General features: G+C 61.4%; 41 protein-coding genes (2 of these 41 cut by a window edge). 11 read left to right on the top strand and 30 right to left on the bottom strand.

The features are described 5' to 3' along the window. The 3 genes in view from K6118_RS16515 to K6118_RS16505 are tightly spaced (at most 60 nt apart) and all read left to right on the top strand, a layout consistent with a single transcriptional unit that may run on beyond the window. Positions 1-136: the 3' portion of a GNAT family N-acetyltransferase gene (locus K6118_RS16515; protein ID WP_247121594.1), read on the top strand. It extends 374 nt beyond the left edge of the window; 136 of the gene's 510 nt are visible here — the last part of the coding sequence; the start codon falls outside the window, past its left edge; the stop codon is at positions 134-136. A gap of 60 nt (positions 137-196) precedes the next feature. Further along, positions 197-967 carry an SDR family NAD(P)-dependent oxidoreductase gene (locus K6118_RS16510; protein WP_247121593.1) on the top strand — a complete coding sequence of 257 codons (771 nt, stop codon included), beginning with the start codon at positions 197-199 and terminating at the stop codon, positions 965-967. Between the two features lie 31 nt (positions 968-998). Then, entirely contained in the window at positions 999-2,129 is a 1,131-nt protein-coding gene (locus K6118_RS16505; RefSeq protein ID WP_247121592.1) for a CaiB/BaiF CoA transferase family protein, read from the top strand. A 92-nt stretch (positions 2,130-2,221) separates the two neighbouring features. On the opposite strand, the gene K6118_RS16500 is transcribed toward K6118_RS16505, so the two are convergent. The 11 genes from K6118_RS16500 to K6118_RS16450 all read right to left on the bottom strand — a co-directional run bounded on the left by K6118_RS16500 (position 2,222) and on the right by K6118_RS16450 (position 19,690). Further along, positions 2,222-3,694 (bottom strand): cryptochrome/photolyase family protein, encoded by a 1,473-nt coding sequence (locus tag K6118_RS16500; RefSeq protein WP_247121591.1) that lies wholly within the window; start codon positions 3,692-3,694, stop codon positions 2,222-2,224. Positions 3,695-3,813: 119 nt separating this feature from the next. Next, positions 3,814-4,449 carry a bifunctional 4-hydroxy-2-oxoglutarate aldolase/2-dehydro-3-deoxy-phosphogluconate aldolase gene (locus K6118_RS16495; RefSeq protein WP_247121590.1) on the bottom strand — a complete coding sequence of 212 codons (636 nt, stop codon included), beginning with the start codon at positions 4,447-4,449 and terminating at the stop codon, positions 3,814-3,816. A 147-nt stretch (positions 4,450-4,596) separates the two neighbouring features. After that, positions 4,597-6,396: a phosphogluconate dehydratase gene (edd, locus tag K6118_RS16490; protein ID WP_247121589.1), complete on the bottom strand. Its 1,800-nt coding sequence runs from the start codon at positions 6,394-6,396 to the stop codon at positions 4,597-4,599. A gap of 27 nt (positions 6,397-6,423) precedes the next feature. After that, on the bottom strand, positions 6,424-7,125 hold the full coding sequence (gene pgl / locus K6118_RS16485; protein WP_247121588.1) for a 6-phosphogluconolactonase: 702 nt from the start codon (positions 7,123-7,125) through the stop codon (positions 6,424-6,426). Then, a complete protein-coding gene (zwf, locus tag K6118_RS16480) occupies positions 7,122-8,612 on the bottom strand; it encodes a glucose-6-phosphate dehydrogenase (protein ID WP_247121587.1) in 1,491 nt (496 codons plus the stop codon). The genes pgl and zwf overlap by 4 nt, the downstream gene beginning before the upstream one ends. Positions 8,613-8,764: 152 nt before the next feature. After that, entirely contained in the window at positions 8,765-11,581 is a 2,817-nt protein-coding gene (locus K6118_RS16475; RefSeq protein ID WP_247121586.1) for a phosphoenolpyruvate carboxylase, read from the bottom strand. 167 nt (positions 11,582-11,748) lie between these two features. Then, positions 11,749-14,808 carry an efflux RND transporter permease subunit gene (locus K6118_RS16470; RefSeq protein ID WP_247121585.1) on the bottom strand — a complete coding sequence of 1,020 codons (3,060 nt, stop codon included), beginning with the start codon at positions 14,806-14,808 and terminating at the stop codon, positions 11,749-11,751. 13 nt (positions 14,809-14,821) lie between these two features. Further along, complete coding sequence (locus tag K6118_RS16465) at positions 14,822-15,949, bottom strand: efflux RND transporter periplasmic adaptor subunit (RefSeq protein ID WP_247121584.1); 1,128 nt, start codon at positions 15,947-15,949, stop codon at positions 14,822-14,824. 177 nt (positions 15,950-16,126) lie between these two features. Continuing rightward, positions 16,127-17,149 (bottom strand): LacI family DNA-binding transcriptional regulator, encoded by a 1,023-nt coding sequence (locus tag K6118_RS16460; RefSeq protein ID WP_247121583.1) that lies wholly within the window; start codon positions 17,147-17,149, stop codon positions 16,127-16,129. Between the two features lie 75 nt (positions 17,150-17,224). After that, the gene (locus K6118_RS16455; RefSeq protein WP_247121582.1) at positions 17,225-18,784 is read right to left on the bottom strand and encodes a sodium/sugar symporter; all 1,560 of its coding nucleotides are present in this window, start codon (positions 18,782-18,784) and stop codon (positions 17,225-17,227) included. A gap of 276 nt (positions 18,785-19,060) precedes the next feature. Then, positions 19,061-19,690 carry a pentapeptide repeat-containing protein gene (locus tag K6118_RS16450; RefSeq protein WP_247121581.1) on the bottom strand — a complete coding sequence of 210 codons (630 nt, stop codon included), beginning with the start codon at positions 19,688-19,690 and terminating at the stop codon, positions 19,061-19,063. A 425-nt stretch (positions 19,691-20,115) separates the two neighbouring features. Between K6118_RS16450 and K6118_RS16445 the strand changes: the two genes are divergently transcribed. Continuing rightward, complete coding sequence (locus tag K6118_RS16445; RefSeq protein ID WP_247121580.1) at positions 20,116-20,772, top strand: GntR family transcriptional regulator; 657 nt, start codon at positions 20,116-20,118, stop codon at positions 20,770-20,772. A 116-nt stretch (positions 20,773-20,888) separates the two neighbouring features. Here the strand turns inward: K6118_RS16445 and K6118_RS16440 are convergent, their stop codons facing one another. Then, complete coding sequence (locus K6118_RS16440) at positions 20,889-22,922, bottom strand: hypothetical protein (RefSeq protein WP_247121579.1); 2,034 nt, start codon at positions 22,920-22,922, stop codon at positions 20,889-20,891. Positions 22,923-23,093: 171 nt separating this feature from the next. Continuing rightward, positions 23,094-25,376 (bottom strand): TonB-dependent receptor, encoded by a 2,283-nt coding sequence (locus K6118_RS16435; protein ID WP_247121578.1) that lies wholly within the window; start codon positions 25,374-25,376, stop codon positions 23,094-23,096. Between the two features lie 243 nt (positions 25,377-25,619). On the opposite strand from K6118_RS16435, the gene K6118_RS16430 reads away from it, so the two are divergent. Next, the gene (locus tag K6118_RS16430) at positions 25,620-26,618 is read left to right on the top strand and encodes a LacI family DNA-binding transcriptional regulator (RefSeq protein ID WP_247121577.1); all 999 of its coding nucleotides are present in this window, start codon (positions 25,620-25,622) and stop codon (positions 26,616-26,618) included. A 131-nt stretch (positions 26,619-26,749) separates the two neighbouring features. Here the strand turns inward: K6118_RS16430 and pgmB are convergent, their stop codons facing one another. After that, on the bottom strand, positions 26,750-27,406 hold the full coding sequence (gene pgmB / locus K6118_RS16425; protein WP_425531558.1) for a beta-phosphoglucomutase: 657 nt from the start codon (positions 27,404-27,406) through the stop codon (positions 26,750-26,752). Positions 27,407-27,433: 27 nt separating this feature from the next. Further along, a complete protein-coding gene (locus K6118_RS16420; protein ID WP_247121575.1) occupies positions 27,434-29,779 on the bottom strand; it encodes a glycoside hydrolase family 65 protein in 2,346 nt (781 codons plus the stop codon). A gap of 188 nt (positions 29,780-29,967) precedes the next feature. On the opposite strand from K6118_RS16420, the gene K6118_RS16415 reads away from it, so the two are divergent. Together K6118_RS16415 and K6118_RS16410 are read left to right on the top strand one after the other, a co-directional pair. Further along, positions 29,968-31,215: an MFS transporter gene (locus tag K6118_RS16415; RefSeq protein WP_247121574.1), complete on the top strand. Its 1,248-nt coding sequence runs from the start codon at positions 29,968-29,970 to the stop codon at positions 31,213-31,215. A 236-nt stretch (positions 31,216-31,451) separates the two neighbouring features. Further along, entirely contained in the window at positions 31,452-32,348 is an 897-nt protein-coding gene (locus tag K6118_RS16410) for a LysR family transcriptional regulator (RefSeq protein WP_247121573.1), read from the top strand. Positions 32,349-32,468: 120 nt separating this feature from the next. On the opposite strand, the gene K6118_RS16405 is transcribed toward K6118_RS16410, so the two are convergent. From K6118_RS16405 to K6118_RS16390, 4 genes are all read right to left on the bottom strand, one after another. Further along, positions 32,469-32,798 carry a hypothetical protein gene (locus K6118_RS16405; RefSeq protein WP_247121572.1) on the bottom strand — a complete coding sequence of 110 codons (330 nt, stop codon included), beginning with the start codon at positions 32,796-32,798 and terminating at the stop codon, positions 32,469-32,471. A 137-nt stretch (positions 32,799-32,935) separates the two neighbouring features. Continuing rightward, positions 32,936-33,973 carry a succinylglutamate desuccinylase/aspartoacylase family protein gene (locus K6118_RS16400; protein ID WP_247121571.1) on the bottom strand — a complete coding sequence of 346 codons (1,038 nt, stop codon included), beginning with the start codon at positions 33,971-33,973 and terminating at the stop codon, positions 32,936-32,938. Next, the gene (gene rimK / locus K6118_RS16395) at positions 33,973-34,878 is read right to left on the bottom strand and encodes a 30S ribosomal protein S6--L-glutamate ligase (RefSeq protein WP_343269997.1); all 906 of its coding nucleotides are present in this window, start codon (positions 34,876-34,878) and stop codon (positions 33,973-33,975) included. The genes K6118_RS16400 and rimK overlap by 1 nt, the downstream gene beginning before the upstream one ends. Positions 34,879-34,991: 113 nt before the next feature. Further along, complete coding sequence (locus tag K6118_RS16390; RefSeq protein WP_247121569.1) at positions 34,992-35,474, bottom strand: ATP-dependent zinc protease family protein; 483 nt, start codon at positions 35,472-35,474, stop codon at positions 34,992-34,994. 378 nt (positions 35,475-35,852) lie between these two features. Here K6118_RS16390 and K6118_RS16385 point away from each other — a divergent pair, with 378 nt between their 5' ends. Next, the gene (locus K6118_RS16385; RefSeq protein WP_247121568.1) at positions 35,853-37,535 is read left to right on the top strand and encodes an acyl-CoA dehydrogenase family protein; all 1,683 of its coding nucleotides are present in this window, start codon (positions 35,853-35,855) and stop codon (positions 37,533-37,535) included. Here the strand turns inward: K6118_RS16385 and K6118_RS16380 are convergent. The 5 genes from K6118_RS16380 to K6118_RS16360 all read right to left on the bottom strand — a co-directional run bounded on the left by K6118_RS16380 (position 37,532) and on the right by K6118_RS16360 (position 44,060). Next, positions 37,532-38,491: a glucokinase gene (locus K6118_RS16380; RefSeq protein ID WP_247121567.1), complete on the bottom strand. Its 960-nt coding sequence runs from the start codon at positions 38,489-38,491 to the stop codon at positions 37,532-37,534. The two genes, K6118_RS16385 and K6118_RS16380, sit on opposite strands and share 4 nt — an antisense overlap. A gap of 263 nt (positions 38,492-38,754) precedes the next feature. Beyond that, positions 38,755-40,092, bottom strand: a complete 1,338-nt coding sequence (gene astB / locus K6118_RS16375; protein WP_247121566.1) for an N-succinylarginine dihydrolase — start codon at positions 40,090-40,092, stop codon at positions 38,755-38,757. A gap of 13 nt (positions 40,093-40,105) precedes the next feature. Beyond that, on the bottom strand, positions 40,106-41,110 hold the full coding sequence (locus tag K6118_RS16370) for an arginine N-succinyltransferase (protein WP_247121565.1): 1,005 nt from the start codon (positions 41,108-41,110) through the stop codon (positions 40,106-40,108). Positions 41,111-41,243: 133 nt separating this feature from the next. Then, on the bottom strand, positions 41,244-41,720 hold the full coding sequence (locus tag K6118_RS16365; protein WP_247121564.1) for an Lrp/AsnC family transcriptional regulator: 477 nt from the start codon (positions 41,718-41,720) through the stop codon (positions 41,244-41,246). A 273-nt stretch (positions 41,721-41,993) separates the two neighbouring features. Continuing rightward, on the bottom strand, positions 41,994-44,060 hold the full coding sequence (locus tag K6118_RS16360; RefSeq protein WP_247121563.1) for a glycoside hydrolase family 97 protein: 2,067 nt from the start codon (positions 44,058-44,060) through the stop codon (positions 41,994-41,996). A 331-nt stretch (positions 44,061-44,391) separates the two neighbouring features. Between K6118_RS16360 and nhaC the strand changes: the two genes are divergently transcribed. Next, positions 44,392-45,930: a Na+/H+ antiporter NhaC gene (gene nhaC, locus K6118_RS16355; RefSeq protein WP_247121562.1), complete on the top strand. Its 1,539-nt coding sequence runs from the start codon at positions 44,392-44,394 to the stop codon at positions 45,928-45,930. Between the two features lie 50 nt (positions 45,931-45,980). Here the strand turns inward: nhaC and K6118_RS16350 are convergent, their stop codons facing one another. From K6118_RS16350 to K6118_RS16340, 3 genes are all read right to left on the bottom strand, one after another. Further along, positions 45,981-46,871, bottom strand: a complete 891-nt coding sequence (locus K6118_RS16350) for an ROK family protein (RefSeq protein ID WP_247121561.1) — start codon at positions 46,869-46,871, stop codon at positions 45,981-45,983. Between the two features lie 15 nt (positions 46,872-46,886). Further along, the gene (locus K6118_RS16345; protein WP_247121560.1) at positions 46,887-48,797 is read right to left on the bottom strand and encodes an alpha-amylase family glycosyl hydrolase; all 1,911 of its coding nucleotides are present in this window, start codon (positions 48,795-48,797) and stop codon (positions 46,887-46,889) included. Between the two features lie 148 nt (positions 48,798-48,945). Next, on the bottom strand, positions 48,946-51,423 hold the full coding sequence (locus K6118_RS16340) for a TonB-dependent receptor (protein WP_247121559.1): 2,478 nt from the start codon (positions 51,421-51,423) through the stop codon (positions 48,946-48,948). Positions 51,424-51,655: 232 nt separating this feature from the next. Here K6118_RS16340 and K6118_RS16335 point away from each other — a divergent pair, with 232 nt between their 5' ends. Then, positions 51,656-53,245, top strand: a complete 1,590-nt coding sequence (locus K6118_RS16335) for a sodium:solute symporter (protein ID WP_247121558.1) — start codon at positions 51,656-51,658, stop codon at positions 53,243-53,245. Here K6118_RS16335 and K6118_RS16330 read toward each other — a convergent pair. Together K6118_RS16330 and K6118_RS16325 are read right to left on the bottom strand one after the other, a co-directional pair. Continuing rightward, entirely contained in the window at positions 53,232-54,278 is a 1,047-nt protein-coding gene (locus K6118_RS16330; protein WP_247121557.1) for a LacI family DNA-binding transcriptional regulator, read from the bottom strand. The two genes, K6118_RS16335 and K6118_RS16330, sit on opposite strands and share 14 nt — an antisense overlap. A gap of 129 nt (positions 54,279-54,407) precedes the next feature. Next, positions 54,408-55,811, bottom strand: a complete 1,404-nt coding sequence (locus K6118_RS16325; RefSeq protein WP_247121556.1) for a M20/M25/M40 family metallo-hydrolase — start codon at positions 55,809-55,811, stop codon at positions 54,408-54,410. A gap of 174 nt (positions 55,812-55,985) precedes the next feature. On the opposite strand from K6118_RS16325, the gene K6118_RS16320 reads away from it, so the two are divergent. Beyond that, positions 55,986-57,311, top strand: a complete 1,326-nt coding sequence (locus tag K6118_RS16320) for a Xaa-Pro dipeptidase (protein ID WP_247121555.1) — start codon at positions 55,986-55,988, stop codon at positions 57,309-57,311. Here the strand turns inward: K6118_RS16320 and K6118_RS16315 are convergent. After that, positions 57,308-57,671 carry the 3' end of an oxidoreductase gene (locus K6118_RS16315; protein ID WP_247121554.1) on the bottom strand. It continues 1,703 nt past the right edge of the window, so 364 of the gene's 2,067 nt are visible here — the last part of the coding sequence; its start codon lies beyond the right edge, outside the window; its stop codon occupies positions 57,308-57,310. The two genes, K6118_RS16320 and K6118_RS16315, sit on opposite strands and share 4 nt — an antisense overlap.

The raw sequence follows: 57,671 nt of genomic DNA, 5'->3' as shown, positions 1-57,671 counted from the left end.
CCGCATCCTTGCTATTGTCTCACCCGCCAACGCGGCCTCCGTCTCGCTCCTCGAAAAACTCGGCCTCAGGGACGAAGGCATGGTACGGATGACCGAGGACGCAGACCCCATCAGGCTGTTCGCAACCAGCGCTTGATCCCTCCCCGCCTCTCCCTTATGCTGCGCCGCAACAATTTAGCCTCAAGGGAGAGTATCCGTGGAACTTCAAGGCAAAACCGCAATCGTGACCGGCGGCGCATCGGGCATGGGCCGGGCGACGGTCGAATATTTCCTGTCGAAAGGCGCGAACGCCGTCATCCTCGACCTCAATGACGAAGCCGGCAACAAGGCCGTCTCCGAATTGGGGGAGAAGGTTCGCTACGTCCATGCTGACGTGACCGACGAAGACGATGTCGCCGCCGCGATCCGCACTGCCAAGGAAGCCTTCGGGGGCCTCCATATCGCCGTCAACTGCGCCGGGATCGCCACGCCGATGAAGGTGCTGGACCGCGAAGGCAACAACAACGGCATCGGCCATTTCAAGAAGGTGATCGGCATCAACCTCGTGGGCACCTTCAACGTACTGGCGCAAGCCGCCGAAGCCATGGGCAAGAACGAGCCGAACGCTGACGGGGAACGTGGTGTCATCATCAACACCGCTTCGGTCGCGGCTTTTGAGGGCCAGATCGGCCAGACGGCTTACTCGGCCTCCAAAGGCGGCATCACCGCGATCACGCTGCCGGCCGCGCGTGAACTGGCCCGCGAAGGCGTGCGCGTCATGACCATCGCCCCGGGCTTCATCCATACCCCGCTGTTTGATGGCCTGCCGCCCGCCGCGGTTGACAGCCTGACCCAACAGGTCGTGTTCCCGAAACGCCTCGGCCTGCCGGGTGAATATGCGAAACTTGCTGGTCACATCGTCGAAAACGCCTACCTCAATGGGGAGACGATCCGCATGGACGCCGCCGCCCGGATGGCGCCCAAGTAAGCGGAGACCAACAAAAAGGGGGAGGCGCACCATGGGACCGCTTAAAGGCACACGCATCATCGAACTCGTCGGCATGGGGCCCGGTCCCTTCTGCGGCATGATGCTGGCGGACATGGGCGCCGAGGTGATCGCCATCGACCGCATGGGCGGTGGCGGCGCCGACCTCAAGGTGGATATCAACCGGCGCGGCAAACGCTCGATCCGCCTGAACCTCAAGTCCGAGGAAGGCCGCCAAGCGCTGTTGAAGCTGGTCGAAGGCGCCGACGCCCTCTTTGAAGGCTTCCGCCCCGGTGTGATCGAGAAGCTCGGCCTCGGCCCCGATGTGCTGATGGCCGCCAACCCCAAGCTGGTGATCGGCCGCATGACCGGCTGGGGCCAGACCGGCCCGCTCGCCCACACCGCAGGGCACGACATCAACTATATCTCGCTCGCCGGTGCCCTCCATGCCATGGGCCCCGCGAACGGCGTGCCGACCCCGCCCCTCAACCTCGTGGGCGACTATGGCGGCGGCGGCGTAATGCTGGCCTTCGGGCTTGTCTGCGGCATCCTCGAAGCCCGCACCTCCGGCAAGGGCCAGGTGATCGACGTCAGCATGGTCGAGGGCGCGAGCCTCTTGATGAGCATTTTCCACTCGCTGATGGCCTCGCACCAGTGGGCGCCGGGCCGCGGCATCAACTTCCTCGATGGCGGCGCGCATTTCTACGGCACCTATGAAACCAAGGACGGCGGCTTTGTCTCCCTCGGTGCCATCGAACCGCAATTCATGCAGGAGTTCATCACCCGCGCCGGGCTGGATGCCTCCTGGATGGGCAAGCATATGAACCCCGCGCACTGGGGCGAGTTGAAAGCAGAACTGGCGACGCTTTTCAAAACCAAGACCCGCGACGAATGGACCGCGATATTCGACGGCTCAGACGCCTGCTTCGCGCCCGTCCTGCCCTTCTGGGAAGCCCACAAACACCCGCATAACGTCGCGCGCGGCAGCTTTGTCGAGGTCGACGGCCTGACCCAACCGGGGCCGATGCCGAAATTCTCCCGCACGGAGCCTGAAATCAGCCACGGCCCTGTGGCAGGCGGCGCTGACACAGATGCGCTTCTCGCTGAAGCTGGGTTCGATGCCGAAGCGATCAAGTTGCTCCGGGACGCAGGCGCGGTCGCCTGAAACACACCTATGTCACCCCGGGACTTGATCCCGGGGTCCATACCCTATCTGCTACACCAAGGCCTTCATCCAGCTTCGCATGGATACCGGGGTCAAGCCCCGGTATGACAAAGGGATTGGACTTGATCCGCCCGAGTGCTGGCGAGCGCCGCGAGCGCACGCTCCCGGGCGAGCTTGCGGTCGACCATCGGCTTCGGATAGGTAACACCGAGCGTGACACCTGCTGCCCTCAACACCTCCGCGGGCGCCTCAAACGGCTTGTGGATATAGGCGTCCGGCAGAGCGGCCAGTTCCGGTACGAAACGACGGACATAGGCGCCGTCCGGGTCGAACTTCTCCCCCTGCGTGATGGGGTTGAAAATCCGGAAATACGGCGCGGCATCCGGCCCGCAGCCAGCGACCCACTGCCAGCCCATGGTGTTATTGGCGAGGTCCGCATCCACCAGCGTGTCCCAGAACCATTTGGCGCCATCATGCCAGTGCCACAAAAGGTCCTTCACCAGGAAGGAGGCGACAATCATGCGCACGCGGTTATGCATCCAGCCGGTTTGCCATAGCTCCCGCATACCGGCGTCGACAATCGGGAATCCGGTCAGGCCCTGCCGCCATTCCTTGAGGGCCGCGCCATCCCCTTCCCGCCAGGGGAAGGCATCGAACTGGGCCTTGAGGTTCTTCTGCGGCAGGTCGGGGAAATGATAAAGCAGATGGTGGGCGAATTCGCGCCAGCCGATCTCCCTCAGGTACGCCTCAGAGCCACCCGCAGCCCCTTCATCAAGCGCGGCGGCCTTCTGGCACGCGTGCCAGATCCGTCGGATGCTTATTTCGCCGTGCGCCAGATAGGGTGACAGGCGTGAGGTGCCTTCGGTGCCCGGAATATCCCGGCCCGCCTTGTAGCCCACCATCACCTCGGCCACGAATTTTTCCAGCATCACCCGCGCGCCCGCCTCGCCCGGCAGCCAGTTGGCGGCGATGGGCTCCGCCCATGCGGCGGGCACCGGGTCCAGCTTCAAGGCAGCAAGCGGTGTGCTTTCCGGCCATGTGTCCGGGGCCGACAGCCGTTTGGGTGCAGGTGTGGGGGTGAAGGTTTGAACAAGCTCCCGCGCGCGGCGCCAGAAGGGTGTGAAAACGGTGTAGGGCGTGCCCCCACCTGTCGCGATATGTTCAGGCTCAATCAGCAAGCTGCCAGAAAACCGGCGGCACTCGATAGCGCGCATGGCGCACAGGTCATGCAGCACAGCTTCCAGCTTGCGCGCGGTCGGGCTGTAGCCCCTGAGCATATAAAGCCCGCTTGCACCGGTTTCCGCAACGAGGGCATCCGCCACGTCCGCCGTGTCGCCTGTGCGCAGGATGAGCCTGCTGCCGATGTCCTCGAACGACTGGGAAAGCGATGTCAGCGACTGCCTGAGCCACCAGCGTGACGCTGCCCCCATGGCCCACTGCCCGTGGGCGGCATCGTCCATCACGAAAAGCGGCAGAATGGGCGCGCCCTTGGCCGCTGCAGCCGCAAGCGCGGGCTGATCGTCGAGCCTGAGCCCGCCGTTCATCAACACGATAATCGGGTTCATAGTGCCGGGTGGCTCCGTTCTGGTCCTGTCCTTACAGGTCCAGTATACGGCCCAGGTCCGGTGGCGGATCTTTTTGCTTTTAGAGAAAGATCAAACCGGTGAACAGGAAGCAGAGGATGTCAGCGGTCGTCAGAGGCCGAAAGCGCTTCTTCGGCCAGTTCCTTCACGGTCGCCAGGTCGATGCTGCCATCGCTGCCGCGCGGGGTAAGCCACGAACCGCCGACCGTCACCACACTCGGGACCGCGCGGTAGTCGGCCGCCGTGCCTGCCTTGATGCCGCCGGTCGGGCAGAAGATCAAGTCCGGCAGCACGCTGTGAACCGCCTTGAGGAACGCCGGACCGCCGGAGACCGAGGCCGGGAAGAATTTGAGCGCGGTGAAGCCCCATTCGCGCGCCTGCATGGCTTCGCTGAGGGTCGCCACACCGGGCAGGAACGGGAAGTTGAGCGCCTTGACGGCCTCGGCCAGCGCCGGGGTCAGGCCGGGGCTCACCCCGAAGGCACAGCCCGCATCGACGGCGGCTTTGGCAAGCTCGGGGCTCAGCACGGTGCCCGCGCCGATGATGGCATCGTCCGGCAGGTCCGCCTTCACCGCCTTGATGGCATCGAGCGCACTTTCGTGCCGGAGGGTGATTTCAAACACCCGGATACCGGCTTCATAAAGCGCGCGGCATACGCCGACGGCTTCTTCCGCACTTTTGAACGCCAGCACCGGAATGACCGGGCCCATCTTCATTACCTGTTCAACTGTGACCATGTTCTCTTCTCTCAAAATCCCGCTAACGGAACAAATCTCTATCCTCGTCATTCGCCGGTTTAACCGGCGAATCTAGGAACACCTTCATGACATATGGGCTTGCGTGTTCCTGGACCCGCCGATCAAGTCGGCGGGTGACGACCAATATTAAAATACAGTGCCGCCTTCGCCCGCGGGACCGACCAGCGCGCGCATGGGCGCGAACAGGTTGCGGCCGAAGGTGTCTGCCACCACCGGCGCGGTCGCGGGTGTGCGGGCCGCGAATTCGTCCGCGTCCACCATGAGCGTCAGCGTGCCCGCCTCGGCATCCAGCCGGATCATGTCCCCGGTTTTCACCCGTGCGATCGGGCCACCGTTCGCCGCTTCCGGCGTGACATGGATCGCCGCGGGCACCTTGCCGGACGCGCCGGACATGCGGCCGTCGGTCACCAGGGCGACGTGGAAGCCCTTGTCCTGCAGCACACCAAGGGACGGCGTCAGCTTATGCAGCTCCGGCATGCCGTTGGCTTTCGGCCCCTGGAAGCGGACGACGGCGATGAAATCCTTCTCAAGCTCACCGGCCTTGTAGGCGGTCAGCAGGTCATCCTGATCCTCGAACACGATGGCGGGCGCTTCGACCACCTGATGCTCGGGCTTGACCGCGGAGGTCTTGATCACCGCTTCGCCCAGCTCGCCCTGCAGCACGGCGAGGCCGCCATGGCCCTGGAACGGCCGGTCGATGGTGCGGATGATCATATCGTCACCCGGCACATCGGCCGAGGCGTGCCACGCCAGCTTGCCGTCCTTCAGCCCCGGCATGGTGCCGAAAGGCGCGAGGCCATGACCGACGATGGTGTCGACATCTTCATGCAGAAGGCCTTCGCTGAGCAGTTCGCGGATCACGAACGGCGTGCCGCCCGCGCGCTGGAAGGCGTTCACATCCGCGGTGCCGTTCGGGTAAACCCGGGTCAAGAGCGGGATGATGTTCGAAAGGTCGGAAAAATCCTGCCACGTCACCTTGATGCCCGCAGCCGCCGCGATCGCAACGATATGGAGCGTGTGGTTGGTGGAGCCGCCAGTCGCCAGCAAGCCAACCATGCCGTTGACGATGGTTTCGACATCGACCATGTCGCCGATGCCAAGCGGGTTTTCACTGTCCGCCAGCTTGACCACGCGTTCTGCCGCCGCATCATCGAGCGGACGGCGGAGCGGGTCGGACGGGTTCACGAAGCTTGAGCCCGGCAGCTGGAGGCCCATCATCTCCAGCATCATCTGGTTGGAGTTGGCGGTGCCATAGAAGGTGCAGGTGCCCGGGCTGTGGTAGGCGCGGGATTCGCTTTCGAGCAGCTCATTCTTGCCGACTTTGCCTTCAGCATAGAGCTGGCGCACCTTGGCTTTTTCCGAGTTGGAAATGCCGGTCGGCATCGGCCCCGCAGGCACGAACACGAACGGCAGGTGACCGAAGGAAAGCGCGCCGATCAGAAGCCCCGGCACGATCTTGTCGCAGATGCCGAACAGGAGACCTGCGTCAAACACGTTATGGCTCATGGCGATTGCGGTCGCCATGGCGATCACGTCACGGCTGAAGAGCGACAGTTCCATACCGGTCTGGCCTTGGGTTACGCCGTCACACATGGCTGGCACACCGCCCGCCATCTGCGCAACCGCGCCCGCATTCAGGACCGCTTCCTTCACTTCATCCAGCATCCGGTGATAGGGCTGGTGGGCGGAGAGCATGTCATTATAGGCGCTGACGATGGCGACATTGATCATGCCGTCCTTCATATATTTGGCCTTCTCACCCTCGGAACACGCCGCCATGGCGTGGGCGAGATTGCCGCAGGAAAGCCTGGGCCGCGCCCGGCCCTGGTCCCGCATCGCCTGAACCCGCGCCATATAGGCCGCGCGGCTGTCTTTCGAGCGGTCCCGGATGCGGGCTGTGATTTCCAAAAGCGCCGGATGGGTCATCTTATACTCCCTCGCGCCCCATAAAGGTCAGGGCGCCCAATAAATATCAATATCCACGACCTCGGCGAGCCGCGCCACCGGCAAATCGCGCTTCGTGGACAGTGCTTCCTGCAGCACCTTTTTCTTGTCTTCACCCGTAATCATCAGCGCGACATGGTGCGCGCAGGCGATCGCGGGGGCGGTCAGGCTCATGCGTTCGACCTCATCGCCGGTGACGTCGCTCTTGATCGCCTTCAAGGCCGCGCAGGTGCGCTTGCCTTTCATATCGAAGGCTTTTTCAAGCCCTTCGGCACCCGGGAACAGCGAGGCGGTGTGACCATCCGGCCCCAGCCCCAAAAGCACGCTGTCGAACGCGCGCGGGATCAGCGCATAGCGGGCATTCACGGTCGCCGCGGCTTCGGCGGCGTGTTCATGCGGCGTTTTCATGCCGATGATGCGCGCATCCTTGGCCTTGTTCTTCTTCAGGCAGCCCCGGACAAACGCTTCGTTGGACCGCGGATGGTCGGTCCCGACCCAGCGTTCGTCAACCAGCGCCACGTCCACATGCGCCCAATCGAGCGGCACGGCCGACATGGCCTCGAACAGCGGCGCAGGCGTCGACCCGCCGGAGACAGCCCAGGCCGCCCGGCCGTATTTGGTCAGGCTTTCCCGGAGCTTTGCCACCGTGGCATCGCGCAGGGCCGCGACCATCATGTCGCGGCGGTCATAACAGTGCCAGGCCGTTGTCATTTTTGTACCCGTTTGCCCATTTCATGGAACCACTGACGTTTGTCATGGGTCATCAGGTCATGTGCCTCATAAGGCCCCCACGTCCCGGCCGGATACGGCAGCGGCGGCTCGCCACTGTCCTGCCAATGGTCGATGATGCGGTCGACCCAGCGCCAGGCGTGCTCGACCTCGTCCCGGTGGACAAACAGGCTCTGATCGCCTGCGACCGTATCGAGGATCAGGCGCAGGTACGGGCCGATGCGCACGGCATCAGCGCCTGCGTCAACCACATCGAGGTTCATCTCGACTTCCCTGAGCGCCTCGCCCTTGGCCGAATGGTTCTTCACCATCATCCGAAGCGCCAGATGGTCTTCCGGCTGCAGGCGGATGATGAAGCGGTTCGGGCTCAGGTTCGTGCCCCAGGCCGGATGCGGCGAGTGCGGCACATTCTTGAACTGGATGACGATTTCAGCGAACCGGTCCGGCAGGCGCTTGCCTGTGCGCAGGTAGAAAGGCACGCCAGCCCAGCGCCAGTTTTCGATATGCGCCTTGATCGCCACGAAGGTTTCGGTGTTCGAGGGCTCCTCAAGGTTGAGGTCCTCGGCATAGCCGCCAACGGCCTCGCCCTGCATGGCGCCTGCAACATATTGCGCGCGCACCACATTGCGCTCGATCTCCTGGCCGTCAAGCGGCTTGAGGGATTTGAGCACCTTGAGCTTTTCCTCGCGGATGCTGTCAGCCTCAAGCCGGGCCGGCGGTTCCATCGCCACGAGGCAGAGAAGCTGCAACAGGTGGTTCTGCACCATGTCACGCAGGGCGCCGGTGCCTTCATAGAAACCGGCGCGGCCTTTCACACCCTGGTTTTCGGCAATGGTGATCTGGATATGGTCGATGGTGCGGCCGCTCCACAGTTCCTCGAACAATATGTTGGAGAAGCGGAGCGCGAGCAGGTTCTGGACGGCTTCCTTGCCGAGATAATGGTCGATGCGGAACGTCTGCTCTTCCCCAAACGTCCGGCCGACATCCTCATTGATCGCGCGGGCCGACTTCAGGCTGTGGCCGAGCGGCTTTTCAAGCACGACGCGGGCGCGCTCGCCATTCAGGCCATATTGTCCCAGCAGATCACAGGTGCTGGTGAACAGCGCCGGTGGGATCGCCAGGAAATGGACGATCGGATGCTCGGGCTCGGCATTCAGGATGGCAGTGAGATTGTCCCAATCCTTACCCCCTTCGACGAGGCCAAGTTCGATGACCTGCACCATGGCGGCAAAGTCGCTCAGCGCTTTCTCGTCCTGACCGCACGCGGGCTCGGTTTCAGCGAAAATCTGCTTGAGCCAGGCATCCACCGGACCTTCAAGGCCGGAGCGCGAGGTCAGCAGAATACGGCTGCCTTCCGGCACCACACCGGCGGCAAAGCCGGAAAAGAGCGCCGGCAACAGCTTGCGGCGGGACAGGTCCCCCGTGCCGCCAAAAATTACCAGGTCAAACGCTTCAACCATGTCAGACATCCCAAGTTACTCCCAGGCGGTGGACCCTACGCACAAATGATAGCGCTGTCAATTTCCGAAAACTGCCATATTTACGACATGCGGCAAAACCGCAGAACGGGCCGGGGACCGGCGCTTTTGCCGGTCGGCCCGCATAAGCCCGGCTTAGAGGCCTAGCCAAAGGCCCCCGCCTTCAAGGCGATGAGCCCGCTGATGTTAAGGACAAGCCTGTAGGCCTGATCGAGCTTGTCGAGGATATTGCGGTGCACTTCCTCATAGCCCGCGGTGGAGCCGCCTTCATAGGTGGTTTCCTCACCGTAGACCTCATCATCCTTCTCAAGCGGGGCTTCGGGGAAGATTTTGCGGAGCTGGGCGACCGTATCCGGCACTTCGAGGTGCAGCAGTTCGACCAGCAGTTCCTCCAGCGAGAAATCGAAACGGGTGGAGAAACGCGGAATTTCCATCGCCATCAGATAAATATACTGGATCAACCCGATGCGGAGCTGGTGCAGGGCATCCAGGTCGTCATCCCCGACACTGTCGAACGCAGCCGGGCTGTTTTCGCTGAGCGCATCCGTCAGCATCCCGGCGTCCCGGCGCAGCTTGCGGATACAGGCCTCGACCGAATCCGCCTCAAACAGACCTTCCAAAAGGCGCGACAGACGGCGGAGCTGGGCACGGTGTTCCATGCCACTGCTGGCGTCGGCGCGGTCCAGCCAGTAACCGGGCGTGAGGAGCTTGGAATAAGCCTCAATCACCCCGACGTCGGAGCGGTTGAGCGCCGCGACCGCAAGGCTCGTTACCATCTGCAACCGGTCGGAACTCGCATGGATAGCGTTGAACTGGTCGGGCGAACGGGAAATGGCGGTGCCGAACCCGGCGCAACTGTTGGCGAGATAGCCAAGCTGCTGCAGCACCGCATTGTTCGGAATCGCCCGTATCTGCGAGATGCGTTCCAGCCGCTGATGCACCGCCCCTGCCCCCTGCCGCCGCATGGAGCGCGAGCCCGTGGGGAACAGAAGGCTGCGGCCAATGCTGTCGATCAGCCGGATATAACCTTTATGGTCGGTCAGGTGGTTCTGATATTCGACGAGCGTGAGGAAGAAATCGAGCGACCAGCCCTTTTCTTCATAGAGACGGTCATCCTCGGTCGAATAGCTGTCGAACCGGACCTCAAGAAAATCGGTGAGCGTTGCAAACGCCGTGCTTTCAGCCAGGAACCATAGGAAGCCCTCCCCGCCCTGGAAGCTGACCTCATGCTTTTCCGGCCGGGCGAGTGTGGCCAGCGCCTCCCGCACCCGCGGTGAATGGGTATAAAGGAAGCGCTTCTTCAGCCCGAACGGATAAGCGCCGCGGCCGATCGATTCCCCATGGGTGTCGAAAAACAGCAGCTGCACGTCACCAAGCCCACGGGCTTTCCAAAGCCGGACCAGCCTGATCTTGAAGCGTTCGATGGCGAGCGTGGCGGCGGGCTGGCCGATATAGCGGCCACTGTCCGAGAAACCGAGCTGCAGGCAGAAACGGCCCTGTTTCTTGATATAATCAAGAAAGTGCGGGTTATCGAGCAGCTCGGCGATCACCCGGTCGCCGCGTTCAAGGCCGACAGCGGTTTCAAACAGCGGTGAGATTTCGACATAATCCTCCACGCCGAACAGCCGGGCATAATAAAGCGCGGTCAGGAGCGTGAAGGGCGTATCCGATTCCGCCACCAGCATCCGGATTTTCGTTTCGGAATCGAAATGTTTCTTGAATTGCGCGGCCATCATGAAGACGCGCTTGGCTGTCGTCTGCTCACGCGACAGCGTGCCGTAATGGATGGTCTTGGCCGTCACACTATCCAGCTTTTCGCTGATCGCAGCCAGGAAGTGGCGGCGCATGGCGCTTTGGTCCGGGGCCTTGGTCAGGTGGATTTCTGGGCCGATGGCGTTATGCAGCTGGGCGGCATTCAGGCGGAAGTGGATATGGCTGAAGCCAAGGCCGATGGCGCGCCATTCGCTATAGAGCATGGCTGCACCGCGCCATTCCGCGTGCCCGAGCGGCTGACCCAGCAGCGTTTCGAACGCGGCATTGATGCGCTTGGCGGCTTCTTCCTTGCGGGTTTCATTTTCAACCGCAACCTGGTTGAGCTTGCCAAGGCCGGTGGGCGAATTCTTGTGATCTTCGAGCGTGCGGGCCCCAAGGGCGAAACAGTCACGCAGGTCCTCGAAGCCGGCGCGGACAATCGCCCATTCCCGTGTCGCACCCGCGCCTTCGAACTTCAGACTGCGCGCAAGGCCCAGACATTCGTCAAGCCCGTCAAGGGCCGAGCGGTAGCGGAACAAAAGCCCGAGCGACCAATCGATATCGGTGCGGCCATCAAGGTCGAACCCGACCCAGCTTGCCACCGTGGCAAGCCGCGGACGGAGGGCACGGTACTCATCCGGGTACAGCCCGGCGGCGGTATCGAAGATGATGCCGTAAAGGCGGCGGATCGCGCGGCGGGTGTTGCCGACCGCGACCCCGGCATATTCCAGCTCCTCATGCAGGGTCGGGGAGCGGGTCGGCTGCACGGCATCCACCTGCACGTGGGCCGTGGCGGCTTCGGCCGCTGCTTCACCGTCCGCGAGCGCGCCAAGGTAAGCGCGGGCATAGGTCCAGGCATCGTCGGAGAAGGAAAAGGTCGGGTGCGCGGTGAAGACGAGGCCCGCGACCTCCTCTTCCAGCTTGGCGGCAAAAGCTTCAAAAGCCAGCTTCTCCCTGTCCGCACCTTCGGACAGGCGCACGACAAGCGCGGCCAGCCGGCCTTCATTCTCAGCCACGCTCAGGCTCTGCCACTGGTCGGACAGACGTTTCAGCCGCCCCTCAAGACACGGCTTGCCGAGCGCTTTGACGTCCTTCTCAATACCAGCCAGGGTCTTGCTGCCGTCCATCAGACCGCTTGCAATATCATAGGCCGCCGAAAGATGCTGGCGGCGGGCTTCACTTTTCCCCTGGTCGGCATTGTCGAACATGGCATTTCTCTCCGAATACTTAGATTGATAGCGCTGTCATTTCGCGTGCTTTGTAACAGAAGCAGCCTGAAAGTCACATAATAAAATGTCAAATTTCAGACATTTTAGCGAACTTTATTACCCGCCAACCGCTTAGGGCAAATGGGGCCGGCCTGCTGTTGCGGCGGTCAGGCCTTTTGGGGCTGTGCTTTCTGCCGGAAGAACAGCCGGTAGGCCGCGGGCACGAAGAAAAGCGTCAGCACGGACGCGACCGAAAGCCCGAACATCATCACCACCGCCAGCGGTTCCCACAAAGGCCCGCCGAACAGGTAAAGCGGCCACAGGCCGATCACCGTGGTAATGGACGTGAGGAGGATGGGCCTGAGGCGCTTGCCACAGGCGGCGACGATCGCGTCCTCAAGCGCCATGGTCTCGGCGTCGATGTCGATCTGATCAACAAGCACGATGGCGTTGTTGATAATGATACCGGCGAGGCTGATAAGCCCAAGCGTGGCGAAGAAGGACATGGGCTCCCCCGTCATCATCAGCCCGAACGGTACCCCGATGATGATCAGCGGCACGCTCATGAACACAATGATCATGCGGCGGAAGCTGTTGAACTGGTACATGACCGCCATCACCATCAGGAGGAAGGCGAACGGCAGCCCGGCGGCAAGCTTGCCGTATATCTTCTTCGAATCCTTCAACTCCCCGGCCACCGCCATGGTGTAACCGTCCCCGAGCTTGAGCGCATCCAGCTTCGGCTTCGCGAAGGCATACAGCTTGCGCGCGGTCATGCTGTCGCTTTTCGCGGTGACGGTGACGGTCAGCACCTGGTTGAGGCGCCAGGCCCGTGAGAATTCGAGCGTCGGCCTGAGGCTCGCCGTCTGTTCAAGCGCCATGATATTGCCGCCCGCGGGCAGGATGATATTGAGGAGGTCCTCGATACTGTCGCGGTCGCGCTTGGCGGCGCGGAGGACGATCGGTACGGTCTGGTCGCTGTCGCGGAAGTCGGAGACCTTATAGCCGTCAAAATAGGCATTCAGCGTTTGGGACAGGCTTTGCGAGGTCACGCCCAGGCGGCGCGCCTTGTCCTGGTCGACGTCGATGACGAATTTGACGACCTTCTCACCCCAATCGCTTTCATCTTCCTCGATCCCCGGCGCATCGGCGAAGATGGCTTCCACCTTGCGGCCGAGCAGGAGCAGCTTCTCCATGTCCGAGCCGGAAATTTCGATCTTCACCTGACCGCTTTCATGCGCACCCATCGAAAGCCGTTTCACCTTGAAGCGCGCCTCCGGCACATTTTCATAGAAATAGCGCTTGGCGCGCGCGGCGAAGCGGACGGCATCCGCCGGGCTTTTGGCATTTACCAGAATGAAGGCGCTTGAGGGCGTCGGCGCCTCAGGCGACAGGCTCAGATAGAAGCGCGGTCCGCCGGAGCCCACGTAGGCGATGCGGTTCACCACCTCAGGGTTCACGGACTTGTCGCCGATCCAGCGCCCGACCGCGAGCGCGGTATCCCGCGTGGCGGTGATATGCGCGCTTCTCGGCATATCCATATAGATCAGCACTTCGTTGCGGGCGGAGGCCGGGAACATCTGCTTGGGCACGTCCTGGAACAGCTGGCCGGTCAGCACCACCAGCGCATAGGTGCCGACAACCACAAGCCCGGACATCCGGAGCGCGGGGCGGAGCACGCGTTCATAGGCACGGGCATAGCCGGGGATGGCTTCCGCCGTCTTGTGCACGCCCTCCGCGGGCGCGACCCGGCGCTTGAGCGACTTGGCGGCGATCAGCGGCAGGAAATACATCGCCGTGATCCAGGAGCCGACGAGCGTGAGCGTAACCACGGCCCCGAGTGAGAAGGCATACTCCCCCTCAGGCCCATCGAGCAGGAAGAAGGGCGTGAAGGCGAAAATGGTGGTGAGCGATGAGACCAGAAGCGGCACCGCGAACTGGGTGCCCGCGGCGAGCGCGGCCTCCCGCCTCGTCTCCCCCTCATCGATGCGCCGGAGGATGTCTTCGATGATCACGACGCCATTATCGACCAGAAGCCCGAGCGAGATGATGACCGCGGCGATCGACACCTGCTCAAGCGCGATATCCAGTATCTTCATGCCGATAAGCGCGAACATGATGGCGAACGGCACGATCGAGGCGATGACGAGCCCCGAGCGGAAGCCGAGGAACAAAAGTACCACCAGAAGCACGACCACGAACGTCTGCCCGACGTTCGAAAAAGCGCCTGAGATGGTGCGCGCCACCTCATCCGGCTGGAAGGTGGCGAAATTGAGCTCATAGCCAATCGGCAACTGGTTCTCGAACGCCTTCACGGCAGTCTTCAGATGTTCACCCACCTGGCCGATGTCATAGCCCGGCAGCATCTGTACGCTGACGACCAGCGCCGGGCGGCCGTTATAATAAACCGGGCTTTCGGGTGGCGAGACGAAGCCCCGGCGCACCTTCAGCATGTCCTTCAGGCGCACGAAATCATTGCTGCCGTCAGGCTTGGTCAGCATGTTCCTGATGTCATCGATGGTTTTGAAATCACCGCTGGCTTCCAGGAGGATCGAGGAGCCTTCGGCGTCAATCTCACCCGCGGGCAGCACCACATTCTGGTTCTGCAAATCCTGGATCAGCTTGTTAAGCTGGCCACCAACCGCCGCGAAACGCCGGGCATCCAGCTCGAGCCAGATGCGCTCATCCTGCACGCCGAACAGCTCGGCCTTCGCAACCCCCGGCACGGTATAGAGCGTGCGCTGCAGGTCCTTGGCGGCCTTTTCCATCTCGCGGTAATCGAAGCCCTCGGCGGTCATGGCGATCGAGGCGATGGAGACCTCACCGAAGTCGGTATTGACGTACGGGCCTTTCGCCCCTTCCGGCAGCTCGCGCGCGATATCCTTCATCTTGTCACGCAGGTCCTGCCACACCGGGTCCAGGTTCGTGACGCTGTCCTTCAGCTCCACCGTGGTGCGCATCCGCCCGGTGGTCAGCAGCGTCTTGATCTCATCGACCTCCGGGATTTCGCGGATCTTGCGTTCGACCTTTTCGGCGATCAGCGCCTGCACGCGTTCGGGCGACATGCCGGGCGCGTAGGTTGTCACGATCGCCTTGCGGATCGTCACCTCAGGCGATTCGCGCTTGGCGAAATCCTTATAGAGCAGCCCGCCCGACAGGATCAGCGCCAGCATCAGGAAGAAGGTAAAGTGGCTGCGGGTCAGGCCAAGCCGGGTGAGGAAGCTCATCGTCCGTCCCCGCTTAGGGCCGGCTGTCCGGCAGGCGCCGGACCTTCTGGCCGTCATGCAGGTAGGAAACGCCCGCCGAGGCGATCATATCACCTTCCTGGAGGCCGTCGGTCACGATCATCATGTTGCCGCGCACGCCCGCGGTCATCACCGTCCGTGCATGCACGGTGGAGGTGACGGGGTCGAACACATAAACCCCAGCCTTGCCGCCGTGGGTTTCCCGAAGCGACTTGCCTTCCTGCAGGGTTTGCGACTGTTCGAGCGCGAAACAGCGGATCGGCACCAGAAAGCCCTTTGCGCCCTTGAGGAGCCCGATCTTGAGCGCGACCTCCGCCGCCATCCCGGCCTTCAGCCCCGGATGGCCTTCCTCGAGCACGACCACCGCCGGGAAGGCGGAGACCTGCCCCGCGCGCGAGCCCAGCTCGGTGATCTTGCCCTTGAGGCTGACATTCGGCAGGTCGGTCACGACGACCTGGGCCTCATCGCCAATATGGATGGCATTGATGATGGTGGCAGGCACCGAGAAATCCACCTCAAACGCATTCTGGCTATAGAGCGTCAGCACCGCCTGGCCGGGCGCAACTGTGGCGTATGATTTGGCCTCCACACCGGCGATCACGCCGTCAAACGGCGCCTTGAGGACCGACTTGTTCAGCCGTTCGATGGCGATGGAATATTGCTGGTGCGCCTGGTCGGCCTGCGCCGCCGCGCTCGAAAGACTGGTCTCCGCCGCATCATAGGCGGCCTGGGTTGCGTTACCGGACGCCAGAAGCTGTTTCTTGCGGCTGAAATCTGTGGTGGCGTTCTTGAGCGCGGCTTCGGCCTGCTCATAGGCCGACTTGGCCTGCTGGACCTCAAACTTCAGCGTCGTCGGGTCAAGCCGCAGGAGCACATCCCCCGCCTTCACCCGCTTGCCGACATCGAGCGTTACTTCACTGAGTTGCCCGGCGATTTCGAAGCTGAGGCGGCTTTCATCCGCCGGCTGGATCACGCTGGGGTAGCGCCGGGTCATGCTGGCGGCAGTGCTGGTGACCTCAAAAACCTTGAGCCCGCGCACGGGTGGCGGGGCGTCAGTCTTGTGGTCATCCTTGTTGCCGCAGGCAGCCAAAGCAAGGCCCAAAGCGAGGCAAAGAGCGGGCACAAAGCCAGCCCTAACGGTCCGAGTGATCCGAGAGAAAAGCATAAGGAAAGCCCTGGTTGTTCATCAGAACCCCGGCGAAACATATCCGCCGGAGCGTCCCCTGAGGGGAGCATACACCGGGCATGGAAGCGCGCCAAGGACAGAAGCCCTTGGCGGCAAATGGCTTATGAGGAAGACTTAAAGGTCGGCGCCTTCACCGGTAGAGCCGCGGAACTTCAGTTCGAAGGCCATGGTGACCGGCGCGTCGGCCGCGGCGAGGCCGCCCGCCGCGATGGCGTCCAGCACGATCTGGCCCGCCGTCTCGCCGATCGAACGGATCGGCTGGCGCACGGTGGTGAGCCCCGGCCAAACCTGGCGCGACAGCGGCGTATCATCGAAGCCCGCGATGGCAATGTCGTCCGGGACCAGCAGCTTGCGCGCATGCGCTTCATAAAGGACGCCCGCGGCCATATCGTCGTTACTGGCGAAAATGGCGCTCGGGCGCTTGCTGCCGCTCAACAGCACCTGTGCAGCTTCACGGCCGGAGGCAAAATCGAAATAGCCCTGGCGCACCCAACCGTCCGGCACACTGAGCCCGGCATCCTTCATCGCCCGGCGGAAACCGGCAAGGCGAAGGGCGCTGGCATAGTGGTCCGGGTGGCCGATGATGAAGGCGATGTCCTTATGGCCGACATCAATGAGATGCTTGGTCATCTGATAAGCTGCGGCTTCCTCATCGATCACGACCGAAGGGATATCCCCCGGCCCCTTGGAGGAGACGACAACCGAGGGCACGCCCATGGCCTTGATCGTCTCCAGAAGCCCGGCATGGTCGGAAAGCGGCGGCGTGAGCACGACACCGTCGATCTGCGCCTGCCGGAGCCAGCCGCGGACATTGTCGGCCAGATCCGGGGCCGTGCTGATGAAATGACTGAGCGCCAGGCCATAATGGCGCGGCAGACAGGCTTCCATTACCCCGGCGTGCAGGTGGGCCAGATACTGGGGGCTGGGGTTGTCATACAGCAGCCCGACGATATAGGAACGCCGCCCCGCAAGGCCGCGCGCCGACGGGTTCGGGCGGTAACCCAGTTCCTTGATCGCTTCCTCGACCTTTTCCTTGGTCGCGGCGCGCACATTGGGCTCGCGGTTCACCACGCGTGAGACTGTCTTGATCGACACTCCGGCCTTTTTGGCGACATCGTCAATGGTGACTGGCTTCATACTCGGTCTTCCGTTCCTTTAACGCGCGGGGTCTACGGTACACATAGTCCCCGCGCGCCGTGTTTCATCCCTTCGTTACCACCAAGTGGCGTAAAGGGCAGCCAAAATCAGCACAACCACCGTTGCGGCAAGGTTGAAACCGCCGCTGGTCTTGAAACTGATGTCCTCAAGGTCAACCGCGCCACGCTGTTCCTTGCCACCCTCAACAAGTGAGATAACAACCGCGAGGGCCACACAGAGCAGGAACACGAGACCGACCCTGTCAATGAAGGCAAGCCCCGGCCACGCCATCTTGAAGACGAAGGACAGGACGGCCGACCCGATCGCCGCCGCCAGCGCCCCGGAGGCCGTGGTTTTCTTCCAGAACATCCCCATGAAGAAGATGACGCAGATGCCCGGTGTGAAGAAGCCGGTGAATTCCTGAATATACTGGAACGCCTGGTCGAAGTTGCCCAGAAGCGGCTTCGCGGTCACAAGCGCGATGACCATGGCAAGCACGGCGACGATACGGCCGACGACAACCGGGTCCCTGCGTTTGTCCGCCTTCACGAAGGAGGGATAGATATCCATGGTGAAGATGGTGGAGATACTGTTGGTCATCGACCCGAGCGAGGACACGATCGCGGCAATGAGCGCTGCGAACACCAATCCCATCAGGCCCGCGGGCAGCATTTTCATCGCGGTCGGGTAGGCCTCATCCGGCGAGGAGAGGTGCGAGTTCATCACGAACATGGCGATCCCCGGCAGCACGACGATGATCGGCATCACCAGCTTCAGGAAGGCCGCGAACACGATGCCCTTCTGGGCTTCGCCGATATCGCGGGCGCCGAGCGCGCGCTGGATGATATATTGGTTAAAGCCCCAGTAGGACAGGTTCATAATCCACATGCCGCCCACCAGCACCGAAATGCCCGGCAGGTCCTTATAGTTGGGATTATCAGGCGACAGGATCATGTCGAATTTCTCCGGCGCCTTCTCCATCAGCATGGAGAAGCCTTTCCACACACCCGTGTGGCCGGAGACATCCTGCAAAATCACATAGGCGATGGCGAACCCGCCGAAGCAGAGCAGAACCACCTGAACGATATCGGTGAAGGCCACAGCCTTCAGCCCGCCATAAAGCGAATAGCCGGCCGCAAAGATGGCCAGCGCGAGAAGGCCGTAAACAAGGTCGAACCCGGTCACTGCCTGAATGGCAAGCGCCCCGAGCCACAGGATCGAGGTCAGGTTCACGAACACATAAACGCCGAGCCAGAAGAAGGCCATCACCATACGTACGCGGTGGTCGTACCGTTGCTCCAGGAACTGGGGCATGGTGTAGATGTTGCGCTTGAGGAAGATCGGCAGCAGATATTTACCAACAAGGATCAGCGTCAGCGCCGCCATCCATTCATAGGAGGCGATGCCAAGCCCGATCACATAGCCGGAGCCGGACATGCCGATGATTTGCTCGGCCGAAATATTGGAGGCAATCAGCGACGCGCCGATGGCCCACCAGGGCAGCGCTTTGCCCGCAAGAAAATAATCAGAAGCGTCTTTGTGGTGGCCTGCGCGTTCGCGGCTAACCCACTGCGCCAGTAAAAACAGCGTGACGGCATAAACGCCCACCACGACATAATCGATAGTGCTGAACATAGTTCCCCTTCCCCCGCGCCTTCACGCGCAAAAGTTCCACCCTCTGGTACCGGGCACCATCTCCCTCCCGGGTCTTTTCGACCTCTGTTGCAGGAAATGGCTATTGTGGAGGTCCGCCCTTCCCTGTTGGACCACCCGCCAGATTGAGCCGCCACGATAGCCGCAGCGTGACAGCGCTGTCAACATTCACGGCAGAATTCCGCGGGTTTCAGCCAAAAATATACGGGGGTGGAGAAAACAGCCTTGGGGCAGGCCACAGAAACCGCGTCAGGCAGGTCAGCTTTCGGCGGCCACGAGGTCTTCGCGGGAGAGGTCGGGGCGGCGCGCACTCAGTTCCTGCTGCAACAGGCCGAGGATGATACTGCGGTAGGGCTCGGAGGTTTCCTTGAGGCTGATGCCGGGAACGATCAACCGCGTGCCCTGGCTGTGGATGCGCCACTCATCGCCTGTCCGGAAAATATAAAGCGGACTGCTTTCGGTGCTGACCACATAATAAGGTGCGCGCGACGTGATCGGGATATGGCGCGAATAGCGCACATTGGTGAAGATGCAGCTGGACATATCCATCGGCCCGGCGATGCCGCCGATCACACAATCGGTAAAGCTGGTGTCCCGCACGCTGGCGCCTTCGAAATTGCTGCATGTGAGGTTGCAGCTGATGAATTCGCAACCGTCGATATCGCAGGCAGTGAAGTTGGCGCCGGAGAAATCGCAATCGAAAAAGATGACGTCGTTCATCAACAGCATATGCAGCTGCGCTTCAGAGAAGTCGCAATTGACGAACAGGGTTTCGGACCAACGGATAACGCTTCTGACCTTGAGGGCTGTAATGCTTTCCTGCGCGAACTGCTCCCCCATGATCAGGGTATGAAGGGGAAACATATTGGTCAGCGTTTTCAGGTCCATTGTCGTCCCCGGTCCGATAAGCGATAGGTTGAATTCCGGCCCGAAAGGCCCTTGTGCGTATCCGCAAAAACCAGCTTAACGGCGGGCCGTGAGCAATCGGTAAAGGATTGCCTAAAATTTTAACAACTTTAGCGGATCATTTTGGCCGCCCTGTATGCCTTCAGCCCAGGATACACCAGGGATACGCTGGCATTCCTGATGCGGGCCACCCCCGAAACACCCTTTCCAATAAGTTGTTTTTCCACAATATTTCGGACATATATGCGCAAAAGCCCCTATATGCCTCAACGATGATATTGGATATTGTATAAAAATAGGCCACACTGGCACGCAAGCATGACGTAAATTTATTTTGGACTTTTCGGTGGCCGGCCTGGATGGCCACAAACGGGAGGCCGGCGCCCCCTTATAAACGAGGTTTTCTGATGGCGAAAGCCCCACTTGTTGAGCGTAAATCGCTGGCGGTCCAGGTTGCGGATGCGCTGAGGGATATGATCCTGAGCGGCAGTTACGACCTGGGCGAACAGCTGCGCCAGGAAGAGGTCGCGAAAAAGCTTGGCGTCAGCCGGATTCCGGTGCGCGAAGCCTTCCAGCAGCTCGAAGCCGAAGGCCTTGTCGTCAACGTGCCCTATAAGGGCACCGTGGTCTCGCGCCTGACGCTGGCCGAGATCGACGAATTTTTCGATATCCGCGCCACGCTGGAATGCGAGTTGCTCGGCCGCGCGCTCGACAATATGACCGAAGACACCTTCACCCGTGCCCGCCGTGCGGTCGAACGCATGGATGCCGCGAGCCCGGCGAAATGGAGCGACCATAACTGGCAGTTCCATGCCGAGCTATATAGCCCGGCGAACCGGCCGAACACGCTCGACCTCGTCAAGAAGATCCACGGCAATGTCGACCGCTATGTCCGCATCCAGCTGTCGCTTTCGGAAGAAAACCGCCTGCGCGCCAATGAGGAGCACAGCGCGCTCATCGACCTGTGCGAACAGAAAAGCCGGGACGCGGCCCTGAAGCTCCTCCGGGACCATATCGCCGACGCCAAGGATGACCTTCTGGACCACCTCAAGGAAAACGACTGAGCGCGTCTTTCCCGGGGCCGGCGCGCATAAAGAAAGGGCGCCGCTGGTCGGATGCGGCGCCCTGCTTTGGGTACTCGTAACTGCCCCAGCGTGACGCCGGGGAAACCCAAAACGTCTCACTCAGCACATGTGTCTGACATCATCTCAGGTGGCCGCAGGCCCAGAAACACCGTGCTCCACAGCTGGGCGGCGTTCGATTCGGTAATATCGCCCGCGCGCTGGCCGAAGGGTTCCACCTTGTAATGGCCGTCCTTATAGCCCCAGGACCATAGCTCGCTGTTCCGGTAATCCTTGGTGGCGTCGATCGCGCGCCACAGGCGGCATTCGGCGTGGGCGAGCCGCGCTTTCATCGGCGCGTCCAAATCCTTGCGCTTCAGCTGGCGCCTGATCCCCGCCACCCACATGGCCTGCTGCCAGGACCAGACGACCGTGCCGTGGTAATTGCCGGGCGTGAACAGCTTCTGGGTCGCCTTATCGGCATAAACCGGGTTGGCGACGAACAGCCCCACCGGGGTCATCAGCCCTGCCGGGAACGGCCGCTCGATGGTCTCCAGCGCGCGGTTAAGCACCGCCGGGGCGGGATCGCCGAACAACAGGCCGAAGCCGTCATCGGATTGTTCAACCGGAATCGGCTTGCCGTCGGCATCCAGCGACAGCGCCTGGAAATGCACATCCGCGTCCTTGATGCTTTCAAGTGCCGTCTGGGCCGGAACACCCTCCGCCGAGGCATAGGCCTTCACGTCCGCCGCCGCCTTGTCGGACGGCACAGTCACACCGAAGGGCTTGACCGCTTCCCGCTGCCAGACGGAAGCAAGCGTCATCGCCTCCCCCGCAGGACCGCCCAGGAAGCCGCGCGTGCGCATATCGGCAATCGCCTTCAGGGCCGCGGGCATCAAGACGGTATTGACATCATAGGGGTAGCGGCCATGGCCCAGGCCTTCTTCGCTGTCGCGCCAGTCCCCGTGCACCTGCCCGGGCTTGAGGGCAATGAGGTTCGCCGTCACCGGCACCTCGGCGAACGGTTTCGCGGACGCCAGCACAAAGGCGGCATTGCGCGCGACAATGCTGGCGTAGCGCTGCCCGGACGAGGTTTCCTGCTGCAGGAAAGTGCGCGCGTCCGCAGGCGTGAGGGTATCGAGATAAGCCGCCAGCACCGGCAGCAGCATCAGGTTATCGTCGACCATGGCATAGTCGTAATAAGGCGTGACATCGGGCTTGCCCGTGGTCTTCAGGTTATGGAGAACCGCCAGTTCACCGATGGCTTCTTCATGCGCGACCTCGCCCTGCGCGTTCACCCGCTCAATCACCGAGCCAAGCCCCGCCTCCACCGCCTCCCGGCCGAGAACCGGCATCAGAAGCTTGACGGTGAGGAGCGTGTCCCGCCCGAAATAGGTCAGGAAGCGCCAGGACCCAGCGAGCAGCTTCTGCCGGTAAGCGAGGAAGCCAAGCACATTCTCAAGCCGCGGCATATCCGCCGCCCCGGCTTTCAGCAGCCTGTCGCGCCTTATCGCATCGAGCGGTGTGTCGCCCGTGAGCGCGGTGAGCGTGATTTTGAGCGGCGCGCCACCGTTGGCTACCAGCGTCACACGGCCATCCGCCCCAACCTGCGCGGTGCCGTTCAGAACTTTAAGTGTCAGCACATAGCGGCTGCGTTGATCGGCACGTTCCCGCACCCAGGAAACCGCACCCCCCTTGACGGTCGGTTTAACGTCCGGCCGGACCGCCACGGTCGTCATATCCACCGCCTCGCGGATGAAGCGCAGGCTGCCGACATCGGCGCGGTTTATGACCAGGCGGGATGTATCGGCGCTGAGTTGAGCCCGAATGCCATGAAGCGCAACCCCATTGGCCAAGGTCCGCCCCGCCGCTTTGATCGGCGCTGTCCTGCGCCAGACGACCTCTTTAGCTGTGCCTTCAAAAAACACCCCGGCGCCGCTGTTGCCCGCCGGGAAGGCGACGATGAGCCGGGGATGATCCCCCGAGGTCAGCATCAGGTGCGCCGCCACCGGCCCCGATGAGAAGAAGGCGTTATCGCCGTTGCCTTCGTGGATATCGAAACGGAGCGGTGCCTGTACCTGCGCCTCAACCGGCACCGTCAGCGCCGCTGCGGCGACCAGGGAGAAAGCCAGTCCAGCTAAAGCGCGCCGCATAGTCTCACCTCATCCGTTTCGTGCCCCACCCGCGTGACCGGGTGCCTGAGAATAAAAAAGAGCGCTGCACCCCTTTCAAGAAGGAAGAACAGCGCCCAGGCCCCATAATTCGGGAAATACAGAATGCGGCGGCACCCCCATGAGGATGCCGCGAGCGCTGGTACGATGTGCTTAGAAATCGTACCCGACACTGAAGTTGATCGAGCGACCCAGGATCGCGCGGCCGTTCGGCGATGCCGCGGAACGCGGATCGGCTTCGGTCAGGCCGTGGCTGTTGTTCAGGTTGTCCGCATGGACATGGAAGAACAGGCCGGATTCCATGGTCACTTTCACGCCCATGTCGATCTTGGTGTAGCCCGAGAGCTTGTTGGTGTTGGCGTTATCGCCCCAACGGTCGCCAACGAACTGGGCGGCACCGTAGATGGTCGCCGTAGCACTGCCGACCGGAATGTCATAGCTCGGCGCAAGGCGGAACTGCCATTTCGGCTGACGCAGTACCTGGTTGTCGATGTTGGCCGCGGTCGAGGAAGCGGTGATCTTGGCGTCCTGCAGCGTGCCGATAAAGGCCAGGTTGAAGGCACCGTAGGTCACGTGACCGTCAAGCTCGACGCCGAGAGCGCGGGTCTTGAAGGCTTCGTTCGGGATGGTGCTGCCGACCACGCCGGAGAAGCTGTCGTTCTTGTTGTAGAAGACAGTGGCGAACAGGCCGACATTGTCCGACGAATATTTGATGCCGCCTTCGAGCTGCTTGATACCGAAGATCGCTGCGGTGCCACCACCGTTGCGGATATCGTCGAAGTTCGGGAAGCGCGAGCCTTTGGAATAACGCACGAACACGCCCAGGTCTTCACTGACGTCATAGTTCAGGGCGCCGGTGTAGGAGAAGGCGTTGGTCGTCAGGTGCGTGTCCAGGTCACGCGTGCCGTCCGGGTAACCGGGACCGCTGTCGAGCACATAATCAAGCGCGAGCCACTGCTGGCGCAGGCCGATATCGAAACGCAACCGGTCATTGATCTGCCAGCTGTCTGCACCGTAGATGGCGTTGGCCTTGGCTTCACCGGCGGACTGGATGCCGTATGCCCAGCAGCCCGAGCCGGAGCCCGCAGCCTGCAGGTCCTGACAGCTGGTACCGTCAAGCGAGTCACCATTCTGGACGTTATGAACCGGGGCAAAGTTGCCGAGGCTCCAGAAATCGTCCGACGACCAGCTGGCCTTATAGAAACCGAAAGTGAAGTCGTGGTCGCCCACGGTCTTCGCGATGCTGAGGTCGTTGGTGAAGCTTTCGATCTGCTTCTGCACAACCCAGTGGCCATAGTTCTGGATCCACTCATTGCCGCCAAGAACGTCGCCGCCGGTGGTCGTTGCCGTACCAGCCGCCAGGTCCTTGACCTGAATGGCGCCGCCATCGGGCACGAAACCGTATGTGTCGGCATCACCCTTGGTGTAGGACATATTGTCCTTCACGCTCCAGCCGTCGCCGAGGTCAAAGTTGGCATTGAGGCCCGAAACGCTGCCTTTCCAGCCGCGGCCGTTGGCGAAATCATAGGTCTTCATATCGCCGTTGGCGTTCACCTGAAGCGTCGCGAAGCGCGTGGCGTTGCCAAGCTGCGAGAAGGTGCCGAGGTCGTTGCCGGAGTTCAGAGCCTGCGGCAGGTACCACTGGCCATGGTCATCGGTGACGCGGCTGAACACGTTCACTTCGCCATTGTCGAATTCCTTGGTCAGCTCAGCGGTGATCTGGTGGCCCTTTTCGGAATTGAACTGGGCGTCGCGGATACCGGGCGAGGAGCGGACATAGCCGCCAACCATGTAATAGAGGCCATTGCCGAGCGGGCCCGACAGCACGGCATCAACCCGGTTCGAGCCATAATCCGACGCGGTATATTTCACCCGGCCTTCGGTATTGTCGCCACCCTTCTTGAGGTTGAAGTTCATGGTGACGCCCGGCTCGCCGTTCGAGAAGACAGCGTTCGGGCCGCCGCGCAGCGCTTCGGTCGTGCGGATGGTTTCATCCACGCGGAAGAGCGAGCTTTGCTCCATGAAGGACAGCATCTCAGTGCCGTAAATCGGGGCACCGTTGATCGCCATGGTCACGAACGGCGCATCGCCGCCACCCGGCAGGCCGCGGACATCGATGTTGGCGCCTGCGACACCGCCCGAGCTTTCGGTCCAGACACCCGGCACCAGCGTCAGCACTTCAGCGGTGCTCTTCGGCCCGGCCTGGTCAACCTGGTCCTGGTTCATGGTGGTGATAGCGAAGCTGGCGTCCATTTTCTTGACACCGGCACCGCCCGGGGTACCGAGCACGACGATTTCTTCAACCGCCTTGTCGTCTTTTTTCGCCTTGGCGCCAGCCGCTTTTTGCTGGTCCTGCGCATAGGCGCCCGTCGATGCGAACGACAGCGCCGTCGCCATCGCCACAGTGGAAATCATAGTTTTATTCATAATACGCATGTTCATGGCCCTCCCACGCCTGCGGTTTGTTTCCCGTTAGCAGCTTTTGATCCCCAGGGGACGATCCGGACTTCCGACCAAGGTTCCGAATCACAAGGGTTACCGCTAGTGCATAATGGCTACGCTCGAATGCAATCGATTGCAACCCAAATTTCAATCGATTGCAAAAAAACTGTAATATCTCTCGACTTTGCCCTTCCTGCGCCTATATTTATCTCCATGAAGAGGGACAAAAATCTAACAATGTCGGATATCGCACGCCTTGCAGGCGTGTCTGAAGCAACGGTTTCCCGTTCGCTCAAGGATAGTCCGCTCATCAACGAAAAGACCCGCAAGCGGGTGCAGGACATCGCGCGCGAGCATAATTACAAGATCAATGCCGCCGCCCGCAACTTCCGTCTCAAGAAAACCCACACGCTCGCCGTCGTCCTCTTGGTGGACCGTGAATGGGGGCACGAAGTTTCAGACGCCTTTCTGATGGTGCTCCTCGGTTCGATCGCCGACGAGGCCGCAAACCAGGGCTATGACCTGCTGCTTTCCACCAACCCGCACGATGTGGCAGACCTTGGCGCCTATTATCTCGAATCCAAGCGCGCCGACGGGCTGATCATCATCGGCCAGGGCCGCAACGACCCGCGGCTCGACCGGTTGGCGGCCTCCAAGGCGCCCTTCATCGTCTGGGGCGCCGAGGTTGAGGACCATGATTATTTCACCGTCGGCAGTGACAACCGCCAGGGCGGCTATGACGCCACCAAACTGCTGATCGAGAACGGCCGCAAGCATATCGCCTTCCTCGGCGATATCCGCCACCCGGAAATGGAACACCGCTGGGAAGGCTACAGGCGCGCCCTTGAAGAAGCCGGTATCCCCTATGACGAAAGCCTCGTCATCCCGACCGACTTTTCGCGCTCGGACGGCTATGAAAAAGCCGACAAGGTGCTGCTGGGCGAACACCGCGAATGCGACGCCGTCTTCTGCGTCAGCGACAATATCGCGCTTGGGGTGATGAAGCGCCTGTCGGAAGCGGGCATCCGCGTGCCGGAAGACATCGCCATTGTCGGCTTCGACGACAACCCGCTCGCGGTTTTCTCAACCCCGGGCCTGACCACCATCAAGCAGGACATCCGCGAAGGCGGCAAGCTGCTGGTGCAGAATCTGGTCAAGGTGCTGAACGGCGAGGCAATCGGCCATGTCACCATGCCGACCGAGCTGATCGTCCGCCAATCCTGCGGCCGGGGGTAACCAACGACCCTCGTCATTCGACGGCTTGACCGGCGAATCCAGGAACACCCCAATGGATATGATGAGACAAGCGTCTAGACTCGCCGATCAAGTCGGCGAGTGACGATCCATTTAAATGAAGAGACTACCGCTCAGCCGATCAGAGGTGCAAAGCCCTTGCCCACAAGGTCTGCCGTGTCCGGCAGGATGAGGTCGGCGTGGGCCAGGATGACCGGGTCACCGATACCGATCGCGATCATGCCTGCCGACTTGATGGCGGTGACACCGGCGGCCGCGTCCTCGACGCCGATGCAGTCCTCAGGTGACAGGCCGAAGGCGGTCGCGACATCGAGGAAGATATCCGGCGCCGGTTTGCCGCGCGGGATTTGGGCGGCGTCGGCGACGTAATGGAACCGGTCCGCGACCCCGAGGCTTTCGATCACCGGGCGGGCGTTCTTGCTGGCGGACGCCAGGCCGATTTTCATGCCCCGTTCGGTGAGCCAATCGAAGGCGTCCAGGATGCCCGGCAGCAGGTCCGCGGGGCTGATCTCCCGGATCAGGTTTTTATAGTCGTCATTCTTCTGCTCGGCGAGGCGCGCGCGTGCGGCCTCATCGAACGTGCGGTCCGATTTCGCCAGAATATAGGCGAGCGATTCCATACGCCCCACGCCCTTGAGCTGGTGGTTATCCTCCTCATCAAACGGCACGCCGACGCTTTCCGCCAGCCGCTTCCAGGCGAGGAAATGATAATGCGCCGTGTCGGTGATGACACCGTCGAGATCGAAGATGCAGGCCCCATAAGCCATCAGTCAGGTCCTTCGTGAAAGTCGGTAAAGTCAGGCCGCGGCACACACGGTATCGGCGTCCGCGCCAACCGTGACGTCTGTGCCCGCATGGCGGATCACCAGCGGTGCGCCGGTCGCGACGCGGTAGCGCGCTCCCTCGGCGTCCACCCGCACATCGAGCCGCCGCCCTTTGAACAGAAGATGGAAGCTATAATGTGTCCAGCCTTCCGGCAGGTAGGGCTTGAAGGTGAGCACCTCACCCTGCAGCCGCATGCCCGCAAAGCCCATCACCACGCCCATCCAACTGCCCGCCATGCAGGCGGTGTGCACGCCGTAATGGGTGTTGCCGTGGCGGTTCTCAAGGTCCATGCGGTAGGTTTCCTCGAAGAAATGATAGGCGCGCTCCCGGCTGCCGACCTCGGCGTTCGCCACCGCGTAAATGCAGGCGGACAGCGTGCTGTCGTGCGTGGTCAGCGGCTCATAATAGGCGAGGTCGCGGCGCTTTTCGTCTTCGGTAAACGCGCCCGATAGCAGCACGTCCGCCAGCACCACATCCGCCTGCTTCAGCACCTGATGCCGGTAGATGACCAGCGGGTGATAATGCAGGAGCAGCGGGTAATTCTCGGCGGGCGTCGAGGCGAAATCCCACTTGGGGCGGGCGAGGAACAGGTCATCCTGCGCGTGGACCTGCAACTCCTCATCATAGGGCAGGTACATTTTCTCCGCCGCGCGCGCCCAGTCCGTCACGTCGCTTTCGGCGAGGCCGATGCGGGCGGTAAGGGCGGCATAAGCGTCAGGTGCGCGCTTGGCCATCTCGGCCGCCAGCCTGGCCGCGCCCTTCAGGTGATGGCGCGCCATGGCGTTGGTGTAGAAATTATTGTCGGACATGGCCGAATATTCGTCCGGCCCCGTCACTTCATGGATGCAGAACTGGCCGCCCCGGCGCTCGGAGAAATGGCCGAGATCGAGCCACAGCTGGGCGGTCTCGAACAATAGCTCGGCACCGCCCTCGAGCACGAAGCTCCAGTCCTCGGTGACGGTGAGATACTGAAGCGCGGCGTAGGCAATGGCGGCATTGATATGATACTGCGCGGTGCCCGCCGGGAAATAGCTGGAGCATTCCTCCCCGCCGATGGTCCGCCACGGAAACAAGCCGCCTTTTGTGTGCGCCATTTCACGGGCGCGGGCGCGGGCCTCATCCAGCTTACCGATGCGGTACTGCAAGAGCGAGCGCGCAACCTCCGGGCATGTGTAGGTCAGGAAGGGCACGATGTAGATTTCCGTGTCCCAGAAATAATGGCCGTCATAGCCGGGGCCGGTCAGCCCCTTGGAGCCGATGCTGCTGTCGCCGTTGCGGCCCGCGGACTGGCACAGATGGAACATGCCGAAGCGCATGCCCTGCTCCACACCGGGCGCGCCGCCGACTTCCATGTCCGCCGTGGCCCAGAAGGCGTCATAGGCCTTGGCCTGCGCCGCCACCAGCGCGGCGAAGCCTCCGGAGACAGCCGCAAACAGTTCGGCATCAGCCGTTTTGGTGAGCGCGAACGCATCCGTGCCGTGGCCGTACCAGACATAGACGGTGAGCGTGAGGCTCTCGCCCGGTGCGAGGTCGGCAGTGAGCCGGGTGCCGCATGTGCGGTCACCTTCCACCGGCACCGCCGTGACCGTGGCACCGTCCGTCAGGAAGCGGATCGCGCTGACGACACGGACATCGCTGTCCTTGATGCGGTGGGTATAGAGCGCGCCATCCGTGCGCGTCTCGGCCATCTCCTCTATCAGGCAGTCGCGGATCGAAAGCTCCCCGGCGCGCGGGTCGCCTGCGCGGGCGGTGCCGCCATAGCCGGCGTCGAGCCCGGGGGTGAGGCTGACCGGACCGGCGTAATCGACCGAGGTGACTTTATACTCAAACGCCATCAGGTGATTGTGCGCGAGGCTGACGATCCGGCGGCTTGCGATATCGAGCGCGCCACCGGCCTTCGTGCGCCAGCGCGTGGTGCGGCTGAGCATCCCGGCTTTCATGTCGAGCGCGCGGGCGTAAGCCTCCACGCTGCTGTCGCCATGCACGAAGGCTTCGTCGCCCGCGGTCAGGCCCACGGCCTTGCCGTTCGGCACCAGGATCATCTTGTTATTGTGGGTCGCGAAGCCGTAGGCGCTTTCGTCATAATGGATCGGCTCACGCAGGTAGACGCCATTCAGGTAGGTGCCTTCGGTGGAGGCGACGTCACCGGTAACAGGCTCCTCGAACGTGCCGCGCGTGCCGATATAGCCGTTCGCGAGCGCAAACAGCGATTCGACGACGCCGAGTGTGTCGCCGGAGAACGCCGTCTCCGCCACACGCCACGGGTCCGTGCCCAACACCGGTGCCTTACCGCCGGTTTTCGCCCCGTTATCCGCCATGACCTTCCTCCTGACCCAGAACAGATTCGATTTGTATAATATCGTTCTTGCAATCGATTGCAATAGCGATATATTGGCGGCCGGGAAGACGGTCCCCCTAGCCCATGCGGCACCGGGTGGATTAGGCTACAAGTGCGCTCGCCGCTTTCGGACAGGAAGGACGCGCGCACCCGCGGGAAGGAAAACCCATGCATAACTGGCGGATCAAACTTTCATTGTTCCTGACCTATTTCATGTTCGCGATTCTCTTGAACAGCGTCGGAACGGTGATCCTGCAGGTCATCCGCAATTATGACCTGACGCACACCCAAGCCGCGATCCTGGAGGCCTTCAAGGACCTGTCGATCGCCGGGGTTTCCTTCGTTGTCGCCTCCTTCCTGCCGCGGCTGGGGTTCAAGAAATCGATGATCGCGGGGCTCGCGCTCGTCACCCTCGCAGCCGTCGCGCAACCGATCTTTCCGTCGTTCCTGGCATCCAAGCTGATGTTCATGGCAACCGGCGTCGCCTTCGCCTTCGTGAAGGTCTCCGTCTTCGCGACGCTTGGCCTCATCACGTCCGACCGGCGCGAACACGCCAGCACCATGAACCTGCTTGAAGGCACCTTCATGCTCGGCGTACTGACGGGCGGGGTGCTGTTCGGCCGCTTCGTCGAAGGCCTCGGGCCCAAGGACAGCGCCTGGCTGAATGTCTACTGGGTGCTGGCGGGGCTGTGCACGCTCACCATCCTCATCCTCGCCACCACGCGCATCGATGAAAGCAAGGCCAGGGCCGAAACCCCGACCCGCCTCGCCGATGATTTCCTCGGCATGATCAAGCTGGTGGCCGAACCGGTGGCGTACGTCTTCATCCTATCGGTCTTCATCTATGTGCTGATCGAACAGGGCATCGGCTCGTGGCTGCCGACCTTCAACAAGGAAGTGCTGGGCATGCCCGCGGACATGAGCATCAAAACCGGCGCCGTCATCTACCCGCTCGCCATCGCCGTCGGGCGCCTGAGCGCGGGGGCGGTCATGTCGCGCTTCAGCTGGTACGCGGTCCTCAACGTGTGCATCGTCCTGATGGCGGGCCTGATGCTGCTGGTGCTGCCGCTGGCCGCGAACATCCAGCCGCAGGCGCACATGAGCTGGGCCACGGCCCCCGTCGCCGCCTTCGTGCTGCCGCTGATCGGCCTGTTCATGGCGCCCATCTATCCGGCGATCAATTCGGCGGTCCTGTCCGCCCTGCCGACCCGCAGCCACGCGGCGATGACCGGGCTTATCGTTATCTTTTCCGCGCTTGGCGGCACCACGGGATCGCTGATCACCGGCCGGGTGTTCGGCGCGTTCGGCGGCCAGACCGCCTTCTACCTGCTGCTGATCCCGATCGGCGGCATCCTGATCACCCTATACTTCTTCCGCCGGGCTACCCTCCGCGCGGCTGAAGCACAGGCTGCCTGACCACCCTGACAGGACAGGCAACCTCCCTCTCTGACGGTCCCGGGACGACTTCCCTATCTTCCCTCCCCTGTCTCGGACCGTCAGGGAATACGATGAAGCCGGGCTGCCCCGCCCTCTTCCCCTCACTGCTTTCCAGGGCTCGGCAGTCCGGCTTTCATCACATTTCCTGATGTCATCCCCCGCATTTATCGATATATCTGATAGGCATACGCCAGCCTGATACGGGGACAATACCCATGGATATCGATCACGCCCGCACCTTTCTCGCCGTTGTCGACACCGGCAGCTTCGTCGCCGCGGCGGAGAAGATTTACGTCACCCAGTCCACCGTCAGCATGCGCATCAAGGTGCTGGAACAGCAGCTGGGGCAGACGCTGTTTGAGCGTTCAAAGGCGGGCGCGAGCCTCACCCCCGCGGGCCGCCAGTTCCAGAAACACGCGCGGGCGTTTATCAAGATATGGCAGCAGGCCAAGCTGGAGGTCGCGCTGCCGGAAGGCCATGACGTCGCCATCACCATCGGCGCGCAGCCGAGCCTGTGGCACGGCTATGTGCTGAATTTCCTGCCCTGGATGCGCGCAGCCGCGCCCCATGTGGCGCTCCGCACCCAAATGGCGGCGGCGTCGGAGCTTCTGATGGAGCGGCTGAACAATGGCGTCCTCGACCTCGCCATCCTGTACCGGCCGGTCCCCCGGCCCGGCATCCGCATCGCCCAGCTGTTTGAGGAACATCTGGTGATGGTCTCGAACGGACCTGAAGGCGTGCGGGCGGAAGGCGCGGGCCTGCCACCGGACGATTATGTCTATGTCGATTGGGGCCCCGAATTCCGCGCCGACCACAGCCTCAATTTCCCGGACCTGATCCTGCCCGGCCTGCACCTGGATGTCGGCACGCTGGGGATAGACTATCTGCTCGAGAATCCGGCGAGCGGCTATTTCCCGCTCAGGATCGCCGCCCCCCACATCGCCGCCGGACGGCTGCATACGGTTGGGGACGCCCCGACCTTTTCCTACCGCACCTACGCCGCCTATTCCGAAGAAGCCGACGCGGCGGTGATGGCCACCGCGCTCGAAGGCCTGAGGACGATCGCTGAAGAGCAGGTGCCGATGAACGCCGGGGACGCGGTGGAAGGGTAAGGAGGGCCACCCTCCCCACTCGTCACCCGCCGACTTGATAGGCGGGCCCAGGAACACCAATGCTAACCGGATAATTCCGCGGCCCTAGATTCGCCGATCAAGTCGGCGAATGACGAAGAATTATATATCGTCCGATACCAGCCGAGTTTTAAATTTCGAACGGTCTAGGTTGGGTAACCATTCAAATAGCTGCTCAATCGCCTCAAGCGGAAACGGTTTCAGGTTGATCAAGAAGACCGGTTGTTTCTCAGCCTCCCGGTATAGTTCAACACGGAATGGCAGTTTTCCTGCTCGGATTTCAAACTGAGCAATGGCAGTAGCCTTCGCAATGTCTTCTCGCTGAATCACAGCATTCAGCAGGAAGAAGCGGCGATAAACCAGCGCATCGCTTGTCAGCACCACATAGGTGCCCCTGTTCCATGCGACCAAGAAGACAAATACTCCGATCACCAGCGCTACCCCACTAATGTCAATCGGGGTCCCATAACGCCAAGACGCGACCAAAAGCATGACAAGCGCAAACGCCGGAACACTTCCAAAGATTATCAAAGGGCCTAAAGAATGCCTGAGTATGCCTGTCTCACCCCTCACTCCGCCGGGTAATCCCCTTCGCCCAGGCCTTCCAAGGACTGCTCGAACCGCTTGACGGTCTTATGGGCGTGGGCGGCGTCGGCGAATTCGGCGATGTGGAACAGGGCGTCGCCTTCATTGACGATGGGCAGGTTCGAGCGGCCGATGACCACGCCGTTTTCACGGGCGCGGATCGGCACTTCATCGCCGCCCAGAAGGTCCGAGACATAGGCGAGCGTGTCGCCCGCGTGCACACGCCTGCCCAGCGCGATGGGGTGGCTGAGGATGCCGCTGTTCTGGCTTCTGATCCAGTGGGAGGCTTCGGCCTCCACCGTCACGTGCGGGCGGCGTTTCTGGGTGCGCTTGATCATCCCCACCGCCGCGAGGACATTCATGATGCCGCGCACCCCGGCCTGCACCGGCAGGCGTTCAAACCGCATGGCTTCCGAGGCTTCATACAGCAGGATCGGGATGTCCTTCTCAACCCCGTAGCCGCGCAAAGACCCGTCCCGCAGGTCGGAATTGACGATCACCGCGGTGTTGAAGGCGCGGGCGAGCCGGGCGGTTTCCGCGTCCGCCATGTTGGCGCGGATATGCGGGAAATTGGTGCGGTGGTTCGCACCCGTGTGCAGGTCGATGCCGTAATCCGAGCGGTCGATAATCTCACGCCGGAACACGTTGGCGACACGGGACGCGAGCGAACCATGCTCGGACCCCGGAAAGGCGCGGTTGAGGTCGCGCCCGTCCGGCAGGTAGCGGGTGTGGTTGAGGAAGCCGTGCATATTAACGACCGGCACGCAGATCAGCGTGCCTTTGAGCCGGTTCAAGGTCTTGTGCTTCAAAAGCTGGCGGATGATCTCGATGCCGTTGATCTCATCGCCGTGGATGGCGGCGGAGATGAACATCACCGGCCCTTCCGAGCGGCCGTGGATCACATGCACCGGCATGGCGAGCGGCGTATAGCGGGACTGGCCGGGCAGGTCGAGCGTGAAGGACTCGCGCTTCCCCGCCGGGATCACATGACCTGCGATCTCATATGGGTCCCGCTTGGCCATCAGCCCCTGCCCTTGGTTTTGGTGCGGCCGTGGCGGGCGTTCTTTTCGATGAAGTCGATGATCTTGCCGGCGACATCGATGCCCGTGGCTTTCTCCACACCTTCAAGCCCCGGTGAGCTGTTGACTTCCATCACCACCGGGCCGTGGTTGGAGCGCAGCATATCGACGCCCGCGACATTGAGGCCCATGGCGCGCGCGGCGCGCACGGCGGTGGAGCGTTCCTCCGGCGTGATCTTGATCTGCCGGGCGGTGCCGCCCCGGTGCAGGTTGGACCGGAAGTCGCCGTCCGCGCCCTTGCGCATCATTGAGGCGACGACCTTGTCGCCCACCACCAGGCAGCGGATATCCTTGCCGCCGGCTTCCTTGATGAATTCCTGCACCAGCACGTTGGCCTTCAGCTTGCCGAACGCCTGGATCATCGAGCGGGCGGCATCGCGCGTGTCAGCCAGCACGACGCCGACGCCCTGCGTGCCTTCGAGCAGCTTGATGATCACCGGCGGGCCGCCGACCATATCGAGCAGGTCATCGGCTTCCGAGGTGCCGTGGGAGAAGGCCGTCACCGGCAGGCCCACGCCCTTGCGGGACAGAAGCTGGAAGCTTCTGAGCTTGTCGCGCGAGCGGCTGATCGCCACCGATTCATTGAGCGGGTAAACCCCCATCATCTCAAACTGGCGCAAGACGGCGGTACCGAAGAAGGTGACCGAGGCGCCGATCCGCGGGATCACCGCGTCATAGCCTTCAAGCACCTCGCCCTTGTAGCGCATTTCCGGCCGGTGGGAGGCGATGTTGATATAGACCTTCAGGGTGTCGATCGGGTCGATCACGTGCCCGCGGGCCCGCGCCACCTCCATCAGCCGCTGGTGCGAATAAAGGTTCGGGTTGCGGGTCAGAAGCGCGATCTTCATCTTGCCGGGGTCGGGCGCATCGTCTTTCGGCGCGGGCGCTGAGGTTTCCATCCCTTCCTCGCGCTCGTCATACGCTTCACCGTCGTTCGATCCGTTTATATCGGTCGTTGCCATCAGGCCCCACCTTCCTCAAGTTCTTCCAAAATTGCGATCATGCCGTCATCGGCCCGGTCCCCCAGGCCGTACGACACGCCGCTATCGACTATATATTGGCCCTTCAGCGCCTCGCGCCCGATCAGCATGCGGAAGCCCATTTCGTCCCGGTTGGTCAGTGTCAGCTGAACCGTGCGGGTGAAGGGGCCGAGCTGAAGTTCGGTCGACACCACAAGCCGAAGCTCGGACAGGCCGTTCGAGCTTTTGATCAGCTTTTCATCAACCACCGGGGCCTTGCAGCGGATTTCCGGGCGCTTGCGTTTCTGTACCGGGTGAATGAAGAACTCGGCCCATTCCTGGCCGTGGCTCTTGTGCGTCGTCACGTCATAGGCATGGAGCGCGGAGGTTTTGGCGCCGGTGTCGATCTTGGCCTTGATCGCCTCGATCCCGAACGCGGGCAAGCCCACCCATTCACGCCATCCTATAATCAGTTTCGTTTTCATACGCCGGATGTCGGCCTCCCCCGATCTGTGGTGCCCAGGGTCTAACCCCAAAGGCCCAAACGCCTTTACCGGTAAAAACCGCCGGATGAAAAGCGAAATGTTCGCGCACGCGGTCCGGCGGGCGAACCGGGGATCGCGCACCAAGGAAATGCCTTGGCTTCAGCGCCTTGTCTGGCCGCAGTGTAACAAATTTCGCGGGCCATGCCAGTGCCCAGGCGGGATGGGTTTTCCGTGGGGGGCCCACCGGACGCGGGCGCGACTCCGTCCGCGCCGGGTGCGTCTGATGCCCGCCCCCGGACCGGGCTTGACTTTAGCGCCCTGTGCCCGAGCTTAAAGAAGGTGTAAAATGCCCACCCCACTTTCCCATAGGAGCACCCGATGCCCGTGTCCGAAAATCCACGCAGCCAGCTTGCCACCCATGAGGTGACGAACCAGCCGACCCCGTTCGGGGACCGCAATGTGTTCTCGGGCGACGCCATCGCGCGGGATTATGTGACCCATGCGCTCGGAACTGTCGCGGATGCGGCAGCAAAATCGGCGCATCTGTCGCACCTGCAACAGTTCGGATCAACCGTGGGGTGTGAGGAAGCGCGCGAACATGGCCGCCTCGCCAACGAGAGTTTGCCCAAGCTGACGCCGTTCGACCGCTATGGTCACCGGATCGACGAGGTGGAATTTCACCCGTCTTATCATGCGCTTATGGATATGGGCCTGTCCGGCGGGGTTTCGTCGCGCGCCTGGACGCACAAGGCAGGCGGCCATGTCGCCCACACCGCGCTGATGACGCTGATGACCTGGGCCGACGCCGGGGTCACCTGCCCGATGTCGATGACCTACGCGGTCTCCGCCGTTCTGCAAGATACTGATTGGACACGGGAAAATTGGTTTCCGGCCGTGACGTCCGGCATCTATGACCCCGCCGTGAAACCGCTTTCAGAGAAGCGCGGCGCCACCATGGGCATGGCGATGACCGAGAAGCAGGGCGGCTCCGATGTGCGCGCGAATTCGACCCGCGCGACCGCGATTCCCGGCACCGACGATGAGGTGCAACTCCTTGGCCACAAATGGTTTTGTTCCGCGCCCATGTGTGACGGCTTCCTGACCCTCGCCTATGAGGACGCCGGGCTTTCCTGCTTCCTGGTGCCGCGCTGGCGGCCGGACGGCAGCCGGAATGCCATGGAAATTCAACGCCTTAAGGACAAGCTGGGCGACCGCTCGAATGCATCTTCCGAAATCGAGTACCGGAACGCCTGGGCGCGCCGTGTGGGTGAGCCCGGCCGCGGCGTCAAGACCATCATCAATATGGTACACCACACACGCTTGGACTGCGCGGCCGGCTCCGCCGCGAACATGCGTATCGGCCTGGCGCTTGCCGCACACCATGCCACGGGCCGCAGCGTGTTCCAGAAAAAGCTTGTCGATCAACCGCTTATGCAGGCCACCCTTTCCGACATGACGCTTGAGGTTGAAGCCGCCTACGCGCTCCTCTTCGAAGAAGCCGCCGCCTTCGACAAGGCCGCGGCGGGCGACGAAGACGCCGCCATGCTCTCACGCATACTCGCTCCGGTTGCTAAATATTGGATCTGCAAACGCGCCCCCGCCCTCTCCGCCGAAGCGATGGAGTGCCACGGCGGCGTCGGATACGTTGAGGAAACCGGGATGCCGCGGCTGTTCCGCCAGTCGCCGCTCAACTCAATCTGGGAAGGCTCAGGCAATGTGATCGCGCTTGATATCCAGCGTGCGCTGATGGCGCCGCCGGTGCTCGCCGCGCTTCAGACCCGGCTTTCGGCGCACAAGGGCGCGGACGGCAGGCTCGACCAGATGATTGGCAGACTGTTGAATCCAAAAGGGTTTCTGGATCAGGGCGAAGCTGGCTTGCGGGCGTTTTCCGAGAAGCTGGCGCTGGTTTTGCAGGCCACGGCGCTGATGGCAGGCCCTGAGAGCGCGCTCGCCGACGCCTTCATCCGCACCCGGATCGCCGCCCCGGCGCTTGCCTTTGGCGGCTCGACAGAGCGCTTGCCGCATGACCTGTTGATGGGCCGCGCCGTGATCGCCGCTTAAGCGACAGCGGCGCCGATAAGCGCGGTATTGTTAGCCGTGATCAGCCGGACCGGCACCCGTTCCAGATAGTGCGACATCGGCCCCTTGGCGACAAAGCGCCGGAGAAGGTCGCTCGGCGCCACCATATCGCCGATTTTCGGCAGGATTCCGCCACCGAGGAACACTCCGCCCGTGGCGCCATGCGCCAGCACAAGGTCACCCGCGACCCCGCCCAGCACTGCCAGGAACAACTGCACCGCGCGCGTGCACGCCGGCGCCCCGCCGACAGCGGCAAGCCTGGTAATCTCCGCCGGGGAAAGTGCCCGGTTGCCGCCCCCGCCATAGTCGACCAGAAAGCGGTGAATACGCGCAAGCCCTTCACCGCACAGCAAAGTTTCCACCGAGACATAGCCGAGCTCGGCACGGAGATGCTCGGTCAGGTCATGCTCAAGCCGGGTTGCTGGGGCGAACGCCATATGGCCCGCTTCGGTCGGCACTGTCACCCAGCCTTCGCCGCACTGTACAAGCGCCGTTGCGCCGAAGCCCGTGCCCGGCCCCATGACGGAGATCGGACCTTTCGGGTCCGGCTGGCCGTCCTTCAGGCTGATATAATCAGCGCCTGCCGTGAGGTAGAGGCACGCCCTGGCAAGCGCGCCGAAATCATTGAGAAGCTTCACTTGTTGGAGGCCGAACTCTTTTTCAAGTTCGGTAGCAGCGACGGTCCAGCCAAGGTTGGTCAACATGCCTTCGCGCTCAGACGTCGGCCCGGCAATTGCCAGTTTGGCTACCGTCGGCACGCCCTCCTCAAGCCCGCGGATGAAATGGTCGAGCATGGAGCCCACACCATCGTGCTCAGCGCAGGAGAATATCCGGATATTGTCGATTTCAGGCTTACCGGCACCCGTAAAGCGTGCAACGCCGAACCGGCCGTTAGTCCCCCCAATATCTGCTACGATGCAGGTTTGATCACCGCTCATCTCTCACCCTTTGCCCTATCTGACCGAACACAATGAGGCGAATGGGATAAGCGATGCGGCACGAAACCGCTTCGTTCACGACTATCCCTTCCCTTTACCTTCCGCCCTTGTCTTTAATGGCAAAAGACAGCGCTGTCAATTTCATGTTGCCAAGGCATATGAAGGGATCAGATCTGTGCATCCGGAGGAATCCTGAAAATACGGGCGGCAGGCACGTGACTTGCGGGAGCTTATGCCCGTTCCTGCCGCCCTTCCAAAAGGCCTTAAGCCCTTTGAAAATCGTAAATCGACCCAAGGTCCAGGATGGTGGTTAAACGGTCGAGCGCGGTCAGGCTTTCCTCCGCCAATAACGGGTCGGCCAGATCCGCCGGGTAAAGCTCATCGCGGTAGTGATCCGAGGCCCAGCTTTCCAGCGCATCCGCCAGCGCCTCATCAAGGAAGACACGGCCCCGGACGGCTTTGCGCTCGGCCTCGGTCAGGGTGACCCGAAGACGCAGACAGGCCGGCCCACCACCGTTGCTCATGCTTTCCCTGAGGTCGAAATAATGCGTTTCCCGGATCGGGCCGCCTTCATTAATCAGCGCTTGCACATAGGCATAGGTGGCAGCATTCTCCCGCGCGTCTTCCGGCAGGATCAGCGCCATTGTACCGCTTGAAAGCGTCACAAGCTGACTGTTGAACAGATAGGATTTGATGGCATCCTCAAGCGGCACCTCATCCGCAGGCACCTTGACGAAAACGGGGTCAAAATCGGCGCCGCGACGAATATCATCAAACATCCGGTCCGCCTCGGCAAACGCCTGTTCATGGAAGAAGAGCGCGGGCCCGTTGGCGACTGACACAACGTCATTGTGAAATGCCCCCGCTTCGATCGCCGCCGGGTTTTGACGTGCATAAACTGTCCGGACCGCATCAAGCCCGTGGCGGCGCGCTACAGCTTCGCTCACCTCAAGCGCCTGCCTTGCAGGGAACTTGAGCTCTTTCGCCTTGCTGTCAAAAGCCGAGGCGCCATAGACAAAAAGTTCAACCCCCGCATCACCGTGACGGGGACAAAGCCGGCCATGGTTGGCTGCCCCTTCATCGCCCATGCGCCCCCCGTAGGGGAGAGGGTCATGAACCATGAAATGGTGTTCATCGGCGAAAATCGTGCGAAGCGTCCGTTCAGACTGTTCCGCCTCAATCGAACGGTGAAAGTTAGCGCCAAGGTTCGCCGGCGTGAAATGGGCCCGGCCATCCGCGGTGTCCGCCGATGGTGAAACGGTCGCCGCATTTGCTGTCCACATCGCCGAGGCCGACATCATGTTGGCAATCAGCGGATACGATGACTTGGCGGCAGCCTCCGTCATCTGCCCGATAGTACCGGTGAAGCCGAGCGCCCGCAGAGTTGGACCATGGGGACGTTCATGGGGCGGCAGGACTGCCTGGGGGATACCCATCGCCATCAATGCCCGCATCTTGCGGATGCCCTGCAAGGCCGCCTTCTTCGGGCTCGAGGCCCGGCCCGAGTTGGTCATGGAGGCGACATTGCCATACGAGAGCCCGCCATAGTTATGGGTCGGACCGACAAGGCCATCGAAATTCACTTCCTGTGCATGGGTCATGGACGTATTTTCCTTAAAACAAATACACGCTGGCGGACGTGCCACTTTCGAGCCCGAGCGATTGAAGTGCCTGGGCAGGCAGTCGCACTTCCCCATCAGCCGCTATGTCCGTCTCGGTTATGACCACCCGGAAATCCTGAAGCGACGGGTTGGCGACCATCGCTGGTGTGCCAGCCGCGGCCCCTGTGTTTTCAGCAACAGTCAGGACCTGGGACTTTTTGACGATTTTCACATCTTCTGTGCGGGCATCAAGGCAGGCTCCGGCATCGAAAATATCAACGAGGCCGTTATAGCGCAGCCCCTGCTTCTCCAGGAGCTTCGCAGCCCCACGCGCACCGTCATTCACCTTGCCGATGACCTCTTGTGCGGCCTCCGGCAACAGGTCGACATAAATGGGGTGCGTGGGCATCAGGTCAGCGATGAAGCGGTAGTCCCGGCCACTCATTTTGTCGGCCTCGCCAAAATCCAGCTTGAAGAAACGGCGACCGACTGCGTCCCAAAAAGGCGAGCCGTCTTTTTCATCGGTTTCGCCCCGGATTTCGGCGAACAACCTCTCCGGGAAGCGGTTGCGGTGACAGGCCATGAACATCAAGCGGGCATAGGACAACAGCCGCCCGCGTCCGCCGCCACGACGATCTGGCCGCAGGAACAAGGTGCCAAGCTCAGCCGTCCCGCCATAGTCATTGACCAGATGCAGGATGTCGGCGCTGACCTGAATGTCATACTCAGGCGCTTTCTTGGAAATACGGGATACACGGTAGCTATAGAAGGGACGGTCAAGGCCTACTGCGGCAAAGATCGCCGACAGGCCGACAATCTCGCCTTCTTCCTCCAGCACGAACAGATACATTTCATTGCCAGGGACTTGAACGGGTGCCGCCACACTATCTAGCGACCACTGGACGCGTTCGCGCATGGCATCCGCATCGCGTGGCATCGTGGTCATATGACCATCAACCGTGCGGGCAAGCGCCACGAGCGCATCCACATCCTCAAGCCGTGCCAGCCGTACCTGCATAATCCACCTCCTCCGTGAGGGGAGGAGTGTAGGCGGAAATAGGGCGTATTAATCGCCGAAGACAGCGGCCCAAACCGCAATCTCTAAGCTAATTCATGGGATGAACAGAATTTTCTGCGGAAAATCTTAACGGTCAGTCGGCAAGCAGGGCTTCAAGCGGATAGCCCGAAAAGACCTTGCAGTCTTCGAGAACCGGGAGGGTATGAAGCTTGATCACGCCAATGTCCGCCCCCAGCATTTCATCGGACAGGCGGCGGAGCTGGGCCATGTCGCGCACGACTACACGGAGGAGATAATCAAACGATGCCCCCAGCATGAAGCCCGAAACGATTTCCTTCTTCTGAGCGATATAGGCATCAAACTTCTTGAAATCATTAGGGAAGTGGCTTTCGAGCGTCACTTCCATAAAGGCCGACAAAACGGGACCGACACGGTCCAACGCCACGTCAGCGCGGTAGCGGGTTATATAGCCCTCCGCCTCCAGCCTGCGGGTGCGTGTGAGGCATGCACTGGGCGACAGGTTGACCTTTTCCGCCAGGTCCTGATTGGTGATGCGGGCATTTTCCTGCAAACAAGCCAGGATATTGAGGTTGATACGGTCCAGCTTCATCGGGGCTCAGCCTTCCTATTTCCGCAGAAAATGCAGCTTTTTACGCATTCCGGGCCAGCTGGCTTTCACCGGCACGCCACAGCGTCCGACAATAATGGCTCAAGGCCCCTGAAAACAACAGAAAACAAGAACCTTGAGGTAAGCCCTGCATAAGCCACGCCTTACCCTGATGCCGAATTTTCTTCAGGTGCTTACAAATAAAAAGGCCCACGACCCAATGGATCGCGGACCTCTTTCAGGGGGCTGGAAAGGCCCCCTTGGGCAGCTCAAACCCTATTTTTTCACCGGCGTGAAGCGCACGGCCATCCCACCACCAGCGGCAAGCCGGATCGGGAAGGTGTCAGCGGACGTGACCTTAATTTTCTTGATGGTCATGTCATAGGGGTTGGTCTTCCAATGCGCGTTCGGTCCATCGGCATAGATTTGCGCCTCATAGGTCACGCCCGGCGTCAGGAAGCCCAGCGAGACTTTCATGAAGCGGCCATGCTCATCCGTCAGGCTGCCGAGGTACCAGTCCTCGCTGTGGCGATCCTTTCGGACGATCGTCACCTGCTCGCCGATTTCACCCGTCAGCACGCGCGTATCAGCCCAGTCGGTCGGCACATCACGGATGAACTGGAAGGCATCCATATGCTTCAGGTAATTCTCCGGCAAGTCGGCCGCCATCTGGACCGGGCTGTAGAGCACCACATAAAGTGCAAGCTGCTTCGCCAGCGTCGTGCTCACACGGTTATTGGGTTTCGCCTTCGGATAAAGAAGATCGAAGATGCCCGGCGTGAAATCCATCGGCCCCGACAGCATCCGCGTGAACGGCAGGATAGCTGTGTGGGACGGCGGGTTCCCCGGCGTGCCCCAGGCGTTATATTCCTGACCGCGCGCGCCTTCCCGGCTCAGCCAGTTCGGATAGGTACGGCGGAGGCCGGTATCCTTGATCGGCTCATGACTGATAATGGAGACATGATGCTTGGCAGCAGCCTCGAGCACCCGGATATGATGCTCTGCCGAGAACTGGCCGTCATGCCACTCGTTATGGATTTTGCCGTGTTTGTCACAGCGGATCAGCTCACCGCCATTGGCGACATAGCCGGTCTTAACCTGACGGACGCCCATTTTCTCATCAAGCGCGAAAGCCGCATTCATCTGCTTTTCATAGTTGCAGACATCCCCTGCGGTTTCATGGTGACCGATGATGCGCACACCACGCTTGGCGGCATATTTGCTGAGTTCCTTGAAGTCGAAATCCGGGTAGGCCTTGGTGAAGCTGAACTTGCTGCCGTTGTTGAACCAGTCGCCATCCCAGCCTTGGTTCCAGCCTTCCACCAGCACGCCCTTGAAGCCGTATTTGGCGGCAAAGTCGATATAGTCTTTGACGTTCTTGGTGGTGGCACCGTGGTGCGGGCCCGACCCCCAGGTCCATTTACCCAGGTGCATGGCCCACCAGACGCCGACATATTTACCCGGTTCAATCCAACTGACATCGCCGAGCTTGTTGGGCTCATTGAGGTTGAGGATCAGGTCGGACATGATCAGCCCGCCGGCGCTATCGGCAATCTGCATGGTCCGCCACGGCGTGACAAACGGCGCCTTGGTCTTTACCTTCACGCCGTCCGACCAGGGGGCAAGGTCAGCCACGAAATGGCGCGAAGAAACCCGGCGCAGCGACATGCCGGAATAATTCACCAGCGCGGCTTCATGCACGCTGATATGCAGGCCGTATTTGGTGCGGATGGTGAAGGGCGTGTGCGCCATCGTCACTTCATCCAGCGGCGTCTTCTGATAGAGATACTCGTACCGGTTCCAGCCGCGCGACGGGATCCACCAGGCGGTGGCATCGTCATGGAAATTGAACTCGGTCATCTCCTTGGTGATCTCAACCTTGCCGAGGCCGCTGTCTTTCGGGAAGACATAGCGGAAGCCGAGGCCATCGTCGTACACACGGAACACCACCTGGAAGTGGCGGCCGCTATCCGCGCCCTGGCTCGCCCGCACTTCGGTGAGATCAACCGTCATCTCATTATAGTGGTTACGCACATATTCGCGCTCACCCCACGGCTGTTTCCATGTGTTATCGACCGACCGGGTTTTGACCCCGGTGATCTCAAGCCCAGTGGACAGGGCGCGCGCATTCTTGAAGCGGAGACCAAGACGTGAGGCATCCACGACGGGCTCCCCGAACCGGCTGACCGAATAGGTCACGCCGCTTGGCGTTGCCGTCAGCGAAACGGACAAAACATGGTCCGGGGACGAGATGGTCGCCGGGCCGTGCTGTGTTTCGGCGGCATAGGCGCCAAAAGACACCAGGCTGAAACAGACTATAAATAATGATACGATGCGTCGCATGATGCGCCCCTTCCCAATGTGGCAACATAAAGCCGGCGCCACGCCTATATGGCATGGCACATGTCACACTTCACCGGATGGAACGCTTGGGGCGTTTTGCTGATTATGATGCGAACCCAGGTGAACCTTTTGCCAGCGCTGCATGATCTGCTTTACCGGCATCTTCCCTTCCAATGAAGTGAGTACAGAAAACAGACAGCGCTGTCAATTTTACAGTGCGCAGCTGTGCGCCAAGCGGACTTTTTTCTCTCCCGCCTTGCGGACCGGGAGAGGTTGGTATACCGCTTTGTGTCGGGAGAATGACAACGATAAAAACGGGGGAGCACGTACCGTGTCCAAAAAGAAAGTAACCGAGTCCGAAAAGCCGATCCCGCTATGGCTGGCCCTGACGCCGCTCATATTCCTGATGGGATTGCTGTTCTGCGGCGTGTGGTTCTTCAGCAGTGACTCATCTTCAGGTCCGAACCAGATATCGCTCCTCCTCGCTACCTGTTTCGCCTTCATGATTGGCAAAAGCCGCGGCATGACCTGGGAACAGATGGAAAAGTCCCTGGTGAAGGGCATTTCCTTGTCCCTCGGCGCCTGTCTTATCCTTCTGGCCGTTGGTTCGCTGATTGGCGCCTGGATGCTGGCCGGCACCGCGCCCGCGCTCATCTATTATGGCCTCGCTGTCCTGAGCCCGAGCTGGTTCTTCCCGGCAGCCCTTATCATCTGCGCGATGGTATCGATGGCCATTGGCTCCAGCTGGACCACCGCCGGCACCATCGGCCTTGCGCTCATTGGCGTCGCGCATGTGCTGGGGCTTGACCCCGCGATGACAGCCGGGGCCGTTGTCTCCGGCGCTTACTTCGGCGACAAGATGTCCCCGCTTTCGGATACCACCAACCTGGCGCCTGCCATGGTGGGCACCGACCTTTTCACCCATGTGCGCCACATGTTCTGGACCACGGCACCGTCGGTCCTGATTGCCCTCTGCATCTTCACCTGGCTCAGCCTCACGAGCGCACATCAAGTCGCCTCACCGGAAGCTATTGAGGCAATCCGCGGCACTTTGAGAAACTCGTTCAACCTGGGCATCCCGACCATGCTGCCGCTTGCGCTTCTGCTGTTCCTGGCGCTGCGCAAATATCCGGCGCTACCGACCATCACCGCAGGTGCCCTGTTCGGTGCCTTCATCGCAATTGTCTACCAGCCTGACGTCGTCCGCACCTTCGCCGACCCCGACCATGCGCTCAGCGCAGCAGGCGCGGCCTTCAAGGGCATCTGGCAGGCCATGGCTGGCGGTTATGTTGCCTCCACCCCTGACGAACATCTGAACCAGCTGCTGTCGCGCGGCGGCATGGGCAGCATGCTCAACACGATCTGGCTGATCCTGAGCGCCATGTGTTTCGGTGCTGCCATGGAGCGGGTAGGCCTGTTGCAGCGGATCGTCGAAACGCTTCTCAAGGGCGTACGCGGTCCAGGCTCGCTGATCTTCACCACGGTCCTGACCTCGATCGGCATGAACATCATGGCGGCGGACCAATATATCGCCATCGTACTGCCGGGCCGTATGTACCGGCTGGAGTTCGCCCGCCTTGGACTGGCGCCACAGAACCTATCCCGGACGCTTGAGGACGCCGGCACCATGACCTCCGCGCTCGTGCCCTGGAACACATGCGGTGCCTTCATGTCGGCGACTCTCGGTGTGCCGACACTCGCTTATGCGCCGTTCGCCTTCGTCAATATCCTGAACCCGCTGATCGCCATCACATACGGCATCTTCAACATCAAGCTGACCAAGCTTGAGGATGCCGACCCGGCAGTTTATCAGGAAATGGAAGAAGAGCTTGAGGAAGCGCACCTCGATGAGGTGAAGGAACAGGCCTGAGGCCTCCACCCTTCCAAGAAATAAAAAAGGCGCCTCACCGGGCGCCTTTTTTATGCCGCGTCTTCGGCGAGCGCGAACGCACCAACCAGACCGGACTGCCCCCCGAAGGACTGGCGCACGATATAGCGGTCAAGCCCACCCGCACGGGCGGCAAGCGGCAGATAACCGCCCATCAGCGCGTCGAAACGTACCCGTACTTTTTCAAGTAGCCCTTCCCTCATCAGCACACCGCCGCCGAGGATAATAACCTCAGGCGACAGCGTTACCGTCAGCGTGCGGCATAGCTGCGCGAGGTAGAAGGCTTCCATCTCCCAGCCCTCATGACCCTCCGGCAAGGTCTCTGCCGCCTGCCCCCAGCGAGCTTTCATCGCCGGACCGGACGCCAAACCTTCCAGACAGTCTGCGTGGTAGGGACAGTGGCTCTTGAAGCCTTCATCACCCGGCGCACGCGGCACCGCAATATGGCCGATCTCCGGGTGGATGAGCCCATGCAGCAGACGGCCATTCACCAGCACCCCGCCGCCGATACCGGTACCGACGGTGATATAGACCGCCGTCTGGCATGCTTTTGCGGCCCCGCCTTTATGTTCGGCCAGCACCGCCCCGTTCACATCGGTATCAAGCGCGACCGGTACATTCAGATGCCCGGCGAAATAGCCCGCAAGGTCCGTCCCAGACCAACCGGGTTTTGGGGTTTCCAGAAGATGGCCGTATGTGGGGGACGTGGGGGTGAGGTCCAAGGGCCCAAAGGCCGCGATGCCGAGCTTACTGATGGGGCCATGCTCTGCCGCGGCACCCTGAAAAAAGGCGAGACAAGCCGCCAGCGTTTCCGCAGGCGTTATCGTCGGCAATGAGACGCGTTCCAAGATGGAGCCCGCATCCTCACCGACTGCGCAGATAAACTTGGTGCCGCCCGCTTCGATTGCGCCCAAAAGTGCCACGTCTGCCTCCGTTCCTCACGCCCGCATCAGCCAGCGGACCTGATAGCCAGCCAGATGGTACACATCCTCGCCCGCACAGGAAAGCGGCGGAAAGATATCTGAGACGGCACCCTGCCCCAGCTGGGCCGAAACATAATCGGCAGGAACACTGATAGGATCGGCGCCAAAGTTCGCCAATGCCAGCAGAGGTCCGTCACCCGGGCGCACATAGGCGAATACGGACGAAGCAGGACCGGCCAGATAGCGGATTCCGCCTTCGGCATTCAGTACGGGGAGCGTTTTCCGCGCCCGTACCATCGCCTTGAGCGAGGCAAAGATACGCTGGCGGGCATGAGCATGGTCCGGGGTAAGCCCATCCGTATCCCACCGCATTGTCGGCCGGTGCAGCCAGCGGCCGTCCGCACACCCGGGGGTATCCGTATGGTCATAATCATTGAGGAGGCCGATCTCGTCCCCCATGAAGATGAGCGGCACGCCATCAAGTCCCATCAACACGCCGTGCAGCAGATTAATACGCGCGACCGCCGTGGCGATCAGCTTTTCATCGCCCGCGTCCAAAGCAGCTTCGAGCCCAGCCAGTGAGGCGAGCGTGCCATTGGTGGCCGCGAAGGGTTCGCCCGCGACCGGCTGGAACGCCTGCCCGCGAGCAAAGCTGTTCTTTTCCTCACCACTGTAAAAGCGGGTCAGGAAACCCAGGTGGGCATCATCCGCGCCCCACAGGGCACCTGCCCGGTCCCTGAGCGTGGCCCAGCCGATATCGTCATGGCAGCGGGCATAATTGACCCACGCCGTGCCGCTGGGGCGGGCGGGCAAGTCCTGCAGCATCGCCGTCGCGGGCGCGGCACTACCGGTTGCCAGGCTATCCCACAAAGCCGCCATCAAGGCCGTATTGTAGGCAAGCTGGCATTCCCGGCCCGCGTTCTCGCCCGAGCCGAAATATTTGGTGATATGACGCGCGCCGGCCACCACCTCCGCCTTCATGGCGATGCCGGGGGCAACCACGGCGCTAAGGGCGCGAAACGCCTGCAGGAGCGCATGTGTCTCCGGCAGGTTCTTGGACCGGGTTCCCGGCTCCTTCCAGGCATAGATGGCGGCATCGAAACGGAAAATCTCCACGCCCCGGTTCGCAAGCGCGAACATGGTTTCCAACATGGCGATGAAGACGGCTGGGTTCCGGTAATTCAGGTCCCACTGGAACGGGTAGAAGGTCGTCCAGACCCATTTTTCGCATTCCGGGACATAAGTGAAATTGCCCGGCGCTGTTGCCGGGAAAACCTGATCGAGGTCTTTTTCATACTGGTCCGGCAACGTGCGGTCCGGGAACATCAGGTAATAATCCTGATACTCGGCGTCGCCCTTCATGGCGCGCTGGGCCCATTCATGCTCCCGCGCTGTATGATTGAACACGAAGTCGAGACACAGGCTGACCCCAGCTGCGCGAAGCCGTCCCGTCAGCATCTCAAGATCGTCGATTGTGCCAAGCGCAGGGTTGGTATCCAGATAATCGGCGATGGCAAAGCCACCGTCGCTGTCCCCCGGGCGCGCCTTCAGAACCGACAACAGATGTAGATAAGTAACCCCGAGCCCCCGCAGGTAGGGAATTTTGGCTTCCATACCGTCAAAATCACCGGCGAAACGGTCCGGGTAACACATGTAGCCGAGCGTCTGCTCGCTTTGAAACCACGTACTACCAGTTTTCTCGCGCTCCTTATCAAGGGCAAGAAGGGCATCCGGACGGGCGCGGTAGGCCGCCTTGGCCACATCCAGGACCCGTCGCCACCAATCCTCAAAGTCATCCCGGGCCCCGTAAAGCAGCGTGAGCGCCTTCCGGAGCATCGGTTCCTGGGCCTTAAGTCGGTGGGCGAACAATTCGTCAAGAGAACGGTCCGCATCATGCCCACCGGGGTTAGCCTTCGTTGGCATCATCGTCGCTTACCTGTCACAAGCCGCGTGTGCTGAGCGGCGAAAGAGAAGAAAAGGGGTGCGGCCAGGGAGGGCCCGCCGCACCCAAGGAACCCCGTCTTGCGCCTTGTAAACATTCATAAAGACGGGGGCACTTGGAGCTAACGCAGCGTCAGAAGGTGTACTTCAGCGTTGCCGTCGTCGACCGGCCGTTGATCGAGCGGGCCCGGATAATATTGTCCTGGCCATCAATGATCGACGCTTCCTCGGACTCGGTCAGGCCAACCACATCGAAGAGGTTGTTGACGTTGAGCATCAGCGACAGGCCGTCCGCGATCTCATAGCTTGCGAAAGCGTTGACCTGGGCATAGCCCGGCATGACCAACTGGTTGGTGTCCTGCGTGTAGGAACTCGTTGTCCCGATCACGTTGGTACCGATCTGGAACCGGTCAAGCGTGTAGGACGCCGTCGCCTGATAGACGAACTTGGCCTGACGGCGCGGACGGTTGCCAACCACCGACGGGTTAAGCGCGTCGGAGGAGATTTCCGCGTCCGTATAGGTGATGCCACCGTTGAAGTCGAAAGCATCATAGTGATACTGGGCTTCAATCTCGACACCCTCGGCCTTGTAGGTCCGGTCGAAGAATTTCTGGGTTGTCGCCTCGAAATTCTGCTCCTGCGTTTTGGCGTAGAAGCCGGTCGCGAAGATACCGAAGTTGCCGGTGCGGTATTTCACGCCCAGTTCGATCTGGTTGACCATATCGATGGCGTCTTCCTTGGCGACACTGCCATCCGCCTTGACCTTGCCGAACAGCAGACGGTCGGCATTGGCGCGGCCACCACGGCTGATGCGGGCGAAGGTTGCCAGATCATCATTGAAGGCATAGTTGGCGCCGACCGAATAGGACCAGTAATGCCAGGTGTAATTGACCGGCATCGGGTTCGAACGGTCGATCACCGAGACGCTTTGTTCCGGTACCGAAATGGTGCCGTCCTGGTTCACGTCCAGGTTCGGGGACTGTACGCCACCCGCGTAGGAGCCGGTTGCGCGGCCACTGTCATAGCGGAGGCTGGCATCGATGGTCAGGTTCCCCATATCGACCCCGACGGATGCATAAGGTGCATCGATGTCATACTGGGTGTCATAGTTCCGCTGGCAGCAGTTGCCCCAATAAGGCACGCCGTAGGCAAGGAGACCGCTATCGGACATGGCGTTGCCGTTCGCGTCATACACATTCAGAAGTGCTGCGTTATTGCCCTTCACTTCCATCAGGTAGGAGTTCCAGACCCAGTCCATATTGATCGTCTGCGCCGATTTATAGTAACCGGCGGTAAAGTCGACCGTATTGCCGGAATCCAGCTTGACCGACTTGGTCAGTTTGAAGTCGTTGGCAAAGTTGCTAAGGTCGTTAAGCTCGACATCAAACAGGTGAACCCGCATGGCAAGGCCATTGCCGTTGAGCGCCCCTGGGTTTGTGATGGCATCACCACCGTTCGGGCCATTGGCATAGGCCAGCGTGGCACCGGTACCACCGATTTCTTCAGCGAGACTGCTTGCGGAGCCGACCTCAGCCGGGAACGGCGAGACAAAACGCCCGCTGGTTTTTGCGACACGAATTTTGTCGCTCACGTTCCAGCTGTCGCTGAGGTCGAAGTTGAATTCGCCGCCCACAGCCGTGCTGAGGGGGTGCATCCCGTCGGCCACATTGCTGACGCGCCGGTTGCCGTCACCGCCGATCCCGAGATTGGACAGGAAATAGACGCTGTGGGGCGTATCCGACGAAATATTGAAATTGGTGATCGAGCTGATCTGCGGGTTCGCATTGGTGCCGCTCACCTTCACCGGCATCGGCAGATAGCCGATCGAGCGGTCATCCAGATGCTTGAAATAAAGACGCACGAAACCCTTGTCGAATTCCTTGGTGATGTTGGCCTTGATCTGGCCACCCTTGTTGCCGTCATAACCAGCATGGCGCGGGCCTTCACCGACCCGGTAGAAACCGGCGACATGGAAGCGAAGACCATCCCCGATCGGGCCGCCATAAGCAAAATCCGCACGGGTGGTGTTGTAATCGACACCACGGGTCAGCGCGACGGCACCACCTTCTTCCTTGCCGGTATTGCTGATGAAGTTGATCACCCCACCCGGCGAGTTGGACGCCAGCGTCGAGGCCGAGCCACCACGGACAGCTTCAATCCGCGCGATCGAATAATCGGCGCGCAGGAAAATGTCGGCGTTACCGAAAGCGATATCGCCGAACTCCATCACCGGCAGGCCGTCTTCCTGCAGTTGAAGGAACTTGGCACCGCCTGATGCCACCGGCAGGCCGCGCACGGCGATGTTGGCGTTGCCTTCACCACCGGTCGATTCGGAGCGCACGCCCGGAATGTTGCGGAAAATCTCGGCCGCCGACCGCGGGGCGAATTTCTGGATTTCGTCCGGCGAGACGCTGCTCACCGACACGCTCGACATCAGGGTCGAGGCCGCGCGCGGCACGGCGGTGACGACAATTTCCTCGAACGGCCGCGTATCTTTGGCTTTCGCCGCCTCGGCATTTTTATCGGCCTTATCCGCAGCGTGCGCGGCGGCCGTAGCCATCAGTGATAGGGAAACGGACGCCATCAGGGCGCCAAGTCTGGATTTCATCATTAGTAACCTCCCCAGGTTCAACATACATGAATTGGATAATCTCGGGAGCGTCCCGTCGCTCCACCTTCCCGGTCTCATCGACCTACACCCTTACGCAACCGGTTGCAAGGAATATTATGCAACCGGTTGCGTAATCGATAAAAACACCATATGGTGCCCGTCAATGCGTCCCTCGCGCCCATAAGGTCAATCGGGTAGGATGAGGGACGGGAAGACATGGGGAGGGCTATCAATGCCGAAATTTGGCGTTACCTTACATACTGCCGATCTGGTGATTCTGGCGGTCTATTTCATTTTCGTACTGGTGCTGGGGGTCGTCCTCGGCCGCAAACACCAGGACGCGAAGGATTATTTCCTCGCGGGCCGCAGCATGACCTGGCCTTTCATCGGCCTGTCGCTGTTCGCCTCCAATATCTCCAGCACGACCATCATTGGCCTGGCGGGGGATGCCTACTCAAGCGGCATATCGGTCTTCAACTATGAATGGATGGCCGCTGTCGTTCTCGTCTTCTTCGCGCTTTTCATGCTGCCCTTCATCCTGCGTGCGCAGGTTTTCACCATGCCGGAATTTCTGGAGCGGCGCTTTGACGGCCGGGCGCGGCTGTATTTCTCCGCGCTCACCATCTTCCTCAATATTGTGGTGGATACAGCAGGCAGCCTGTTCGCGGGCGGGCTTTTGCTCACCATGGTGTTCCCTGGTGTGCCGGTGTGGGAGATTATCGCGATCCTCGCGGTCGTCGCCGGTTTCTACACCATGATGGGGGGCCTCGCCGCCGTGATGTATACGGATGCTGTGCAGGCGATCCTGCTGCTGATCGGCGCTGTGGTCATCACCGTCGTCGCCTTCGACAAGATCGGCAGCTGGGAGGCGGTAACCGCCGCCGTTTCCGCCAACAAGCTGAGCCTCATCCGGCCGCTCAGCGACCCCAGCATGCCATGGCTTGGGCTCGTGACCGGCGTGCCGCTTCTGGGCTTCTATTTCTGGTGTACCAACCAGTTCATGGTGCAGCGGGTCCTGAGTGCCAAATCCACCACGCACGGCCAACTCGGCAGCCTGTTTGCGGGCGCTCTGAAACTGCCAGTTCTGTTCATCATGGTCCTGCCGGGGACGTTTGCGATCCTCCTGTATCCGAACCTGCCGCGCGCAGACCTGGTGTTCCCGACCCTGATGTTCGAGATGCTACCGGCTGGCCTTCTCGGCCTCGTGCTCGCAGGCTTTATCGCGGCGCTGATGTCGCAGATCGACTCGACCCTCAACTCCGCCTCCACGCTTCTGACCATGGACTTCGTGCGCAAATGGAAGCCGGAGATAGACAGCGACCACCTGATGAAAATCGGCCGCTGGCTGACCTTCGTCTTCATGGTGCTGTCGGTTCTGTGGGCGCCGCAGATCGAACATTTCGCATCGCTGTTCAAATATCTGCAGAAGGTATTGTCCTACACCATCCCGCCTGTGGTGGTGCTGTTCCTCGTGGGCACCTTCTGGCGCCGCGCCAACGCCTCAGGGGCTTTCTGGACACTGGTGCTGGGCACCATCGCCGGGGTCGCCCTGTTCCTCATGAACGAGGTTCTGGACATCACCCACTATCAGTTCCTCTACACTGGCCCGATGCTGTTCGTGCTGTGCACCGTGATCCTGGTTGTGGTCAGCCTGATGACCCCGGCGCCAGAGGAAAGCGCCATCCTGCCCTATATCTGGTCACGGCAGGATTTCGATGCCGAGACCGCGGCGCTCAAATCCGTGCCCTGGTACGGTAACTACCGCATCCTGTCGGTATTGCTTTTGACCGCAACGGCCATCCTGGTGTTCAGCTTCCGCTGACACCGCCGGTGGAAGCTCGGACGATCAGGTCCGTCTCCAGCATCAGGGGGGTGGCTTCGCCCCCCTGGATAAGGCTCAGAAGCCGCTTGACCAGCTCTTCCCCACCCTTGCGGGTATCCTGCCGGACAGTGGTCAGCGGCGGGCTATAGTAAGCCGCCAGAGAGATATCATCGTACCCGACCACAGCGACATCTTTCGGGATGGAAAGGCCCTGTTCGCCCAGCGCGCGCACGGTAGCCATCGCAATTACGTCCGAACAGGCGAAAATGGCATCAAGCTCGACGCCGCTTTTCAGGAAAGCCGCAATCGCATCGAAAGCCGAGCTGCCGGAGAAGGGCGCCGTGACTTCGAGCTCTGGCAGAACCTCAAGCCCCGCAGCCTTGTGCGCCGCGACATAGCCCTCATAGCGGAGCTCCACCTCCGGGAGCCGCCTATCCCCGAAGAAAGCGATGCGACAACGGCCGCGCTCAATCAGGTGTCCGGTCGCTTTCTCGCCGCCCAAGCGGTTGTCGCTGCCGACCGTGCAATAGCGCTGACCCGGCAACAGACCACCCCACACCACAAAGGGCGTGGAGCCGTCCGCCATGGCATTGATTTCCGCGTGCTGGGTGCCCTGGCCGACCAGAATCACACCGTCACACGTCCCGCGCTGGACATGGTCGACCACCCAATCCTCGGACCGCATTGAGGTCTTCGCGAGCAGCAGTTCATGGTTCTGGTCATTGAGGGTATCAGCAATGCTGCCAAGAAGTTCCAGGAAGAAGGGGTCGGAAAGCCGCCAGTCCTTTTCCTGCGTGTCGGGGATCAGCACGGCGATGGTCAGCGTTTCCTTGGTCCGGAAGTTACGCGCCTTCTTGTTGAGCCGGTAATTATGATCCCGCGCAAGGGCCTGAATGCGTTCCCGGGTCTCTTTGGGAATCAGCGGGCTGTCCGCCAGCGCACGCGAAACGGTGGATTTGGACACCCCTGCAAGCCGCGCCAAATCGATCATCTTGACCACTGGCTTCGGCCCTGCCTGCTCTTTTTCCGTCATCCAAACACCCTTCTATGCAACTGTTGCACAGCCTAACGGGGGATTGGCACGCCGACAAGCGCCAATGAAAAAAGCCGCGCCCCGAAGGGCACGACCTTGTGTTTGATTGATCGCTATAGCGATCAGCCGCTACTTGCCGGCGAGATCATGCAGGATGATGTACCAGTGCCGCATCGAGATCGGCAGCGACGCCACCGGCATACGCTCGTTGAGACCATGGGCGAATTCGTCCGAGGCCTTCATGAAGGCACCTGTGACACCATAGGACGGAATGCCGACCGCGCGGAAATACATGCCATCACTGGCGCCCGACGACATTTCAGGCACGATCGGCACATTCGGATAGGTGGCGTGGACGGCGTGGGTCACGGCATCAACCACATCCTTCCGAAGCGGCGAACCGGGGCTTTCGGTCGCATCGCCGATCCGCTTCCATTCGATCTTGTCATTGCCTGCTGCCTTCTTGAGCTGATCCAGCGTGTTCTGGACGCCGGTGCCCGGGAAGATACGGCAGTTGATGGTGGCGGTGGCCGATTGCGGCAACGCGTTTTCGGCGTGCCCGCCGCGCAGCATGGTCGCCACACAGGTGGTGCCGGTGGTGCCGATATATTCAGGATCGCTCCTGAGCATCATCAGTGCGTCTGTGTCCTTCGGGTTTTCGGCGTAGCGGCGCATGGCGTCACCCATCGGGCCCTCGGTACGCTTGGCAACCTCCAGGAAATAGGCTTTCGTCAGCTCGCTGAGCTCTGCCGGGAACTGATAGGCCTGGATATTCTTGAGCGCGGTTGCCAGCTCATAGATGGCGTTGTCCTTGCGCGGGCGCGAGCTATGGCCACCGGGGTTATGAACCGTCGCCTCAAAGGTGGCGTAGGTTTTCTCCGCAGCCTGCAGATTGTAGGATTGGGGCGTGCCGTCTTCCGCCAGCACCCCGCCGCCGCCATCGGCGATCAGGGCGAAATCGGCATCAATCAGATTCCGGTACTGATGCGCCAGTGCCTTCGTGGTCGCCATGTCTGTTTCTTCATCACCCGAGAAGGCGATGATCAGGTCACGGTTGGGCACAAAACCTTCCGCCTTCAGACGCAGGAAGGTGGCCGTAAGCACGGCAACCGCCCATTTGTCGTCCTCGGCGCCACGGCCATAGAAATAGCCGTTTTCCTCAATCAGTTTGAACGGATCGCGCTCCCAGTCTTTCCGAAGCGCATCGACCACATCCATGTGGCCGGACAGCAGGATCGGCTTCTTGCCCGAGCTGCCATCGCCATGATAGCGGACCACAAGCGCCGCGGTCTTGCCGACGGGCAGGATATGGATGTCCTTCGCGTCAAAACCACCGGCCTTGAACTGGGCCGCGAGATATTCAGCAACCTTGGGCACAAGCCCCTGCCCCTTGGCCGAGCGGATGCTGACCGTATGCTCCAGGATTTCGCGGGCCTTCGCCATAAATGGCACCGTGTCGGTCGCAACCGCACCCTGTGCCAACATCGGCACCACAAGCGCGGCCACGGCAACCGTTTTCAACAAACTTCTCATGCTACTCCCCATCAGAAAATCAGATGTTTCGCCGGAAACGCTACACAGAAATCGCTTGGGCCCCCAAGCACATATTTGTGATGTTCGCTTTGCGCCCAGTGTCTTTGGAGCCTTGCAAAAGGCGCGCGCTCGTTCTTAGGCTGTTAACGATCAATCATCGGGGAGCCACAAACCATGCGCCTTATCCTTGCCACCCTGTTCGCCGCGATGCTGGCGGCCCTGCCGGTCCGCGCCGCAGACGTAACCGTCATCCACGCCGGAAAGCTTATCGATGTGGAGAAAGGGCAAGTCCTCAAGGACCAGATGATCACGGTCGAAGGCGACCGTATCACCGCGGTCGCCCCCTGGCACGGGGCCCCCGCAGGCGCAAAGATACTGGACTGGTCTTCCCGGACCGTGCTGCCCGGCCTCATGGATATGCATACGCACATCTCGGACTATGGCGATAGCGAGTCCAACAATCCACTCGAACCCCTGATGCATTCGGCGGCTGAATCGGCGCTGTCGGGCGTGAAGAATGCCCGCAACACGCTGTTGGCCGGTTTCACCACTATCCGCGATGTCGGCCCCTGGCACGCCTTCACCGATGTGGCAATCAAGAACGCTATCAACAATGGCACCATCATCGGCCCGCGTATGTCGGTGGTCGGCGCCTATATCACCGTCCCCGGCGGCGCAGGCGCCATCACCGGGCAGATCCCGGATGTCGGCATCCCGGCGGACATGCGCTTCGGTGTCGTCCGCAACGCCGACGAAGTCCGGGAGAAGGTGCGCACGCTGATCCAACACGGCGCCACCTTCATCAAGACGCTGGCAACCGGTGCCGTGCTCACCAACGGCACCGAACCCGGCGCCCCGGAACTGAGCGAGGAAGAGCTTCATGCCGCCGTGGTCGAGGCCAGCCACTACGGCATCTATGTCGCGAGCCATGCCCACGGCGCCGAGGGCATCAAGAATGCTGTCCGCGCCGGTGTGCGCTCGATCGAGCATGGCTCCTTGATCGACGACGAAGGCATCGCGCTCATGAAAAAGCATGGCACGTGGCTCGTGGCTGACATTTATAACGGCGACTATATTGGCACCGTTGGCCGCGCCGAACATTGGCCGGAAGAGCAGCTCCGCAAGAATGACGAAACCACCGAGGCCCAGCGCGAAGGCTTCCGCAAGGCGGTGAAGGCGGGTGTCAAGATCGCCTACGGCACCGATGCCGGCGTCTATCCGCATGGGCTCAACGGCCGCCAGATGGCCTATATGGTCAAGTGGGGCATGACGCCGATGCAGGCGATCCGTTCCGCCACGCTTTCAGCGGCCGAGCTCCTCGGTTGGGAGAAGAAAGTCGGCTCCATCGCACCCGGCAAATATGCCGATATCATCGCGGTCGATGGTGACCTGATGAAGAACGTGCGCCTCGTCGAGCATGTCGCCGCCGTGATGAAGGGCGGCGTGCTCTATAAGGAAGACGGCAAGCCAACCATCGAGGCTGGCATCCGCCACGATTAAATGTCCGTCACCGCCGTGTGCAGGTGGCGGCGGAATGGCACGTCAGCGATAGGTCCGGCCTCCAGCTCCCGCGCGTAGCGGTGGCCGGCATAGACCGCGTGGGCGATGAGCCCCGGTGCGAGCGCGTCCCCGATCAGCTTGACCGAGCGGATACCCGCGTCGGCCCAGCCTTCCGCCCGTGCCTTGAGGTCCCGGTAGAGACCATCGACCGGCAGGCGCATAGTCACCGGCATGAAGGCATCAGCGGCCAGCGTCATCTCCGCATCGGTCCAGCTGTGGCCAAACCGTGCCACCGCGCCGTCCCACGACAGCAGCGACTGGCTGGTGACCTGCGTGACCCCAAGCGCATGGAGGCGCTTC

Origin of the sequence: Kordiimonas marina (assembly GCF_023006325.1) — a bacterium.
GTDB classification, from domain to species: Bacteria; Pseudomonadota; Alphaproteobacteria; order Sphingomonadales; family Kordiimonadaceae; genus Kordiimonas; species Kordiimonas marina.
The sequence above is the reverse complement of the archived record's forward strand: the minus strand, read 5'-3'. Positions and strand labels throughout refer to the sequence as shown.

Bases quoted from the DNA above. Each gene is read 5' to 3' on its own strand.
- K6118_RS16505 (WP_247121592.1), top strand. From the start codon at position 999: ATGGGACCGCTTAAAGGCACACGCATCATCGAACTCGTCGGCATGGGG.
- K6118_RS16500 (WP_247121591.1), bottom strand. From the start codon at position 3,694: ATGAACCCGATTATCGTGTTGATGAACGGCGGGCTCAGGCTCGACGAT.
- K6118_RS16495 (WP_247121590.1), bottom strand. From the start codon at position 4,449: ATGGTCACAGTTGAACAGGTAATGAAGATGGGCCCGGTCATTCCGGTG.
- edd (WP_247121589.1), bottom strand. From the start codon at position 6,396: ATGACCCATCCGGCGCTTTTGGAAATCACAGCCCGCATCCGGGACCGC.
- pgl (WP_247121588.1), bottom strand. From the start codon at position 7,125: ATGACAACGGCCTGGCACTGTTATGACCGCCGCGACATGATGGTCGCG.
- zwf (WP_247121587.1), bottom strand. From the start codon at position 8,612: ATGTCTGACATGGTTGAAGCGTTTGACCTGGTAATTTTTGGCGGCACG.
- K6118_RS16475 (WP_247121586.1), bottom strand. From the start codon at position 11,581: ATGTTCGACAATGCCGACCAGGGGAAAAGTGAAGCCCGCCGCCAGCAT.
- K6118_RS16470 (WP_247121585.1), bottom strand. From the start codon at position 14,808: ATGAGCTTCCTCACCCGGCTTGGCCTGACCCGCAGCCACTTTACCTTC.
- K6118_RS16460 (WP_247121583.1), bottom strand. From the start codon at position 17,149: ATGAAGCCAGTCACCATTGACGATGTCGCCAAAAAGGCCGGAGTGTCG.
- K6118_RS16455 (WP_247121582.1), bottom strand. From the start codon at position 18,784: ATGTTCAGCACTATCGATTATGTCGTGGTGGGCGTTTATGCCGTCACG.
- K6118_RS16450 (WP_247121581.1), bottom strand. From the start codon at position 19,690: ATGGACCTGAAAACGCTGACCAATATGTTTCCCCTTCATACCCTGATC.
- K6118_RS16445 (WP_247121580.1), top strand. From the start codon at position 20,116: ATGGCGAAAGCCCCACTTGTTGAGCGTAAATCGCTGGCGGTCCAGGTT.
- K6118_RS16440 (WP_247121579.1), bottom strand. From the start codon at position 22,922: ATGCGGCGCGCTTTAGCTGGACTGGCTTTCTCCCTGGTCGCCGCAGCG.
- K6118_RS16435 (WP_247121578.1), bottom strand. From the start codon at position 25,376: ATGCGTATTATGAATAAAACTATGATTTCCACTGTGGCGATGGCGACG.
- K6118_RS16430 (WP_247121577.1), top strand. From the start codon at position 25,620: ATGTCGGATATCGCACGCCTTGCAGGCGTGTCTGAAGCAACGGTTTCC.
- K6118_RS16420 (WP_247121575.1), bottom strand. From the start codon at position 29,779: ATGGCGGATAACGGGGCGAAAACCGGCGGTAAGGCACCGGTGTTGGGC.
- K6118_RS16415 (WP_247121574.1), top strand. From the start codon at position 29,968: ATGCATAACTGGCGGATCAAACTTTCATTGTTCCTGACCTATTTCATG.
- K6118_RS16410 (WP_247121573.1), top strand. From the start codon at position 31,452: ATGGATATCGATCACGCCCGCACCTTTCTCGCCGTTGTCGACACCGGC.
- K6118_RS16400 (WP_247121571.1), bottom strand. From the start codon at position 33,973: ATGGCCAAGCGGGACCCATATGAGATCGCAGGTCATGTGATCCCGGCG.
- rimK (WP_343269997.1), bottom strand. From the start codon at position 34,878: ATGAAGATCGCGCTTCTGACCCGCAACCCGAACCTTTATTCGCACCAG.
- K6118_RS16390 (WP_247121569.1), bottom strand. From the start codon at position 35,474: ATGAAAACGAAACTGATTATAGGATGGCGTGAATGGGTGGGCTTGCCC.
- K6118_RS16385 (WP_247121568.1), top strand. From the start codon at position 35,853: ATGCCCGTGTCCGAAAATCCACGCAGCCAGCTTGCCACCCATGAGGTG.
- K6118_RS16380 (WP_247121567.1), bottom strand. From the start codon at position 38,491: ATGAGCGGTGATCAAACCTGCATCGTAGCAGATATTGGGGGGACTAAC.
- astB (WP_247121566.1), bottom strand. From the start codon at position 40,092: ATGACCCATGCACAGGAAGTGAATTTCGATGGCCTTGTCGGTCCGACC.
- K6118_RS16370 (WP_247121565.1), bottom strand. From the start codon at position 41,110: ATGCAGGTACGGCTGGCACGGCTTGAGGATGTGGATGCGCTCGTGGCG.
- K6118_RS16365 (WP_247121564.1), bottom strand. From the start codon at position 41,720: ATGAAGCTGGACCGTATCAACCTCAATATCCTGGCTTGTTTGCAGGAA.
- K6118_RS16360 (WP_247121563.1), bottom strand. From the start codon at position 44,060: ATGCGACGCATCGTATCATTATTTATAGTCTGTTTCAGCCTGGTGTCT.
- K6118_RS16345 (WP_247121560.1), bottom strand. From the start codon at position 48,797: ATGATGCCAACGAAGGCTAACCCCGGTGGGCATGATGCGGACCGTTCT.
- K6118_RS16340 (WP_247121559.1), bottom strand. From the start codon at position 51,423: ATGATGAAATCCAGACTTGGCGCCCTGATGGCGTCCGTTTCCCTATCA.
- K6118_RS16335 (WP_247121558.1), top strand. From the start codon at position 51,656: ATGCCGAAATTTGGCGTTACCTTACATACTGCCGATCTGGTGATTCTG.
- K6118_RS16330 (WP_247121557.1), bottom strand. From the start codon at position 54,278: ATGACGGAAAAAGAGCAGGCAGGGCCGAAGCCAGTGGTCAAGATGATC.
- K6118_RS16325 (WP_247121556.1), bottom strand. From the start codon at position 55,811: ATGAGAAGTTTGTTGAAAACGGTTGCCGTGGCCGCGCTTGTGGTGCCG.
- K6118_RS16320 (WP_247121555.1), top strand. From the start codon at position 55,986: ATGCGCCTTATCCTTGCCACCCTGTTCGCCGCGATGCTGGCGGCCCTG.